This is a genomic window from Wolbachia endosymbiont (group A) of Lasioglossum morio (genome assembly GCF_947250585.1).
GTDB classification, from domain to species: Bacteria; Pseudomonadota; Alphaproteobacteria; order Rickettsiales; family Anaplasmataceae; genus Wolbachia; species Wolbachia pipientis.
On sequence record NZ_OX366327.1, the window covers coordinates 692,058 to 749,728 of the forward strand.

Genomic DNA, 57,671 nt, shown 5'->3' on the forward strand with positions numbered 1-57,671 from the left:
TATATAATCAAGCTTATCAGGAAATAAATTACAATTAGAGATAGCAATAAAGAAAACCTTCTTTAAATCAATGTACTTACCAGATTTATCAGCTTGCCTTGAGTAAGCCTTAGCAGCATATAGTTGAGCTCGTTTTTCGAAGCCTTTATCGCGAGTGAGCTGCATTTCAATCACATACCTAGCCCCACTAGAGTCCCTGCAAAGAACATCAACTATACTTTGCTTATCAGAGGCAATTTCAGGATCCATTATAGTACTGAGGAATTCCACTTCTTGTATAGTATTTATCTCGGTAAACCCTAAAATATCATTCAAAAAATGTATGAGAATATTCTTATTTTTTTCAGTGCCAAAGATTCTTTTAAAGGTTAAATCCAGCTTAGGGTCGAGAAACTTAGATAAAGCCATAGCCAAAGTGCTTAAAAATATTAATAATTATACACTATTATTAACAATTATTCAACCATATTTTTGAAGATAGCTATGCCGCCGCGAACCGTCATACCGCCGCGGTATCTCTAGATCCCGCTAACAAGCAGCGGGATGACGAATTACTTAACCGTCATACCACCGCGAACCGTCATACCGCCGCGGTATCTCGGCATAGATTCCGCTAATTAGTAGCGGAATGACGATTGTGTATCGTGTTTTGCTAAAAATCACAGAATGCAGTCTGGTTACCTTATTAGAAGTTTAGCTTTAACTTTAAATGGACTACTCAACCGTGACAGACTTAGCTAAATTTCTTGGACAATCTGCATCTAACCCTTTTTTTGCTGCAGTAAAGTAAGCAAGGAATTGCATAGCAACACTGTAGATGATTGGAGAGATAAAATTATCAGTGTCTGGAAGTTGCACCACATCTGCGCAAACTCCCCTTAGGAATGGCGCTCCTTGTTTATCACTGAAGGCAATTACTTTGCCTTTTCTTGCAATAATCTCTTGTATATTAGATAGCGTTTTCAAGAATAAACTATCATAAGGGATAATTGCTATAACAAGCACAGTAGAGTCTATTAAAGCAATAGAACCATGCTTCATTTCTCCCGCTGCAATACCAGTTGTATTGATATATGAAAGCTCTTTTATTTTCAATGCGCCTTCCATTGCAACTCCGTATGAACTTCCTCTGCCGATTAAAATAACGTTATTGTGTTCTAATATACTGCCCGATATATGTTGTATTTTCATCACATTTAAAACATGCTCAACATACTCGGGAATAGAATTGATAGCACTGCTTAGCTGTTTTATTCTCTCTCCACCCAGTATACCTTTTATTTTTCCAAGCTCCACGGCAAAGCATGCTAAAGTTGCAAGTTGCGCAGAAAAGGTTTTTGTTGAAGCAACACCAATTTCTTGCCCAGCAAGAGTATGTAACACAATATCTGAGATCTTTCCAATGCTGCTGCTAAATGTATTAGTTATACTTATGATTATTTGCTTCTGTGATTTCGCATAACGTAGCGCTTCTATGGTATCTGCAGTTTCGCCAGATTGAGAGATGAATAACCCAATGCTGCCTTCTTCCAGCTTGACGTTGCTATACCTAAATTCTGATGAGATTTCTAGATATACTCGAACTTGAGCGACACTTTCCAGCCAATACTTTGCTATTAGCCCAGCAAAATAAGATGACCCGCATCCAACTATAGTAATGTAACTCAGCTCAGAAAACAATTTTTTGTTAGCAAATATTACCTCTTTATATTGCTTGTAAAATTGATTTATTGTTTTGTTTAATGCACGCGGTTGCTCAAAAATCTCTTTTAACATGAAGCTAGGGTAACCATTTTTGCTAATTAGAAAATCACTTGGACTACTATTTTCTATACTGCGTTTAACTTGTGTACCATTGTTGTATATACTAACTCCACTAGATTTTATCACTGCAATGTCATCATCTTCCAAATGCGATATTCTTTCCACAAATGCACTTAAAGCATTAGAGTCAGATGCAGCAAACACTGTGTTACAGTTATAGCCTATTGCTAAAGGCAAATTTCTCTTCGCAACAAATAAGGCGTCTGGATATTCTGCAAATAATAAGACCAAGGCAAATGAGCCGTGTAGGTTGTTTAAACACTTAAATAGAGAATCAACTGGCGACAATCCTTCATCAAGATATAAGGTTAGCATGTTTGGTATGATCTCTGTGTCAGTGTCAGTATGGAATGACATGCCCCTTTCTTCTAGGCCCTTTTTTAGCAGATTGTAATTCTCAATTATGCCGTTATGAGCAACAACAACATTATTTGTACGAATGGGATGAGCATTTTTAAGGCCTGGAACTCCATGTGTAGCCCAGCGAGTATGTGCTATACCAACTGTACTGTGAGACATCTTGCTGTCATCAACAACTTCACATAACCTTTCGACTTTACCTTCTGATTTTTTGACTTCTATCTCGCCTTCATTATTTATGATTGCTATACCTGAAGAGTCATATCCCCTATATTCCAATTTTTGCAACCCAGTTAGTAAAGTTGGTATTACTGAATCACCGCTACTTACTACACCAAATATTCCACACACAACCAAATGAACCTTTTTTTAGAGTTATGAGGCATTTTTACCTTTATCGTCTTTTCCCTTTATACTTTCCTCTGGTTGATTTTTATTTTTTCTATCATTCTTTTCGATTTTGCCTTTTTCAATTGGTTTAGCTGCTACTTTCTGAGCTTCTTTGTTTAAAACTTCAGATATAGCGGACTTTAGGACTTTCACCTCAACTTTTGGTGCTATTTCTATTATAAATTGTGCATTTACTTCATCAACTTTATTAACTTCACCTATTATTCCACCAGAAGTAATGACTGTATCACCACGTTTTATTTGATCTATCATCCTTCTATGTTCTTTTAGTTTTTTTTGTTGTGGGCGAATAATGAGAAAATAAAATACCACAAATATTAAAATCAATGGAGTAAAACTAGCAAAAGATGCGCCGATACTTGATGTATTGCTAGTTGCATCTGCTGCAAAAACTTCAGAAATGAACATATTTAATCCTAATTGTTAACGATAAAAATAAACCTATTTAAGTATTAATTGCAATACCATACCATGTCAAGTTTGGTGAAAGCATTTCTCAATACCGGTTGCGAATTCTAAGTTATGCTAAAACTAATATGGCGGGAGTGATGAGACTTGAACTCACGACCTCATGCGTGACAGGCATGCGCTCTAACCAACTGAGCTACACCCCCCTAATTTCTTTTTAGCGTTTTCGGGCTTCGACTTTAAAGCTAATAAACATGTTGCCCTTTGTCAATATTTTTTGTTTGCGCTTTGCTGTCTTTTCTATTACTATGTAAATAATTTAATTTCACACATGGCTTGTACAAGTAGTCCCTTTAGGGCAATGCCATGGAAGATAAACTATTTGGAGGAATAAATATGGCAAGTTTGCCTGAAGTCACTGTGCGTGATTTAGCCGGGTCTGGTGTACATTTTGGTCACAAAATTAGTCGCTGGAACGCAAAAATGGCTCCATATATATATGGGGTACATCAAGAAAATCGTATACATATAATTGACTTGCGAAAAACATTACCATTGCTACAGGTGGCCATGAAGGCTTTATATGACGTTGCATCTCAAGGTGGTCGTATTCTATTTGTTGGTACAAAATTTCAAGCTTTTGATATTATTGCAAGTGAAGCGATTCGTTGTGGTCAATATTATGTGAATCATCGATGGCTTGGCGGTATGCTTACTAATTGGGACACTGTTTCTTCTTCGATAAAAACCTTGATGCAATATGAGAAAATATTAAATGACGAGGATAGCGTTTTAACAAAGAAAGAATTGGGGAACATTGAAAAGAAAAAGCAAAAGCTTGATAAGGCGCTTGGCGGTATTAGAGAAATGGGAGCAATTCCTGATATCTTATTCATCATTGATACTAATAAAGAGCATATAGCGGTTAAGGAGGCTAAAAAGTTAGGAATTCCAATAGTTGCAATACTTGATACTAATTCTGATCCAGATGGTATTACTTATCTAATACCTGGAAATGATGACTCAAGAAAATCAATAGAGCTCTATTGTAAATTAGCTACCGACTCTATATTAGCTGGAATAGAGTCTAGTCTAGCAAGATCTGGAGTTAAGATTGATGATATAAGGGGTGATGAGTTTATTCAAGAAAAAGAAGGTGGTATTGTGCAAACTAAAAGGAGACGTAGTAAAGTTTACAAAGAAGAAGAAAGGGAGGTAGTAACAAATGAAGATGAATCCAGATGATATAAGAGAATTACGTGATAGAACAGGGCTTGGCTTAAGTGACTGTAAAAAAGCATTAGAAGAATGTGATGGTGACATTAAGAAAGCCGTTGATAAGTTACGTACAATAGGTCTTGCTAAAGCTGACAAAAAATCTGATAGAGTAGCTTCAGATGGGCTCGTTGCTATGTGTTTGACTGAAAATTGTGGTGTATTGATTGAACTCAATTGCGAAACCGATTTTGTTGCAAGGAATGAGAAATTTATAGAGTTAGTTTTAAATTTAGCATCAATTGCTCATCAAGAACGCTGTACTAGCGTTGATGAGTTAAAAAATGCCAAGTATGAAAGCATTGGCACAGTGCAGGAAGCTATTATGAATGGTACGTCAGTTCTTGGTGAGAAGCTAGAGTTAAGCAAGCTTTGTTACTTAGAAGCTAAGGATGGAGTTGTTGCTGGCTACGTACATGGTGATGCGCATGGCTTAGGTAAGATTGGTGCTTTAATTGCATTGCAATCATCTGGTGATAAGGCGAAGCTACAAGAGATTGGGAAACAAATAGCTATGCATGTAGTTGCTATGAAGCCTGAAGCCTTGTCTATAGATGATTTAGATCAAATGAAGTTGAACAACGAACGTTCTATAATTGAAGAGCAAGTGAGGAGCTTAAATAAACCTGAAGAAGTAGCAAAAAAAATAGTAGATGGACGAATGGCTAAGTACTATGAAGAAGTTGTTTTACTGGAGCAAAAATTTATAAAGGATGATAAGATGAAGATTTCTGATTTTATAAAATCAAGCGAGTTGAGTGCTGTTAAACTCTCTAATTACAAGTTACTTGTTTTGGGTGATGCAGATTAAATAGCAAAAAATGTTTATTTCAACAAATGAAAGAAGCGAAATAAAATATTCCAGAGTGTTATTTAAAATCTCTGGTGAGGCTTTGATGGGATCAAAGCAATTTGGTCACGATATGGAGACTATAGGTGAGTTATCTAAAGGCATAGTTGAAGTTTGTAATCTTGGAGTTCAGGTATGTATTGTTGTTGGTGGTGGTAATATCTTTCGTGGCACATCTGCGTCTTTAAGTGGTTGTGAAAGAGCAAGCAGTGATTATATTGGAATGCTTGCAACTATAATCAATGCTTTAATTTTACAAAACTTTTTAGAAAAAAATTTAGTAGCTTCTAGGGTATTATCTGCAATACCCATGGCCACTGTATGCGAACCTTACATCAGAAGGAAAGCTATTCGTCATTTAGAAAAAGGTAGAGTGGTAATTTTTGCAGCAGGCACAGGCAATCCATTTTTTACTACAGATACAACTGCAGCTTTACGTGCTGTTGAAATGAATTGTGATGTTATTCTAAAGGGTACGCAAGTAAATGGTGTATACTCCGCTGATCCGAAAAAAAATGAGGATGCTGTAATGTATGATAGGCTTTCTTACACGGATTTGTTGACTCGTGATTTAAAAGTTATGGATGCATCAGCAATTTCACTTGCTCGTGAGAATTCTATTCCAATTATAGTTTTTTCTTTGAAGGGAGAAAGAATAGTCAATATTATTAAGGGTCAAGGTACTTATACTATAATTTCAGATTGTAAACATTAGGTAATTTATGTTAAATGAAATAAAAACTAAAACAAAGGACAGGATGCTAAAAACTATTCAGTCCTTTCATGATGATATTAAAGGTGTACGCACTGGTAGAGCTAGCGCATCGTTGCTTGATGGTATAGTTGTAAATATCTATGGTGGACATCAAAAGTTAAATCAAGTTGCAGGCGTTTCGGTTATAGATAACAAAACCCTATCAATTAAAGTTTGGGATATTAATGTTGTTGGTGAAGTGAAAAATGCTATATTAAATGCCAACTTGAATTTAAATCCTGTTGTTGAGGGCAATACCATACGTATAGCTCTTCCGGACTTAACACAAGAAACCCGTGAAAAATTAGTGAAATTATTGCATCAGTTTGCTGAAAATGCACGGGTTGCCATTAGAAATATACGTAGAGATATTATTGAAGAAATAGAAAAAATGAAGGAAAATAAAGAAATCTCAGAAGATGATTTTCATGGCACTAAAAAGGAAATACAAAATATTACTGATGATAATATAAAAAAGGTTGATGGTGAATTGTCCATCAAAGAAAAGGATATATTGCATCACTAAGTTAATATGAAAGAAACTTTCAGTAGTGAAAAAGAAAAAATTACATGCAAGGGTGCCATGGAGGTAGCAGGCACACAACCGTACAAACGTTGCAATATTGCACAATATTATACAGTAAATGATGTCATTCCAGTGCCCTCTTTTTTGTCATCCCAGTGCGTGACACTGGGATCCAGCTTTTCATACAATCTCGTCAAAAACGTTTGTTTTAGCATAAGACAGCTATTTTTATGCTTATCAGCTCAGTGTGCTCACTTGCAATCAAATTTCTGGATTCCAGTGTCGGGGCACTGGAATGACACCCTCCTGGTAGCACAATGTTCGTATAGCTGTGTGTCAGTTACTTTTATGACATCGGATGAACTTTAAATGTTGAATCAAGAATCTTTACCGAAACATTTAGCAATTATTATGGATGGTAATGGTAGATGGGCAAACAATCAAGGAAGAGTAAAAATTGATGGTTATAAAAAGGGCAGTGAAGTTGCATACGATATTGCCAAGTATTGTACGGACCTAACCATACCCTACTTAACTTTGTATGCATTCTCTATGGAGAATTGGCTTAGACCCAAAAACGAAACTGACTGTCTATTTGATTTATTTTACTCCGTTTTAACTAATGAAGATAAAGTCAATTTCATTTGCAACTGTAACATTAAGTTGAATTTTATTGGCAATTTAAGTCTGTTATCCAGTAAAATATTGGATCAAATTAAAAAAGCAGAAGAAATGACACATAAGAACGATGGTTTATTACTCACTGTGGCAGTCAGTTACGGAGCAAAGCAAGAAATTACACAAGCTATAAGCAATATTATAAAAGAAAATATTGCTTATGTATCAGAAGAGGAATTTGAAAAATTTCTGTATACTAAAGATTTGCCAAAATTGGATTTATTAATTCGCACTGGCGGCGAAAAAAGGTTAAGCAACTTTTTATTATGGCAAGCAGCTTATGCTGAATTGTATTTTTGTGATACTTTATGGCCTGATTTTTCTTGTCAAGATTTGAGTAAAGCATTAGAAGATTATACAAAAAGAGAGAAAAAATATGGTAGATAATAATTTTATAATTAGAATGTTGTCCTCAATAGTAATATTATTCATATTTTCCTTTGCTACATATTTTAGTGATTTATCGTTTTACCTATTGATTTTTTCAATAGCAGTTTTATCTTCTTTTGAATGGTATAATCTAACCCAGGGAAACAAAATTTTATACGTTTTTGCATTATTATTGATTGCACTACCAAGCGCCTCATTAATATATTTATATAATCTACCACAGGGAAAATACGCATTAGTATGGTTCGTCTTAACCATTTGGGGAATTGACGTTACTGCCTACCTGTTTGGCAAGAATTTTGGTGGAGCTAAAATTTGCCCAATTATTAGCCCTGGAAAAACTTGGGCAGGACTTCTTGGTGCGATTTTAGCTGGAGTAGTGTGCACAATTTTTGGATCAATATTTTTTGGTCTATTTTCAATTTTTTATTCTCCAATCATTGGCCTTGCAATTGCTATTCTAGCGCAACTTGGCGATTTCACTGAGTCGCTTGTTAAAAGAGCTTACGGTGTTAAAGATAGTGGAAATATGATACCTGGCCATGGGGGAGTGCTCGACCGTATGGACAGTTTCATTTTTACTGCCCCTCTTATTGCTATTTACATAAGCTAAGTCTGCAGAAGAAATAAAGTGCCATTAGAGATCATCCCTAGTCAGCTCCCCAACCGCTTCCACAGTACAGTCATGGACAAACGTCTTTTCACAATAAGGGCAGGCTATTTCCTCTTCTTCTCCCATATCTAAATATATTAATGGATGGCCGGAACCCTCATCATTCTCATCACCATGACAACAAACTTTTCTATTATTAACCCTCACTTTTGACATGCTGCTCCTTTAGCTTATAACATTTTATATATTGAATATACCCATTCAGAAATAAAAAACAACAAGCACTATTCTCCATTTTTTATCCTATTCAGGTTAATCAATTCGTTTTGAACACCTTTTGATACAAATTTGCTAACATCTTCTCCTAATCTTGCTATTTCCTTTACAAAGCTTGATGAGATAAATTGAGTATCTTCAGAAGCAGGAAGAAATATGGTTTCGATTTCAGGAAGAAGTTTATAATTTACCCAGCTCATTTGAAACTCGTAATCAAAATCCGATACTGCTCTTAATCCCCTAATAATAACAGAAGCATTCTGCTCTTTGGCAAACTTCACTAGCAACCCATTAAAAGATATAACATCTGCATCAATTCCTAGTCCTTTGATTTCATTTTCAGCCATGCTTGTGCGTAGCTTTGTGTCAAAGGCAGTATGCTTATTAACGTTTTCTGCAACTCCTATTATTAATTTATCGACTAGTTTACACGCTCTTTTGATTATGTCAAGATGCCCAAAAGTTATAGGGTCAAATGTGCCAGGGTAGATTCCTATTTTGTCATTAATGTTCATCCTTTATTTTTATAAACTACTTTAAAAACTTTTGATAGACATAATAACATTTTTTATCTAAAAATAAAAGTATACAGTTGGCCTGATAGCTCAGTTGGTAGAGCAAAGGACTGAAAATCCTTGTGTCGCTGGTTCGATTCCTGCTCAGGCCACCTTCTCTTTCTTGGCAAACTTGCCTTTTTGTTATAAAATACTCTATATCGTAATATAAATATTAGGGAGGCAAGTCATAGTATATAAATATTATAATAAACTATTTAATATCTTATTAATTATAGTTCTATTATTAAGCAATATTACTTATGCTGGCGTTAGTGAAAAACCGGCATCTCAACATGTAACCAGAAAAGAAGAACCAGCGTCAGCTGTCTTGACGGCAGAAAATACAGTAAATAATGACATAGTTGTTGGTTTGTTGAAAACGGAAGAAGCACATGAGCTTGGGCTATCTCAAAATATCTACGAGATGTTTAATAACTTTGGAGTTAAAACCGTACTCATTGACTACAATAAAATAATTAACTTAAAAGAAATCCAAGAAAAGTCGCTTATCTTTGCAAAACAAGATGAAACATTGGCAAAGAAGCTAACATTAGACCGAATAAAAGTTGAAGTTGCAAAGTTTGTTAAAGAGCACAAAATAAATAGAATATTTATTCCGGATAATTTACACTCAGCACCCACTCCTTATCGCCAGCTTGTTACTGAAGCAATTGTAAAAATAGTTGATGATAACCCTGCAATTCATTTACTTGGCATATGTGAAGGCATAATGAATGCAAAGGGAATTGAAGTAGTGAGTGTTGTGAGTGATGAAGAGAAGCAAAGATCTCATTTAAAATCAGCACCTAATCCACAGAAAGAGGATGTACCTCTCCAGCAGATAAAGATCGTTCCAAATAGTCGTTTAGCAGAAGTAGTAGCCAAATTCCTAATGCCTAATGAAAATGGCTGGTTTTCAACATATTTTCCAGATGCTCATTCAGGAGCAGTAGGTAATACACCAGAAAATAGAAGAAAATTGGAGTCACTTGGATATAAAGTTGCAGCATTTTCCAGTGAGGGGGTAATAGAGGCTATTGAAGATAAGCATGGTAATGTTCACTTTCAAAGTCATCCAGAAGCCCTTGTTGTGAAGTCAGATAAAAACCTCTATTTATCAAATCACAAGGAACGTCAAGTGTCTACACTAGTTGCTATAGCGATTATGAATGATTTTCTTTATCGTGCTTAATGGCTATAGCTTTAGGCTTACCGACGATTTGATAAACGATAGATTTGTCATGTATCCGTTCAGGCAATGGCGTCAACTTAAGGAAAAATATCAGCGATAGTGTATAAAATTTCTCTCCAAATTTTTTATCATTAAATTATCCAAAGAGTGCAAGGGACAGCACTTTTGTTTCTATTTTATTGCAACAAAAAAGTTTAAAATGTGTCTTTTTAGGTGAGGCATGCAAAAAGGAAAAGATCTTATCTTACAAATTAAAAATGCAATATACTCGAAAACTTTTCAGAAAATCCATTGTGTTGAGTTTTACACGAACAAGAAAACTTCCTTTTTCGACAGTATTTTCTATGATTTTAAAGTTAGTTAAAAAAAGTTTGGGAATAGAATGTGAACTTATGGAGCCATTGACATGTACCCTCAAAGCAAGCTTTTTCTAAAGCAAGGTATAAGATTTGCCATACAGGCTTTCAAGAATTTAAGCATCCAAACAGCCTATCAGGATGAACCTGAGTTGGAGAGGCTATAGACTTATTGCAGCAGATGGTTCTGGTATGAGATTACCCAGCTCTGGGGAAATTGTATCCGAGTTTGAACCAAATGGAAACTGACCTTACCCAGAAAAAGTGGAGAGAAAGTTTGGAATGTTTTTCACAAAGAGAATGATGAATCAAAATGCTCAGGAATGCAATAGTTAATAGTGACGTTGTTTGTTATAAAAAATTTCTATGTATTCAAATATTGCAGTTCTAGTTTGTTGAGCAGAGTGTTGTGAAGTATCAATAAGTATTTCTCTTTTCAATGAGCTAAAGAAGCTTTCCACAACAGAATTGTCGTAACAACAACCTTTATGACTCATCTATGTTTTTTATGGATAAGAGATATTGATAACCTTGCGAAGTATATTGTGAACCTTGATCACTATGTAATAGTAGATTTTTGGCAGGTTTACGCTTGTTAACGGCCATTAATAAAGAGTCCATAACCAATTGTTTATTTATTGAACTGCTCATTAACTACCATGCGTGAATATAGATCGATTATTGTTGCCAAATATAGCCATCCTTCTTTGGTTTTTATATAAGTAATCCCATACTTTATTTGGTTGATCGACAATAAAGTTTTGGTCTAATATATTGGGAGCTACTGTCCGTTTGTTGTTTCTTAATTTTAAATTTTCTTCTCAATATAGCCTGAATACCATTTTTCTGCATAATACTTTGCACTGTTTTTAAGTTGCAACTTTTACCCAAAGCCTTTAATTCAGCATGAATTTTAGGAGCTCCATATCTACATTTAGAAGCTTTTTTTGAATATCTGCTTTTATTTGCTGATTCTCTACTGCTTATTTTCCTTGTAGTCCACTTATAGTAGCCACTAGCAGAAAATCCTACATAATTCCTGCACTTTATGGTGTTTACTATGCTCTTTTATAAAAAAATATTTTACTCTTTTTGACTGGCCAGGGCTTTTTTTAAAATGTCTCTTTCTCTTGTTACTTTTGCTAACTCTTTCTGTAAATCAAATCTCTCTTTGTCATAAGGTGCTACATCTGGAAATGCATTTGCCGCTGACTTTTTTTCGTTATATTTCTTCATCCATTTTCCTAATACACTATCCCTTATTCCTAGATCTCTTGCTACTTTTGCAACTGGTTGACCTACCTTTCTTTGTTCATTTGCCAGCTTAACAGCTTCCAATTTGAATTCTGCCGTATATTCTCTTGCCATTTCTAATCCTCCAAAATTTTATTTTACCCGAAAAAACTCCTTTCTTTCTCTCCACTTTTTCTGGGTAAGGTCAGTATGGGAAAAGGTGAAAGATGTACTAAAAAACCCAGAGAGGATTAAAAAGGAGTACCAACGTAGAGTTTCAGAAAATAAAAATGATGAATCATCAGATAAAAAATTTGCAAGAAGGGAAAGTCAAATAAAACAAGGTATCGAAAAACTTATGGAAGATTATTATAGTCAAGAAAATGTAGGCGGGGAAAAATATATAAGTGAGGAAGAATTTAAGCAGACAATGAAAAAAATGAGGGAACGTTTAAAAGGGATGGAAGAGGAGAAGAAAAAGGTTGTTGATCAAAAGACACTACAGAAGAGAATGAGCCTTATTATCAATAGTATAAAGGGTTTTTATTCTAGTGTTAAATCGAACCTAGACTACCTAGATTGGCAAACTAAACGTGGTATTGTTAGGACATTAATAAAGCAAATTAACATTGGTCTTGACAAGGTAGAAGTGACATTTCGGATCAAAGAACTAGCGCAGGAGGAGAATTTGCAACATTGTATTAAACGCGTTGGCGTTTTTTAAGTCTTAAACACTGCAATTTAGCTGCTTTTAAATGCAACTCACCTTAGTTTAAATGTTTAAGAAATTTACTAAGCAGAAAAAAAGGCAAAGAGAACCTAGGGTAGCTAGTATTCAAATTCTCCCTTGTTCTATTTGACGTCTTTTGATGTCTTAAACGCTTTATAAGCGCGTTTCGGCTTGTATAAGTAGAAACCCAGAAGTTTTATAAAGACATGAGGTGCACATAGTGCAAAAAATTAAGCATGATTTACGCCAAATACAAAGTTCCCTTTGTCGTTTTAATCTGCAGATTGCGAAGATAAATAAATAGCTTCAGTTTTATGATAAGGGGGCTGGCGAGGTTTGTCAAGCAAGTTTTACATTTAATTCTAGTTCCGTTTTATGCCAGTTTCACACGCTGGAATGACACCCTTTTGGATGGAAATCAGTGCTAATTGTTCTGCCGCAATTTTGCTCTATCACACTTGCCACATTTAATATTCCAGCTTCGTCGTAATAATTTCCAATTACTTGCAAGGCAAGTGGTAAACCCTCATTGGAGAGCCCAACGGGAACAGAAATAGCAGGCAATCCTGCCAGACTTGCTGGCACAGTAAACACATCATTGATGCACATAATTAGCGGATCTGGCTTTTCATTTAAGCCAAAAGCTTCTGTTGGAGCAGATGGCACAAGTATGTAATCTATTTTTTCAAACGCTTTTATAAAATCATTTCTGATTAATGCCCTAATGCACTGCGCTTTTTCGTAATATTCATTATAATGACCTGAAGAAAGCGCATAAGCGCCAATTAAAATTCTTCTTTTCACCTCTTTACCAAAACCTTCTGCTCTTGTTAGTGAATACATTTCTTCAAGGGTATCAGCATCAACCCTTAATCCATAACGCACACCATCGTAACGAGCAAGATTGGATGAAGTTTCAGCAGAACAGATTAAATAATAGACTGGTATTGCATATTTAGTATGTGGCAGAGTAATGTCAACAACTTCAGCGCCATTTTCTTTTAAATAGGAAGCAACTCTTTCCCAATTATGAACTATTTCCTCTGAAATTCCATCCATCCTATATTCTTTTGGTATACCAATACACTTACCCTTGACATCACCATTTATAAAGCTAGAAAATTTAGGCACTGGCTTTTCGCTCGATATTGAATCTTTTGTATCATAGCCACAAATTGCTTCCAGCATTAATGCTGAATCAGAGACAGAACGAGTAATGACTCCTGCTTGATCCAGAGAACTCGCAAATGCAATCATACCAAAACGCGAGCATCTTCCATAAGTTGGCTTTATTCCAACTACTCCACAATAAGCTGCTGGTTGGCGTACAGATCCACCGGTGTCGCTCCCTAACGCTCCAGCGCATAAAAATCCAGCAACCGATGCTGCAGATCCACCAGATGATCCACCAGGAACAACTTTTTCCCCATCGCTTTTTCTAATCCACACATTTTCAACAGGGCCAAAATAGCTATTTGTGTTCGCAGAACCCATAGCAAATTCATCCATATTAAGCTTACCGAGCATGGCTGCTCCACTTTTTAAAAGCAAGTCAGACACCGTAGATTCGTAAGTCGGAACGAAATTTTCCAGCATTTTTGAGCATGCTGTTGTTTTTATTCCTTTTGTACAGAATAGATCTTTGATGCCAACTGGTACACCCATGAGCGGCGAGATTAAATCATCCTTTTGCCTAGAGAAATGTTCATCTGCAGCTTTAGCAGCTTTCATTGCTATCTCTGGGGTTTTTGTTATAAATGCATTTAATTTCTCATTTTCAACCGCACTGATGTGCGCCTCTACGAGTTCAACGGCAGAAAAACTCTTTTTTTTGAGCCCGTCATGCATTTGTGTAATACTTAACTTTCTTAGTTCATTCATCAATATTTAATTTTTAGCAAGACGTTAATTATAACATGGCACGATAAAAAATCCATACATTTATAGTTACAGCTAGAAATGTAGCTAAGGTAACTTAGATTCACCGACAATCGTCATCCCGCTACTTGTTAGCGGCTAAGGGATACCGCAGCGGTATGACGTAGAAGCTATACTTTTATACTCACCAACTCAGTATCCAATCCGGATTGTATCTTAAAAAGGTCAAAAGACTATAATAAGCAAAGGAGTGATACTGTGTCTGAGTGAAAATCGTTGAGATCCCAGTGTCTGCTGCTTGCATAGCATTTATTTACAAAAAAATAGTCATGCAAGAGACTTTGCTTGGATATTTGATATAATTTAGGTCTATTAAAGCAAAAAATACTAACATGAATGAAGTGATAACATTTGGTTGTCGTCTAAATTTTTACGAGAGCGAGTTAATCAAAGAAGCATTAAAAAAAGCAAAGAGAGAAAATGTTGTTGTGGTGCATAGCTGTGCAGTGACAAACGAAGCAGAACGTCAGGTAAAGCAAAAGATACGTAAGATTTACAAAAATGATCCAAATAAAGAAATTATCGTAGTTGGTTGTGCTGTTCAGTTGGATCCAGAAGTTTACAGTAGCATTCCTGGTGTAAGTAAAGTGCTCGGTAATCAAGATAAGCTAAAAGCTGAAAATTACTTACTAAATGACGATAAAATCTTGGTCAGTGATAACCAAGTAGAACCTGTTCTAATTAATGGATTTGAAGATAAGTCAAGGGCATTTATTGAAATTCAAAATGGTTGTAATCATAGCTGCACATTTTGTTCAATTACTGAGGCAAGAGGGAATAATCGATCTGTGCCAATAAACAGTATTATAGAGCAAATCAGGATCTTTGTAGAAAATGGATATCAAGAAGTAGTGTTTACAGGGGTTGATATTACTGACTTTGGTACAGATTTGTTGGGTAAGCCATCACTTGGTTCAATGATTAGGAGAGTTTTAAAGGATATACCAGAGTTGAAGAGGCTAAGACTTTCCTCTATCGATGTTGCTGAAGTTGACGACGAATTAATGGATTTAATAGCTAATGAGTCAAGACTTATGCCTCATTTACATTTGAGTCTACAATCTGGTAATAATTTAATACTAAAGAGAATGAAGCGTCGTCACAACAGAGAACAAGTGATAGAATTTTGTCATAAAATGAAGAGCTTGAGGCCTAATATAGCATTTGGCGCTGATATTATTGCTGGATTTCCAACAGAAACTGATGAAATGTTTCAGGATACAGTTGATTTACTGAAAAAAACAAATATAGTTTACCTACATGCTTTTCCATATTCAGAGCGGAAAAATACACCTGCTGCACGAATGCCACAAGTACCAGAGAATGTGCGTAAAGAACGAGTAAAAAATTTAAGAGAAGTAAATAAAGAAATTATGAGCAGTTTTTGTCAATCCTTGATCAACACTAAGCAAAGTGTTCTGGTTGAGCAAAATAATGTCGGTAGAGCAGAAAATTTTGCATTAATAAAGCTTGAATCAAAAGCTCAAGCCAAGAGTATTGTGAAAGTTAATGTTAAAGGAGTGGAAAATAATTATCTAATTGGAAATATTTTTTCTTAATTTTTGTACATTGAAGAAATATACGATATAGTAATTATACTGTAAATGATAATTGTGAATTCATTTATGATAACTAGAATATCTATTACTTTATTTTTGATTTTCATTTCATGTGTCTATTTTTTTATTACTTATATTAGTAATGATACACACATTGAGCAAGTACAACCCTTAAAATTAGAAACAGATAATAATGAAAGTGTAATACGTTCTGAAGAGGTTACTGAAAAAGAAATACTAATAAATGATTTAAAATATCAAGAACTTGAAAGTAGTCCTATTAAGCAACCTTCTATTCTCCAAGTAGCTAATCAGAAAAATATGTGGTCACGTATTGCAGATCAAGCTGAGCCTACAAAAGAAAAATCAAAAAAACTTGATTTTTATGTTAGCGCTAACGGTGGTAAGGTATACCATGATAATTCAGAAACATTTGTAAAGGGTATACAAGAAATAGGAAAAAGAGTCCTAACTTTAGTTGAAAGTCATTATGGTTTTATAATAAAAAATATAGTGGCAAATGAAATTAAAAGTATACAGCAATTTGATGGTAAAATTGATTTCCAGTGGCTTAACAGCATATCTTTAGGTTACTATGCTGGAGAAAATGGCCGAGTTGATTTTGAAACCATGTATTCTAGAGCCAATATTGAAAATAGTAATTCTCCTCTGGTATTTGATAAATCAGCAAGTATATTTGCGTTTTTGTTAAACTTCTATTATAATCCCAGCGTTCAGGATATACAATTTGCTCCGTACATCGGTCTTGGTATAGGGCCAACAGTTTTTAGATTAAAAAGGATTAGTGGGTCACCCCAAAATTCAATGCCACTTAATGTTCCTTGGTTTGCTTATCAAATAAAACTTGGTGTTGATTATTCAATAATCCCAGAAGTCAAAACCTTTCTCGGCTATCGTTACTTTAGCGTTCCGATACCTGTTGCAGATGACATATCTACTCACAATATTGAAATTGGTTTGATATTTAATTTTTAGTGATAATTTAATATATATATAAATTCTTATCTTTTCTATCTAACAAACCAAATGTTGGTACGATTGTTGCTTTTAAAAAAATGACAGTTTCTACTGTTCTAATATTATTCGCTAGCCTTTTTGACTTTTGGTGCAATAAGCTTTGCTTATCTTCTCTATGTTCTATAAGCCCGCCGATTACCATAATTTCACCGCTCTTAATTTTTAACATAGAGTTCATTTCTCTAATTTCAACAATTGGAATGTCGCTATTTAATTTCATTTTACTCTGCTGTGCGACGTACTCTATATCTGGATCTTTAACGTAGCCGTTAATTCTTGATAAAGTTGGATGTATATCCATGAATATTTCACTAGTATCAATGTTAATGCTTGGGTGGATTATTAGCACAATACCTATTGGAACGCTATTCATCTTGGTAATTAAGGTCTGATTAGAGTTTCTAGTATCTTTTTGTATATCGGAAGTAAAATAAATATGGTTTTTAGTAAATGAAATCATCGCTTGCTGATTATTTATAGCATGTACTCTGGGGCTTGAAATTACAGTTGAAGTGCCAAATTTGTCTAAATTTTTTACTAAATCTCCTAGATCATTCGCACCAAAGTTCATTGCTAGGTTAATAATGGAGTTATCTTGATTTATTATAGACTTAGTTCCATCGCGTAAGTCATTTAAGTTCATACCAGAAAGGTATTTGTCATCTAGCACAACTTCAACTATTTTTGCCTCTATCATTACTTGAGAAGACGCTAACTTCTTAACCTTATTAATATATTCTTCAACAGCTTTGTGGATATCTTTTCTAGCATTCAAAATAATAACACCAGCTTCTCTGTTGGATGAGAGGAATTCGCCATCATCCACCCCGTTAACATCCATTATTGCATTCAAGCCTTTTTCTAATGAATTCCATAAGTCACTACTGTATTGAGACTTCATAACATTGTTATAGTCCCTATCAACGTTACTTCCATCACTGTTAGTAATATTGTTATTAATGACGAAACTGCTTTGAGCAGAATGTTGAATATTGATGAAGTCTACGTAATAATTTTGTGCGTATGGCAAGTCCTGCTCAATTCTAATTACACCATTACTTATTGAGTAACGCAGTTTGGCGCTATTTGCTATACTCTGAATTACTTCGTTTATATCCTTATCTTTTAGCTTTAAAATAATATTACCTGATATTTTTGGGTCCATATCCAAGTTAACGTCAGAAAGTTTTCCTATCTCAATCAGCAAATCCTTTACTGATACTTCTTCACTAACATTAATAGAAATAAGCTGATTACTGATTGTGAGATCGGGAAACTCTATTGGTAAAGGCATAATTTCTGGTATTGCCGGTTCATTAATCTCCAAAGAGGTGTTATATTGTTGCAACGGATAATCGTGCTTATAATTGTCTATGTTAATAGGATATTGCTTGGTAGGTAGATGTGTGCAAGAAATAATGAAGAGGAGTATTAAGCATTTAAAAATAGCCATTAGAACAGCATACAAAATCTATACTAATAGATTTCTATAAAAATATTAAAAATGTATTTAATCTCATTTTCATCGAGCAGATAATTGTCGTGTATTAGCTTTGGCTATGTATTTTTTGTATACTCTTCTTGTACTTAAATGTAGACCAGCATAGCCCTAATTTTTTTATATATTTTACTTCTTTCTCTGTATTTAATAATAGGCTTGAAAATAAATGGTAAGCCTATAATTGTTAAGCTTAGAGCTAGGGTTGAAAGTATACAACAGGCTTTGTGTTTACTATGTAGCTCTTTCAGGTAAAGCATCAAAAATCTACAAAATTTTTTGTAATTTTCTTCGATGTTTTTTTTGCTATGAGCCTTGCTAATGAACATATCTATTGCGGTATGACCGTTATTGCACTTAATGTTAAGGTCTGCACCTTTTTCTGTTAACAACTGAGCTATATCAAAATAATCCTTTTGAACAGCAAGATGTAGAGGTGCAAAACCTTGTTGCTCACAAATGTTCATATTGGCTCTAACTTCCAATAACATTTTCACAATTTGTGTATGGCCTTTTTTAACTGCGAGTAGCAAGGGAGTTCTGTTACATTTAGTAACAGCATTAACGTTTACCTTAAGCTTCAATAAGAGCTTAACTGTTTTAGTGTTACCATTATGGCTAGCTTTATGCAGCCTAGCGTTACCATTAAAATCTTGATCGTTTGCTTCTATTCCCTTTGAAACAAGAAATGTTACCATTTTTCTATTGTTATGCTCAATAGCGCAATCTAACGCATCAAAACCATGGTTGTTTTTTGTGCAAAAAAACTCTTTAAGTTTAATTTTATCGTTACTTGCTTGCTGTTTTTTTGCAATAAGTTTTACTATTTGCATTTTGTTGTTATACGCTGCTAGGAAAAGCGTAGTGTTATTTTCTGCATCTTTGGCTTCTATATTTGCACCTTTCTTTATCAGATATTCTATAATTTCTGCTCTGCTGTCATAATGTGCGGTGCATTGATAAATGGTTAAAAACAAAGGAGTACGAAAATTGTTATCTTCACATTCGAGATTTGCTCCGCTATCAATTAAAATTTGAACACTTTTTTTAGAACCGTATAGTGAAGCTATATGAAGAGGAGTATAGCCCTCTTTGACATCTTTTTCATTAATTTTTGCGCCTTTTGTTATCAAAAAATCTATTAATTCCGTGTCATCTTGTAGTGCAGCAAGGTGCAGTGGAGTGAATCCATTTTTATCCTTGGAATTAATTGTCAGTTGATTAACAAAAAGTTTAGCAACTTTCTTGTGTCCATGCATAATGGCATAATGCAGTGGATTTCTATTTTCGTTGTCTACGACATTGAAATCAGCTTCGTGCTCTAGTAATGACTTTACTCCAACTAAATCACCTTCTTTTGTGAATTTGTGCAAGAGAGTGATTCCACTTGCATCTTTTGAGTTAATATCAAATCCATTTTCTACTAATTGATTTATATCTTCCTCACGCGCCATATCACTTCAATCTCTAATTGAACCCTTTTCGCGTTAATAATACTCCTACTTGATTAAGTTTAAATGAATCTGTGAGAAATGGCTAGTGCATTCTTGCATAACAAACTTTTGGCAGCGCATTGGATGAAACGAAAAAACTTACTTGACACCCTTCGCCAGCGCCCTTATCATGATAGTGAAGCTATTTATTTATCTTCGCAATCTGCAGATTAAAACGACAAAGGGAACTTTGTATTTGGCGTAAATCATGCTTAATTTTTTGCACTATGTGCACCTCATGTCTTTATAAAACTTTTAGGTTTCTACCTATACAAGCAGAAACGCGCTTATAAAGCGTTCAAGACATCAAAAGACGTCAAATAGAACAAGGGAGAATTTGAATGCTAGCTACCCTAGGGTTTCTTTGCCTTTTTTTCCACTCAGTAAATTTCTTAACGTTTATAATTTAGGTTAGTCGCATTTAAAAGCAGCTAAATTGCAGCGTTTAGAATAAAAAACGCCAATATTTTGAAGTACATATAAATAACTAGTTAACCACGGGGCTTCTTTTGCCTTTTTTTTTATTTGGTAAATTTCTTAATGTTTGTAGCTAAACGACAATCGTCATCCCGCTGCTTGTTAGCGGGATCTCTTGTTAGCGGCTGAGATACCGCGAATGAATCGCGGTATGACGGTGTAGATAGTAATTCGTCATCCCGCTACGTGTTAGCGCCGCGGTGGTATAGCTATAAATTGTTGATATCTTTTTTATATCACATTTTTAACTTACAATAGTTAGCCAGCGTTCCTTACATTAACCAAATCTTTCAAATTCTGCACTCACCACTACCTATAACTCACTTTCACGCAATATTGATCGTTCTTAAAAAGCAATCTAACATTTTTTATTCCTTGATTGCGAAGCTTTGATGCAGCTGATTTAGCAGCCTGAGCACTTTTAAAAAATGCAACATATCCCTTACTTTCTGCACTGTCTTGTTTTGGGTGACGTTTCTGCATTTCTTTTTCATATTGCTTTCTGTAATGAGGAGTATTTTGTATCAATTGTTCTGACATCTTTCTTAGGTATTGAACTTTTACTTTTGCAAGCCCAGATTTATGAAATCCTAAGACTTGAGCTGCTTTTTCTGATAAGTCTATTATTCTGCCTTCAATAAAAGGCCCTCTATCGTTAACCCTTGTAACAAGCTTTCTTCCATTTTCTAAATTAGTGACAAGAACAAAGCAGGGTAAGGGCAAAGTCTTATGCGCTGCAGAGATCAAGTGACGGTTAAACGCTTCACCATTTGCTGTAAGTGTGCCATGATCTTCTATTCCATACCACGATGCTATCCCTATCTCTTCATAGTGTTTACAGTTTTTTGGATAATAAGTTATACCATTTATTGTGTAGCTGCTGCCAATTTTATAATGACCTGCAGTGCAGTTAAACCTGTTGCTAACACTGCAGCTACTTATCAAAACAAATATTAGACATAGAAAGGTTAGGTTTTTTATCATTGTATTCGGTAAGAGGGTTCGATACTATGAGGATTTTAAATTATACTATAATAAATTTAGTAATGAGTAAACATCTACTGCTAAATATTAACAAAACTCAAAAAGGAATAATACATATTATTGGTATAGGTGGAATCGGAATGAGTGCCATTGCTGAAATTCTTCACAATTCCAATTGCAAAGTTCAAGGCAGTGATGCACAATCAAACGACAATATAAATAAGTTACAAAAGCTAGGTATAGAGGTTTTTATTGGTCACAATGCTAATAATATAAGCCAAGCTCAAATAGTCGTACATTCTTCTGCAATAAAATCTGATAATGTGGAGTTAATTGCGGCAAAAAATAACAATAAAACCGTTTTGCATAGATCAGACATACTTACTGAAATTATGAAAGATAGGTGTGTAATAGCGGTTTCAGGTTCAAGCGGAAAGACAACAACAACCGCTATGATTGCTTCCATTTTTGATCATTCTGGCATTGATGCGACTGTAACTGTAGGAGGGATATTAAATTCCTATAAGAGCAACTTCAAACTTGGAGGGAGTGACACTTTTCTGATCGAGGCTGATGAGTCTGATGGAACTATGCTAAAAATCCCTGCAAAGATTGCTGTCATAACAAGTATCAACAATGACCACATAGATTATTACGGCACATTTGATAATATCAAAAATGCATTTTCCCAATTCGTGAATAATGCAGGTTCTGCAGTTTTACCTGATTCTGTAGACATCGATTATGATGCGAGTAATTCTATAACGTTTGGGTTTGAGAATGGTAGCATAAGAGCCAGCAACATCGAACAACATAATAACAGCATGGAATTTGATGTGTTGATTGACAATAACCACAGAATAAAAAACGTAGTACTATCAAACACAATAGGAATGCATAAAGTCAGTAACGCACTAGCTGCAATATCAGTTGCGATAAAGCTCGGAATTAGCGATGCAGACATTAAAAAAGGCCTTTTGGAATTTCAAGGAGTAGCAAGAAGATTTTCTTTAATTGCCGATATTAAGGGTGTTAAGCTAATTGAGGATTATGCTCATCATCCAAACGAAATACAAGCAACTTTAACAGCAGCACGTTCGATTACCAAAGGAAAGATAATAGGAATTATCGAACCACTTCGTTTTGCCCGCATTCGTAATTTTTTTGATGAATTCATACGAATTTTCATGATGTTTGATTATGTCATCCTCACTCCTGTTCATCCCCCAGAAGACAAGCCTATTCCTGGTTGTGGGATTGATGATATACAAAAAGCTTTAATCAGTAATGGATTTAATAACACAAAAATTATGAATGATGCTTTGCTCATTTCACATTTTATTAGTGATTCGACAAGTCCAAGTGATATAGTATTATTTATTGGTGCTGGTAGTAATATAGCTAAATTGGCAAAGGAAACTGCAGCACTTATTGCGGAAGTTAAGGTTTAATGTAATGAATAAGATAATCAATAACGTATTTGCAAGAGAAATTTTAGATAGCAGGGGTTACCCCACTATTGAGGTAGAAATTGAGCTCTGTGATGGTGCAATAGGCAGGGCATCTGTACCTTCTGGAGCTTCAACCGGTAAATTAGAAGCCTTGGAACTCAGGGACCAAGATGAGAAAAGGTATTGTGGTAAGGGAGTGCTGAAAGCTGTTCAAGCTGTAAATGGGATAATAGCAGATGAAATCATTGGAATGAATGCAGCGGACCAAAATGCAATTGATAAAGCATTAATTGAACTGGATGGAACAAAAAACAAATCAAAACTTGGAGCAAATGCAACTTTGGGTGTGTCTCTTGCAGTTGCAAAAGCAGCAGCAAACAGTTTCAAAATGCCGCTATATAGATATTTGGGAGGAAAGCAGACGAGTGTTATGCCGGTTCCACTCATTAACATAATTAATGGTGGAGTACATGCAGACAATAAGCTCGATTTTCAAGAATTCATGATTCTTCCGGTCGGTGCCGAGACTTTCAGTGAAGCAATCAGAATGTCTGCGGAGGTGTTCCACAACTTACGTAGCATTCTTAAGAAAAAAGGTTATAGCACAAACGTAGGAGATGAAGGTGGTTTTGCACCAAATATTGAAAGTACTGAAGAAGCACTTGATTTGATCATATACGCTATAGAATCAGCAGGTTATTCAGCGCAAAGTGATTTTGCACTAGGCCTTGATGTTGCTTCATCTACTTTTTATGAAGATGGAATTTACAAATTTGAAAACAAAGAACTTACTTCGGAAGAATTGGCTGAATACTATTGTAACCTTGTGGAAAGATATCCAATAATTTCTATAGAAGATGCAATGAGTGAGGAGGATTACGAAGGTTGGAAATTACTTACTGCAAAATTGGGGAGTAAAATTCAATTGGTTGGGGATGATTTGTTTGTTACAAATTGTGAACTGATATGCAAAGGAATAGAGGAAAAAATGGCAAATGCTGTACTGATCAAGCCAAATCAAATAGGGACGTTAACAGAAACTTTTGCTGCTATTGAAATGGCAAAATCAAATGGCTATAAAGCTGTTGTTTCTCATCGCTCAGGTGAAACAGAAGACACAACAATATCTCATATAGCAGTTGCGTCAAATTGCGGGCAAATAAAAACCGGGTCGCTATCGCGTTCTGATAGACTCGCGAAGTATAATGAGCTAATGAGAATAGAAAGCACGTTAGGAAAGGATGCTAAATATTATCGTGGGTTAGCATGGGTTTTATAGACGAAGTAAAATTGTGTTTAAAAGCCGGTGACGGTGGTGATGGCTGTGCAAGTTTTCGTCGAGAAAAGTTCGTTGAATTTGGTGGTCCAAATGGTGGTAATGGAGGAAAGGGTGGAAACATAGTTTTCATCAGCGACGCTAATCTCAACACTTTGCTTCATTTTCGTTATAGAAGACACATTAAAGCAGATAGTGGAAAAAATGGTGCAGGCAGGGATAGATCTGGCACAGCAGGGAAAGACGTTATACTTAAAGTTCCAGTCGGTGCACAAATAATTGATGAAGAAAGTGAAGAGATAATAGTAGACCTTGACAAGCCTGGTATGGAATTTCAAGTAGCACAGGGTGGAAAAGGTGGACTTGGAAATACTAATTTTAAATCTTCTACTAATAAGGCACCAAGACATTTTACTTACGGTCAGCCTGGCGAAGAAAAACATGTATTATTAAAACTAAAAGTTTTATCAGATGTTGGAATTATTGGCATGCCAAACGCAGGTAAATCAAAATTTTTGACTCGCTGCTCAAATTCCGATACAAAAGTAGGCGATTATCCATTTACCACCGTAAGACCCCACTTAGGTGTGACAAAAGTGGATGATAGCGAAGTTGTAATAGCAGATATTCCTGGAATAATTACTGATGCTCACCTTGGAGTTGGGCTCGGGCATAAATTTTTAAAGCACATAGAAAGGTGTAAAATTTTACTTCATTTAATCGATGTAACTCATGGTGACGTTGTTTCGGCTTATAGTTGTATCCATAATGAATTGGAACTTTACAATAGTGATCTTGTTGAAAAAGAAGAGATTGTAGTACTGAACAAATGCGACTTATTGAGGGAAGCAGAAATTCTGGAAAAGAAGAATCACCTAGCTAATTATCTCAATAAAGAAGTGCTGTGCTTATCAATTAATGATGATTTACAGCACATTTTGAGATTATTAAGTGAAAAATTGAAAAAGAGTAATTCTAAGGAAATCGATGTATATGATCCTTTTAAAGCGTAAATTTTCTATTTATGGATGTACAAGAATGGTAGCGTGCAACCAGAACTAAGCGTACAGCTGTGCAAACATCGTGATTTGAGTCCACCAGAAGGGTGTCATCCCAGTGCCCAGACACTGGGATCCAGGAATTTTATTAAGTTGGTAAGCATAAAAGTAGCCGTTTTATGTTAAAATACAACGTTTTGATGATTATGAAAAGGCTGGATTCCAGACTGGAATGACACCATCATAAAGTGAATCAGTGTCAGCTACTTGCATCTACCATGCAAGTTACCTGAAAATTGCAATGTTCGTACACTTGACTACTTGGATCTAGTATGATTTAATTAACCAAGAAGTAGGCATGAAAAAATTATGTGGTGAACCAGTTTGCATAACACCAGGAGGAAAATATGGATAGAAAGACGAGAATAGAATCAGACAGCTTAGGGGAAGTAAAAGTACCAAGTGAACATTACTGGGGAGCACAGACTCAGCGTTCTTTAGAAAATTTTAAGATTGGCACAGAAAAAATGCCAGAGCCTCTGATTAAAGCATTAGCAATAGTAAAACTTGCAGCAGCGCGTGTTAATATGAAACATGGTGTTATAGATGATAGGGTAGGGGACGCAATTTGCACAGCCGCGAGGGAAGTAATAGATGGCAAATTTAATAATGAATTTCCGCTTGTTGTTTGGCAAACTGGATCCGGAACGCAGACTAATATGAATATGAATGAAGTGATCAGCAATCGTGCAATAGAGATTTTAGGTGGTAATTTGGGTAGTAAATCTCCGATACATCCAAATGATCATGTGAATTATGGTCAGTCGTCAAATGACACCTTTCCAACAGCAATGCATATAGCAGCAGCAGAGCAAATAAACTGCTTGCTTATTCCAAATCTTGAAAAATTGCATAAGGTGCTGGATAATAAGGTTCAGGAATTTAAAGATATAATAAAAGTAGGACGTACTCACTTACAAGATGCAACGCCCCTAACACTAGGACAGGAGTTCTCTGGCTATGCAGTCCAGATTAAAAAGGGGATAGAGAGAGTAAAATCAACTTTAAGTGATATATGTGAGCTTGCACAAGGTGGCACTGCAGTTGGCACGGGACTCAATACTAAAAAGGGTTTTGCTGAAGATTTTGCTAGAGAAGTTGCAAAAATCACTAATCTTCCATTTACTTCAGCAGGTAATAAATTTGAAGCGCTAGCAGCAAATGATGCTTTAGTTGAGCTCAGTGGAACACTCAATACAGTAGCAGTCAGTTTAATGAAAATTGCAAATGATATAAGGTTGCTTGGTTCTGGTCCAAGATGCGGAATTGGGGAAATAATGTTACCAGAAAATGAGCCTGGTTCTTCAATTATGCCAGGTAAAGTGAATCCAACTCAGTGTGAAGCGGTGACTATGGTATGCACTCAAGTTATGGGAAATCATGTTGCTGTAACCATTAGTGGTTCAAACGGTCATTTTGAATTGAATGTGTTTAAGCCAGTGATAATTTACAATGTTTTGCAGTCTATAAGACTTTTAGCTGACGCAAGTTTAAATTTTACAGAAAAATGTGTAGTTGGTATTAAGGCAAATGAAGAGAGGATAAAAGATTTACTGAATCAGTCGTTGATGTTGGTCACTATATTAAATACGCATATAGGGTACGACAATGCAGCAAAAATAGCGAAGCTTGCTTATAAAGAAAATATCACTCTAAAAGAAGCAGCAGCAAAACTTCAACTGCTCACTGAGGAAGAGTTTGAAAGGATAGTGAAACCAGAAGAAATGGTAAATTATTTGTAACCGCTCACACTTAATTCTTCAATCTCACTAATAGAAAGGCCAGTAAACTTGACAATAGTGTTAACATCAACATTATTATCTTGCTTTGTCTACCTTATTTTGCCGCTCCCCTGAACGGATACGGTTTAAGACATAAGATCCTTTTTCATAGCTATACTACGTTATCCAGCGTCTGGGCACTGGTTTCTTGGTACTTATTCCGCAATAATTTTTTTTTCCTTCAATAAACTTTGCAGTTCGCCTTTTTCGTACATCTCGCGAGTGATGTCGCAACCACCAATAAACTCTTCCTTTATATATAATTGTGGAATTGTTGGCCAATCAGAAAACTTTTTTATAGATTCACGTATTTCATCATTCTCCAACACGTTAATACACTTAAACTTCACGTTCAATTTTTTAAGGATTGACACGACGAGTCCAGAGAATCCGCATTGAGGAAAATCAGAAGTGCCTTTCATATACAATACCACATCATTTTCTGTTATATCTTTTTTTATTTGTTCAAAATTGCTCATAAATTCACCTTATTTTTAAGTATTAGTTTCCAGTTGCAAGGCGTGTATAGACTGACCTTCCAGAGCTTTATATACCATTTTATGCTGTTCTATTTTTGTCTTTCCAAGAAAACACTTGGAGTTTATTTTTAAATGATAATGGTCATCATCTCCAGCAAGATCATGAATCTTTATATCAGCGTCGGGGAACGATTGTTTGATGATCCTCTCTAATTCGTGAATTGCAATAGCCATTGATTTACTTTAAATTACAATACTTTTATTATAAATCTAAAACAACTGAGCACAATAAAAAATTGCTACCATAAAAATAGAAGCGTATTATAATAATGGAATGACAAATTATGCAGGGGTCTCTGTGGTGGGCAAAAGATTTAAATTCACATATCTATTGGTTTTGCTAACTTTTTCATTTAGGTGCTTATCTTACGATGATAAAATAAATAACTTAGAGAATGTTTACATCAAAGCTAACTATTTTGGAGCATTCTTCAATGCAATAGGCTCTCTAGAAGGAAAAGAAGATGCAGGTGACAATATAACAGAGGGGGTTTTTAGTTTTAATAAGAAAGAGCGGATTGGAGCTGGATATAGTCCTAAATATGTTCCAGGGTTTGCCGGCAGTGCTGCAATAGGATATCTACTTAAAAATATGAGAGTTGAGCTTGAAGGCCTATATTCTCAGACTAACTTATATGATGAAGATTACTCAGATAAAAACAAAGCAAGATATATTGAACTTCGTCGTAATGATGATGTGTCTGCTGGAGCGGCATGCAATTCACCTTGGAGAAGTGGAAAGGTTGATATTCACATTCAAGAAAATTGTAGTGTTGAAGCAAAGTTCAAAGCTGCATTTAAGATGAGAAATGAAGGTTTTAATAATTTGGCTGGAATGGTTAATATATATCATGATTTTAATACAGAAGAAATGCCATTCACTCCATATGTTGGTGTTGGTGCAGGTGTAACTAAGGTTAAATTTCTAGGAAAAACCAGATATGCCTTGGCTTACCAAGCAAAACTTGGTATCAATCACCAACTTACAGCACAAACTCAAGCATTTGCTGGTTTACGCTATTTTGGTATTTTTGGTAACCAATTTAAAGATATTGTACCAGGAATAAAGATACTAGCTGGTGAAGAATATATTCCTGCTGGTGGAGGAAGTAAAGTTGATGAAACTGCACGTGTTGAATCAACAACTGCAACCATTACCAATAGGTTTGGCATATATGGCTTAGAGTTTGGATTGGTTTATCACTTTTAACTTTATCCAATAAATTACATATGTGAAGATAGTAAATTCAGCGTGCTGAGAACATTAGAAAGGCGAGATTTTAATTGATTTTCATATTTACTCCAATCTTGTATTGCCTTTCTTGCAACACCTGAATCAACTGCGGCTTTTGCAACAGCAGGAGATACTGTAGAAATTAATCTTGGGTCAAATGGAGTAGGTATTATATATTCACGCCCATAGCTCATTTTACAACCGCCATAGGCTGCAGATATCTCACCTGGTACTGGCTCACGGGCAAGCTTTGCTATTGCATCTGCAGCTGCAATTTTCATTTCATCATTTATTGTTGTTGCATGTACATCAAGTGCCCCTCTAAATATATAAGGAAAACCCATTACGTTGTTGACTTGGTTGTTGTAATCTGACCTACCAGTTGCAATTATTGCATCTGGCCTCACAGATTTTGCAAACTCAGGCCTTACTTCTGGATCGGGATTGGCAAGAGCAAAAATAATCGGGTCTTTGCCCATACTCTTTAACATCTCTTCATTTAACACATCTTTTGCAGATAGTCCGATGAATACATCAGCGCCTTTTATTGTATCAAGTAGAGAACGTTCGGAAGTATCAATTGCATACTTTTCCTTCCACTCATTCATATCCTCGTTTCTACCTTTGTATATTACTCCTTGCTTATCACACAGCACTATATTTTTAGCACCCATGGACTTTAGTATTTCTAAACATGCAATACCGGCTGCTCCAGCACCATTCATAATGATCTTAACGTCCTCTAATTTCTTTTCAACAATATCAAGAGCATTTTCTATGCCAGCTGCAACAACCACCGCAGTTCCATGCTGGTCATCATGGAACACTGGAATATCCATCAGTTCATTCAGGCGTTTCTCTATTATAAAACAATCAGGAGATCTTATATCTTCTAAATTTATTCCTCCCCAACTTGGCCCAAGATACCTTACTGCATTGATAAAATCTTCTATATTTTCTGTATCAACTTCTATATCAACTGCATCAATATCAGCAAAACGCTTAAATAAAACAGCTTTGCCTTCCATGACAGGTTTTGCAGCAAGAGGACCGATATTACCAAGTCCAAGCACTGCAGTGCCATTTGAAATGACAGCAACACAGTTGCTTTTTGCCGTATAATCATAAACAACCTCAGGATTTTTAGCTATTTCAAGGCACGGAGCTGCAACGCCAGGGGAATAAGCAAGTGACAAATCATACTGGGTAGATAAAGGTTTTGTTGGCATGATTGAAATTTTACCAGGTTTACCACCTCTACTGTGATAATTAAGTGCCTCTTGTTTTGTGGTACTATCTAAATCATCGTTCATCATTACATCCTTATATTTTAAGCTTGTATTTTTTAAGTATATGGAGTTTTTATAAATGTTCAATTGTAAACTATTAGCTTGTGAACTCTGGTGTACTTCTGTATAAGTTTACCTACTACGTAGAATGGTATTACATGCTTAAGAAAAACGTGCCTAATTTGCTTACAATTTCTCGTGCGCTTGCAGTACCAGCAATAATATTAAGTTTTTATATAGAAAATAAATATGCAGGCCTGATAACAATATCAATCTTTGTGTTTGCGTGCATTACGGATTTTTTTGATGGTTACTTGGCGCGTGCGTGGAAAGTCCAATCAAAATTTGGCAAGCTATTTGATCCAATTGCTGATAAATTAATAGTGGTTTCAACGATAATTATGCTAGTTTATAAGCAGAAGATAAATGATTTTACAATAGTACCATCGATTATCATCATCTGTAGGGAGATATTAGTCTCGGGTTTGCGGGAGTTTTTGATAGCTACAAATGTTAGTCTACCTGTAAGCAAAGCTGGAAAAATTAAAACATTTTTGCAGATGGTTGCTGTAGTAGCGCTAATAATGAACGATTATTATATGATTCAATATACAGGTGCGATTTGTTTATGGGTTGCAGCTATTATAACTATGTGGTCAGGCTATAATTATATCCTAGCCGGCATCAAACAGATTGATTAAATCTCCTAGGAAATAGTTAATAGACAAGAGTAGTTAATATCTTAGTGATATTGACTCAGAAAGCAAAAAGGTGTATAATTATATTAACTTACAACTAATTAGGTTAATATTATGAAAATACCTAGTGGCAAATTTTCTTCTACTAAAAAGGTTCCAGGAAAGAATAAGAAAAAAAGAGATTTTGAACCATTAGAAGAGTTTTTTTGGGATTTTTGGCCAACAGTTGATAAAGAAGTCAAAAGAGAAAGGCTAGAACAAGAACTATTAGCACTAAAAAAAAGAGAGCTATATAGAAAATGTGCATCATTGGCAACAATGGTCCCATTTACATTGCTGATGGCGATTGAACTGGAAAAAACATATAGCGATCAGGTATTACTTGGCGTGATAAGTGGCGCGCTAAGCCACACTATATTACCTTTTACAGTCTTATCTCTTATTTGTACGCTATATTTAATTTACAATAATAGGAAGATAGCACAAAAAGAACGAGAGTTGGAGATTATTGAAAATGGAGAGGAAGTAAAGGAAAAAGAGCACAATATTTCTGATATAGGTCAGTGTTTGATCTATATTGAGGCTATAACAACTGCACTGGTTATTGTAGGTATGATAATGGGTGAAACATCTTCACTTGAAGCAGCAGAGGATGCAATTTTATTTCTTGCCAATGCAATTGCTTTTCTTGCAACTCTTGTTTCTTATATTGATAAGCATGAAAAAAATAAGAAAAAGGAAACAGAAAAGTCTGATCTTGATGAGAAATCTAGCAAGAAAACTAGCAATATATCTGTAGCCGGATTGGCGCTTGCTGGTTCTTCTGTATTTTTAATAAGAAGGATAATGTTAATAGCATTAGCATCGTCCTTAAATCCTGCTGTTGGACCTACTTTAGGCTTGGTAGGTATTGCAATTTTTATGGCTGTACAGGTCTTAACTATACATTCCTACAGTAAGACGCTGAAAGATCCAAAAGTGGAAGGACGAGGTGAATCAAGAAATGCAGGTAGTTCTGACCGTAGTTATAAAGAAGAAGGACCGGCTATTGCCTAAGAAATTTATTTATTTAAGTAATATTTAGGTCTATACTTTATTTTGATCGAAAAAAATCTTATGTATAAGACTTTAATCACGTGCTTTATTTTCCTAATTTGCTCCTTTACACAATCGTATGCGGATGATCTTGAAAAAACTGAAACTGAACTATATGAAGAAGCAGTTGAACTTTTTGACCAGAAAAAATATAAACAAGCTATTAGGGCATTTCATAAGATAGAGGATTTGTATCCTTTTTCTTATTGGGCAATGAAAGCAAAATTATTATCTGGGGTCTCTCACTATAATATGGGTAACTATAGCAGTGCTGCAAGTGATATGGATGATTATATATATGTTTATTCAAATGGTGAAGATTTACCATATGTATACTACTTAAGAGTATTATCTTATTACATGCAAATTAATAAAGTGCAACTTGGACAGCAAACTGCATATAAAACTTTAGAGCTAGCCACTGAGTACATTAATCTCTTTCCAGGCAGCGAATATGTAGACGAGATAAAGGAAAGAGCAAAATTAATCACAGAACATATATCAACAAAAGAGTATTCTATCGGTAAATTTTACCTGAGGCGTGGTGAATATTTAGCAGCAATTAAGCGTTTCCAGAATATTGCAAGCTATAAAGATTCTAAATATTTTTCTAAGTCTATTAACTATTTAGTAGCAGCTCATTCAGCCCTTGGTCTTGACTTAGAAGCTGAGCAGTATGAAAGTATGTTATTAGCAGAAAACCTGCAAGATGCCAAGCCAGAGGCTTGAAAATTTGCTTTAGCTTTTTCTATGCTTTGATATATAATTAGGTTTTTAACTATTTGAATATGGCTGGTCATTCACAATTTTCAAATATAAAACATCGGAAAGGCGCTCAGGATGCAAAGCGCTCTCAAAAATTTACGAAGATGATTAGAGAAATAACAGTTGCTGCAAAGCAAGGGCTGCCCGATCCCGAACTCAACCCGCGCCTTCGCTCTGCTATATTTGCTGCACGCAAGGAAAATCTACCAAAAGATAAAATAGAAACAGCAATAAAAAATGCAACTGGTAATGTTGCTGGAGAAAATTACGAGGAAATACAATATGAAGGTCATGGGCCTTCTGGTACTGCACTCATTGTCCATGCCTTGACTAATAACCGCAACCGTACTGCTTCTGAGGTACGTTATATATTTTCTCGCAAGGGTGGAAATTTAGGAGAAACAGGAAGCGTTAGTTACCTTTTTGATCATGTAGGTTTAATTGTCTATAAAGCAGAGGGTGCGAATTTTGACGATTTATTCAGTCATGGAATCGAATTAGAAGTATTGAATGTTGAGGAAAATGACAAAGAAGGATTACACGTTATAACTTGTGAAATAAAAGATTTTGGTAAAGTACGCGATGCCTTTTATGCAAAATTCGGAGAACCAGAACTTGCTCGTCTTTCGTGGCAACCAAAGGATCTAGTTGAAATTAGTGATAAAGAGTTGATTGATAAATTATCTGCATTGGTTGAAGAACTAGAAGATAATGACGATGTACAGTACGTGGAAGGTAATTTTACTTTTGTTGATAAGCTATGAGGCTGGTAATATTTGTATTGCTTTGTATTTTACCAGCATATGCTACTGAAACATCAACAGATCTTGCACAGCCATTCCAGCATGGAATCAGAAAAAAAAAAGCTACTTTGACGACAGAAAGTGATAGAAAGTTGTTATTCATATCCAGTACCATAAAATCTTCCTTTTTTGCCACGGAAGGGTTGGCGCCAAATACAGTGGTGAAATTAATCAACATATATAAAGATTTCGGTGTTGATTTTAAAAAAGACATTGTGCCGAAGAGTAAATTAGAGGTTCTTTTTGAGAGATTGCCTAATAATCAGAAGACTGAAGAAAAAATTTTATATGCTTCACTGACAATAAACAAGAAAGCTATTAGTTTATATCATTATAAATCGCAAGACGGCAAAGAAAGATATTTTAATAAAGAAGGAATAAGCTTAAAAAATGGCGAAATTTTTGCAAATCCTTTAAATGGAGATTATCGCATATCCTCGAAATTTGGTAATAGAAAGCACCCTATTCGCGGTAAAATTGTTTTTCACAAAGGAGTGGATTATGCAGCTAAACTTGGCACTCCCATATACGCTGCTGCAGAGGGTGTGATAGAATATATAGGAAAGAATGGTGGCTATGGAAATTACATCAAAATAAAACACAAAAATGAATATTCAACCTGTTACGCGCATGTAAGTAGATTTAGTGGCGATATAAAGTTAGGCTCTAAAGTAAAGCAGGGGCAGGTCATCGCCTATGTTGGTAGCACTGGTGTTGCAACAGGACCCCATTTACATTACGAAGTTATATATAACGGCAAACACATCGATCCGCTTACGATAGCGCATAAAACTGAAGTAAAATTGCCTGATCATGAATTAAGAGAGTTTAAACTATTTGTAAATAAGATAAATAAAACGATCAACAGAGAGGGTTCAAGTGAAAAAGAAGTTTAAAGACAATATGGATAAGAATACGATAAACGATAGAAATTTAAGTCAACTCCGGTTTTTTCCTGTACTAATAGCGCTAGGATTAATTTTATCGCTGCTTTTTTTGGCATATGACAGCACAATTGCGCTTGGAGTTGCTGCTGTTTCAATTTTGACTTTTCTTCAAGGATTTTTTATTAATGACCCTAATGAAGCAAGAGTGATAGAGTTTTTTGGTCATTATATTGGAACTTATTTTAAGTCTGGAATATGTATAACGCTTCCCTTTTCAAGCAAATATATAGTTTCCCTAAAATTTCAGAATATTAACACAGAAAAAATAAAAGTGAATGATGCAAATGGAAGTCCAATAGAGATTTCTGCAGTAATTGTTTGGAGAGTAAACAGCCCTGCAAAGGCGTATTATAATGTTAACAACTATCACGAATTTGTTTTTGTGCAAAGTGATTCAGTAATAAGAGAATTAGCAAGCAATTATCCGTATGATAGCGAAAGCGATGAGGAATCTTTACGTAAAAATTCTGATAAAATTTCAGATGAATTGCGGTCAATGTTACAACAAAGATTAGATATTGCAGGAATTGAGATTACAGAAGCAAGAATATCGCATTTGGCGTATTCGTCCGAGATTGCACAAGCAATGTTAAGGCGTCAACAAGCACATGCTATCACTTCGGCAAGAAGGCATATAGTGCAAAATGCAATAGGAATTGTCGAGGAAGTAATAGCTCATTTTGAAAAAAACAAAAGCTTACAATTAGATGGCAAGCAAAAGGTTCAATTGATAAATAATTTGTTGGTTGCCCTAATCTCTGAGCAAGATGCACAACCGACGATTAGTTTAGATAATAATTAGCATAGAAGCCGATTGGGTTTCATAAATGCAAGTCACTATTAATTTCTTGATTAATAGACTAAATGATGTTATAAATTACACGCATTAGGGGTGCTCTAGAAAAGCTGAGAGTACATAAAGTACAACCCTTTGAACCTGATATTGTTAAAGCAAGCGTAGGAAAATGTATGTATATAAATATTGAAGAATGCTTCGGCTTCATTGCGTTAATTGCATCTCTAATTGGATTATCACCTCAAGTATATAAAGCATATATCACTAAAGTTACTCGTGATGTATCGATGTTAATGTTAGTAAACTATCTTATTTGTTCATTGTCTTGGATTGGCTATGGTCTTTACCAGAGCTCAATTTTTGTGGTGCTTAGCAATATTGCTGGATTAGTGATTAGCATAATATCAATTATTCAAAAATGTTACTACGATGCAAAACCTGCACCATGATCATGTGCTGCACTGCAGTACACAACAACAATATCGTTCTATTGTAGTGCTAAATGGAAAAATACCGAGCTCATCGTTTTTTAAACGAGATATACCTATTATTGCTGTAGATGGAGGAGCAAACAAGCTTCTATCAATTGGCGTAAAACCTGATCTTGTAGTAGGAGATTTGGATAGCGTAAATCTGGATTTACGTGCTAATTTGAATACGATATATCTACCTGATCAAGATTATTGCGACTTTTCTAAAGCAATGGCTCACTTAAAAACAGTAAAGTTATTGCCATCAATAGTAACGGGTATTACTGGAGGAGCAATTGATCACATACTACAGAATATTAACATTTTTCTAAGTACGGGCAGTATCTTTTACACACCTTCACCTCCCATGGTAGGTTACACTTTACAAAAAGGTATTACCCATTTTTTTTCTTTGCCAAAAAATACTAAAATATCTTTACTTGGTATACCGAGAGCTCAAATATCAACTAAAGGATTAAAATGGGAACTGCACCTTAGTAATCTTGCTTTTCCGGGAAAAAATTCTTGCTTTAATCGAAGTTTAGGCAATAAGGTATCCGTAGAAGTACACAGTGGTATATGTCTAGCAATGATTTATTTAGAGACAGTAGATGATGCTGCAAGACATCATGTGCGTCAAGTTAAGAAGTAAATAGACTTCTTGCATAACCCAAACTAAGTAGAAAAAAGGTATCATCCAAGTAGCTGACACTGGTTCCTTTATGACGTGTCATTCCAGTTTCAGCTACTTGAATGACAGCAGTCCTACGTCATACCGCCGCGGTATCTCTTAGCCGCTAACAAGCAGCGGGATGACGAATTGCTTAACCGTCATACCGCCACGAACCGTCATACCGCCGCAGACCGTCATACCGCGATTCATTCGCGGTATCTCTTAGCTGCTAACACGTAGTGGGATGACAAATTGCTTAACCGTCATACCGCCACGAACCGTCATACCGCCGCGGCGCTAACAAGAGATCCCGCTAACACGTAGTGGGATGACAAATTGCTTAACCGTCATACCGCTACGAACCGTCATTCTGCCGCGGCGCTAACAAGAGATCCCGCTAACAAGCAGCGGGATGACGAATTACTTAGAGGTTGTCCACAAACCAGTAAATCAAGCATATTCCCTACTTAACATAACTTTACTCATAGCCAGATATATGAAACTTTCAGTAGATGTTGTAAGTAAATCGTACTCCTTTGATAGCCTTCTATTTCTATTGATCCAAGCAAAAGTCCTCTCTACCACCCACCTTCTCGGCTGTACTGAAAATCCAGGATCCCGTTGTGGCAATAGTTCTAGTGGTGTATCTTTATGCACCCAAAACCTACATGGAGGCCTTTTGACAATTTCAATATCTATCCCATATTCTCTCTTTACGTAATCCTTTAAATCTTTTCCTTGGTATCCCATATCAGCCCACATTTTCTTAATATTGCTGTATTTTTCCTTCATATTGTCCAATGCCATCTTCACCCCATCTCTGTCATTTTCGCTTGCAGCTCCTACATAGCAACCAAGCACAAATCCTTGAGTATCTGTGATTATATGTCTTTTTCTCCCCTTTACCTTTTTCGCACCATCATAACCTTTGACCCCCCTTTTTCCGTGGTTTTTACCGATTGACTGTCCACTATGCATGCGCTCGGCTCCTCATTTCTTCCCATTTTTGACCTACTATATTTAGTGATATCATAGTTCATTTTCTCAAAAATTCCCTGCTTTTTCCATCTTCTAAACTGTTCATGCACAGCCTTCCACGGCGGAAAATCGTGTGGTAAATAGCGCCATTGACATCCTGTGCGCAGTATATAAAGAATTGCATTTACTATCTCACACTTACTGTATTTTGGTGGCCTTCCTCCTTTCTTGTACGATACTCTGAAGTGTTTTTCTATTCTTGCCCACTCCCTTTTACTTAAATCTGTTGGATATTTTTTCCTCATCTCTTACCTCAATATTCTTTCTTTATATACTACGTATTCCTTGGTTTGTGGACAACCTCTTAACCATCATTACACCGTCATACCGCGATTCATTCGCGGTATCTCTTAACATAGATCCCCTACTATACCTTAACATAGATCCCGCTAACACGTAGCGGGATGACGGTTGTTGTTTAGCTATAAATATTAAGAAATTTACCAAATGAAAAAAAAGGCAAAAGAAGCCCTGAGGTTATTATCCGCTTTAAAATATTGGCGTTTTTTATGTTTTAAACGCTTGACAAGCGAGATTCAGCCGCTTTTAATTGCAACTAACCTACGCTGCAAATGTTTAAGAAATTTACTAAGCAGAAAAAAAGACAAAGAATCCCCGAGTTAGCTAGTCTTTTACTATCTCTGTCGAGTATTGGCATTTTTTGATGTCTTGTAACGCTTTATAAGCGCGTTCAGCTTATTTAGATAAAAATCTAGATGTAGATGAAGTTTTGTAAAGACATACAGTATCTATATACTGCAAAAAATTGAACATAAGACGCCGATACATTAAGTAATCCTTACCTTTTAATCTGCAGATTGGCGAAAGCAAATACAATAGCTTCAGTACCATGATAAGGGGGCTGGCGGAGTTTGTCAAGCAAGTTTTTTCGTTTCTACTGAATGACAGTTGTGGCTTGGGAGGTAGTGCAAGAAGTCTATTGTATTACTGAATTATTAATAATTCAGTAATAGTGCCTGCTATGTAGCTAAAATTTTCCTTTAACTTAAGCTATATGTAGCTAAAATAACTTGGGTTTACCGACAACCGTCATCCCGCTGCTTGTTAGCGGGATCTAGAGATATCGCGGCGGTATGACCCTGACTTGCATTAGCTATGTATAATAAAGGGAATCTATGACAAAAGAATCATTGGTAAAAACTGATATAGTGAAAGTTGAAGACAAAAAGGCGGTAAGAAGCTTTTTTAAAATACTAGGTGGAGTGGCAGATGCTGTAAGATCGTGGATTGGTAACATCAGTCCTGATTTAAGCAACAGTCGCGATATCGATAGTTTAGTCTTGAAGATGAACGAGTGCTTAAATCCAAAGGGAGGGGAGGTTTCAGCACGTAAGAACGCTGTATCTCTTGGTAATCTGTACTTGAGCTTATCAGAGAAAGGTAAAATAAAATTTCTACAAACCCTGGCAGAAAAATTTAATCCGAATAAAGTGGAAATAGATGAGAAAATTAGAGAGTATAAGAAAAACCAAGATCCCGAGTTAAACTATAAATTTGAGCAGGATTTAATAAAAATTCTTGAATCACCACGTTCTAAAATATTGAAGCAATTTATTTCTTTACCAGAAGGCCTTAAGTTTATTGTTGATATGCGTTCTGATGTGCTTAAGCTAAAGAACCAATATAGAAGCTTGAATCCACTAGAAAGCGAATTAAAAAATATACTCTATACTTGGGTTGATGTTGATCTACTTGATCTTCGTCAAATCACCTGGGATTCACCTGCATCATTGTTAGAAAAACTTATAAAATATGAGGCTGTGCATAAAATTTCCTCTTGGGATGACTTAAAAAACAGGCTGGGTCTCTGTTTTGCTTTTTTTCATTACAAGATACCAAACGAACCTCTAATTTTTGTAGAGGTTGCATTGGTGGATAAGATTGCAGATAGCATTCAACACCTTTTAGATGAGTCAGTACCTTCAAATGATCCGAGTAATGCAAGCACTGCTATATTCTATTCAATATCAAACACTCAAGCAGGGTTATCTGGAATCAGCCTTGGTAATTTTTTGATCAAAAGGGTTGTAGAAAAGCTATCACAGGAGTTTAAAAGTATAAAAACATATGCAACTCTTTCTCCAATACCTGGCTTTACGAAATGGCTAAAAAACAATCTAAACCAAGATGTCACTTTATTGGGCAAACTAAACATAAAACAATCTAGTGCAGAAATTTTAGAAAGTGCAGAGCAATTAAAAACTAATGTTGAATGTACAAATGAAACTAAACAATACATGCTTAAACTATGTGCATATTATTTACTAAAAGTGAATAATAGCAATGGAAATGCTTATGACCAGGTGGCGCATTTTCATTTAAGCAATGGTGCATCGATAAAACAACTAAACTGGATGGCGGATACTTCTGAAAAGGGCATTAGTCAGTCGGCTGGAATGATGGTAAATTATCTGTATGAGTTGCCTAAAATAGATAATAATCATGAAAACTATATGGTTAATAAAGTGATTTCCTGCTCGAAAAAAGTGTCGTCTATGTTGAAGGAGTAAATAGTCTCTTAATAAAGGATTGCCCTCACAACACTTAAAATGTAAAATGGTTCTACTTAAGTAAAATAGCCATAAATGAACAACATAAGAAATTTTGCAATAATAGCGCATATAGACCACGGTAAGTCAACGCTTGCTGATCGTTTAATAGAGGAATGTAACGGCCTTGAAGCAAGAGAAATGATCAATCAAATACTCGATTCAATGGATATAGAGCGTGAACGTGGCATTACAATTAAGGCACAGACGGTAAAACTCAATTATACGGCAAACGACGGGAATCAATATTGCCTAAATCTCATGGACACTCCAGGTCATGTTGATTTTTCATATGAAGTGAGTCGAAGCTTAGCAGCGTGCGAAGGTTCACTTTTAATAGTAGATAGCAGTCAAGGTGTTGAAGCACAAACCCTTGCAAATGTGTATAAAGCTATTGACAACAACCATGAAATAATAGTTGTGCTCAATAAAGTTGATCTTCCTGCTGCAGATCCAGAAGGGGTAAAACTCCAGGTTGAGGAAATAATTGGTATTGACGCAAGTGAGTCAGTTTTAATATCAGCAAAAACTGGACTTGGAATAAAAGATGTACTGGAAGCAATAGTAGCAAAACTTCCAGCTCCTCAAGGTGATGTAAATGCTCCATTGCAAGCAATTTTAGTTGATAGTTGGTATGACACTTACTTAGGAGTAGTAATTTTAGTGCGAGTTAAAAATGGAGTGCTAAAAAAAGGCATGAGAATTGTTATGATGTCTAATAATGCTACATATCAGATAGATAATATCGGTATTTTCACCCCTAAAAAAGTGATGACGGGTGAACTTTCAGCGGGTGAAGTTGGTTTTATAACTGCTTCAATGAAGGAAGTAGCAGACTGCAAGGTAGGAGACACTATCACTGAGGAAAAGAGACCTTGTAGTGAAGCACTTCCTGGATTTAAAGAAGTGCATCCTGTGGTATTTTGTAGCATTTTTCCTCATAAAACGGATGATTTTAAATATCTAAGAGAAGCTCTAGAAAAGTTACATTTAAATGATGCAAGTTTTACCTTCGAAGCTGAAACTTCAAATGCACTAGGCTATGGATTTCGTTGTGGTTTTTTGGGAATGTTGCATCTTGAAGTTATTCAAGAAAGGCTCGAGAGAGAATTTGATTTAGACCTAACAGCAACTGCACCGAGTGTTATATATAGGGTTACAACACGAAGTGGTGAAGTTTTGAATATTCATAACCCAAGTGATATGCCAGATCCAACGAAAATTGAAATGGTGGAAGAGCCGTGGATTACTGCAACAATAATGGTCCCTGACCAATACTTGGGAGAGATTCTATCTCTATGTGAAGAAAGGAGGGGAGAACAGGAGGATTTATCTTACATTGGTAACACAACAACAGCATTGTTAAGATATAAATTACCACTGTCTGAAGTTGTTTTTGACTTTTATGATCGATTAAAATCAATTTCCAAAGGATATGCAAGTTTGGATTGGGAAATTTCCAGCTATCTGGTAAGCCAAATAGATAAATTAAGCTTTTTAATTAATGGAGAGCCCGTAGATGCACTGGCTTGTATCGCTCACAAAAGCAGAGCAGAAAAAAGGGGGCGTGAAATATGTGCACGCTTGAAGGATTTAATACCACGTCAGCAATATAAAATCGCGATTCAAGCGGCAGTGGGCGGAAAAATTATTGCCAGAGAAACGATTAACCCATACAGAAAAGATGTAACAGCTAAACTCTATGGTGGAGATGTAACGCGAAGAATGAAACTACTTGAAAAGCAAAAGAAAGGTAAAAAAAGGTTACATTCTATAGGGAACGTAAATATTCCACAGAATGCTTTTATTCAAGCCTTGAAGATAAGTGATTGATCTTAAAAGACTTCTTGTATAGTTTTTGGCAACAACCGTTAGAAACGAAAAAACTTACTTGACAAACTCCGCCAGCCCCCTTATCATGAAACTGAAGCTATTTATTTATCTTCTCTGTACAGATTAAATGACAAAAAAACTCACGTATCTGGCGTCTCATGTTTAATTTTTTGCACTATGTGCACCTTATGTCTTTATCAAACTTCTACCTACATAAGCTGAAACGCGCTTATAAAGCGTTTAAAACATAAAAAAACGCCAACTTAAAAAATGGATAGTGAATAACTAGCTACCCTAGGGTTTCTTTTGCCTTTTTTTCTGTTTAGTAAATTTCTTAATGTTTCTAATTTAGATTAGTTGCGGTTTAAAAGCAACTGAATCGCGGTTATTAAGCATTTAGAATAAAAAAACGCCATACTTGAAAGTATAATGTAAGTAATTAGCCAACCACGGGGCTTCTTTTGCCTTTTTTTTCCATTTGGTAAATTTCTTAATGTTTATGGCTAAACGACAACCGTCATCCCGCTACTTGTTAGCGGCTGAGATACCGCGGCGGTATGACGTAGGACTGCTGTCATCCCAGTGCTTGACACTGGGATCCAGTTGAGCTATTTCAACAAAAATACTGCATTTGAGATGAACGTTCCAGACTTATTTATAAATATAACAATTAAAGTCTGGATTCCAGCGTCAAGCACTGGAATAATATCGTTTACTATGTCTATATTACAATATTTGTGCAGTTGTGTGTCAACTACTTTTGTGGCACTGTTTGTTATTCAATCTTTATGCTAGTTTTACTAAAAATTATAGTATTTTAGGTATAATTGCAATATCTAAATTTAAGGTATAGAGATGAACCCTAGGAAAGTTTTTAATATTCTTTTTATAGTATTATTTATTTCTTTTTCTCATGTTGGGAGTGCTGCCGCTGACACTAATACTGATACAACTGCTCAAGTAATATGTAACATTATTGGCTACGTTTGGGGAATAGGCGGACCGCTTATGACCGTAGTGATAATAGGTGCAGCTTTGCTTGCGATATTTGGTAGAATGCCATGGCCAGCTCTTTTTGCACTCGGTATATTTTGTGCTGTATTTTTCGGTGCTAAAACTATCGTCATAAAAGTAATGGGTGGTATAGGCGGCACTGGAAATACTTCTTTGATGGACCAATGCGGAACAGGAGACACAAAAAAGAACTATTTTTTTCTAAAACAGACCTGATGCACGGCTTCAACTATATCTTCCACTTGCGGTAATGCTTTTTTTTCTAGATTTGCAGCGTAAGGTAAGGGGATGTCCTTGCCAGTTACGCGTACAACTGGAGCATCAAGGTAGTCAAATCCTTGTTCCATAACAACGGCTGACAGCTCTGCTCCTATTCCTGCAAATGGCCATCCTTCTTCTACACTAACTAACCTATTAGTCTTCTGAATAGAGTTAATAACAGTTTGAGTGTCAAGTGGTCTTAAGGTTCTGAGGTCAATAACTTCAGCTTCTATACCTTCACTCGAAAGTAAATCTGCTGCATTTAAGGCATCCATTAATTTTAATGAAAAAGCAGTGATAGTTACATCCTTTCCTTCCCGTATAACAGCAGCTTTGCCTATCTCAAGTAGATAATCTTTGTTTGATAGCTCAGAGTCAGAAACTTCATGCTCATGTCCATAAGCTATTTCGTTTTCTAGAAATATTACCGGATTAGGGTCACGAATTGCAGCTTTAAGCAGACCTCTGCAATCTGAGGCAAAATAGGGTGCTATTACTTTTAACCCCGGTATATGCGAATACCAAGCTGCAAAGCATTGAGAATGTTGTGCAGCAACTCTTGCTGCAGCGCCATTTGGTCCACGAAATACTATAGGGCATCCAAGTTGTCCGCCTGACATATAATTTGTTTTTGCTGCGGAATTCACAATTTGGTCAATAGCTTGCATAGAAAAATTAAAAGTCATAAACTCGACTATTGGCTTTAATCCAGCAAATGCCGCTCCAACAGCAAGGCCAGCAAATCCATGTTCGGTAATAGGCGTATCAACTACTCTGTTTTCTCCAAACTCTTTCAGTAATCCTTTCGTTACTTTATAAGCACCATCATACTCTGCAACTTCTTCACCCATGATAAGCACATCAGAGTCGTTTTGCATTTCTTCTCTAATTGCTGTGCATAAAGCTTCTCTTACACTTAAGGTTGCCATTTATAAACTTTTATAGACTTTAACTAAAGTAACTATATCAGAATTACTGGGGGTAAGTAAAGTGTACAAATTAAGTTTTACAAACATCATGACCAACTCATTCCAAAAAAAAATCTTCTCACGCTTGCTGGTTTTGGTTGCTAAAAATGATTGTATTGCTTGTGTTTTTAATAATATATACTGCTAAGTTAATAATAATTCACTTGGGAATAACAGAAAAATTTATGATAGTTTTATACTCTAAATAGAATAAGATACTTCTATCTGTGTCTTCGCGTTTGAAACTAACTTTATTCTATCTCTTTCTTGTTCTGGACTTAACCTGTGAAGCGCGTAACTGAAATCTTCCTCACTCACTATAAGCCGTCTTTGCGCACCAGCGCTAATTTTTGCTTCATTCACTAATTGCTCCAACTCAGCCCCAGAATAGCCTTCAGTCTTGTCTGCAATGTCTTGGAGGCTTAGCTTTTCATCAGTTTTTGTACCTCGCATATAAAGTGCCAATATCTTTTGTCTCACCTCTATGTTTGGATTAGGGACATAAACCTTCTGACCTAAACGTCCAGGTCTAATAAGTGCTGGATCTATACCACCGATAAGGTTAGTTGCACCAATTACTATTATATCTTTTCTGCTCTTAAATCCATCTATTTCAGTTAACAACTGTGTTAAACTCTCTCGACAATGGTAAGCTGAGTTATTAGCGGTACTTCTTTTTTGAGCAACTGCATCTATTTCATCTATAAAGACTATACAAGGAGAATATTTTTTTGCTATTTTAAAAAGCTCGCGTACAGCATGTGCACCATGACCAATATATACTCCAATAAGTTCAGGACCTGAGATGCTTATGAAATTCATATTTGATTCACCTGCAATTGCACGAGCGATAAGTGTTTTACCATTTCCAGGAGGGCCATATAATATGTAACCTCTTAGTGAATTAATACTTTTATTTCCAAACAGCTTGCGCATTTCTTCTGTCATTTGGTCACAGCAAATCATCTGCAACCGTTGTCTTAAGGAGTCATCAATTATAGCATCAGCAAATGTTATTCTTTTATCATCTGAATTAGCTAATTCTATCGATATAGGCAGCTCTACTTCCTTTAGTTTGCTGAATACTTGATCATATACAAACCAAACAATAAAAAGGAGAACGACAAGTAACACACAAGGCATAGCTTCACTAACATAATGTGCAGCTAACTCATACCCTTTACTAAGCAACATTGTATGCATATAGGCAAACAAAAAAGCGATAGAGACAATAGTTACCACGCATAGTAAACAGATTGAAATTCTTTTTAGTAATTCTGAAATTTCAATTTTTTTCATCTTAATACCTTATACCAATTTTAAACTAAGAATAATTTTATCTAGCTTACCTATTTTAGCTTGATTAGAGCGTTCAGAAAAATTATCAAGTACGTACTTTAATTTATTAAATACTAAAAACAATATATCACCATATTGTCACATACATCTTTAAAGTTTACCAAATTCATTTTCAAAAAACAAGATTTTATTATTAACCCGAATTCTGGATTAGATTTTAGGTAAATTATTGAAAGTCTTGAATTTTACTAAATTAGTAACTAGTCTTAAAATGCTTACTGCTTTATCGTAAATGCTAAAACAATAAGCTATTGATATTCTTGTTTTTCTGTATTTGTCTTTTAAGGAAAATTTTAACCAGGTTGAGGTGAGTTTTTTGAACATTCCCGTACTGCCTGCTTATTTCTAGCAGTTTTTTCTTCTTTTGCTTCTTCCATTTTAGAGCCTGGTTCTTCATGTGTATCAGTCACAGGTTCTTTTTCTGCTTGCATTATTTTACCTGATATGTACTCCTTAGCTTGCTTAGCGAGCTCGATTACAATAGCTACTCCAATTGCAGTTGCAATCAGAAGTACTGGTATTGTAGCTCCCATAGCTAACAAAGAACTAACTGTAGTTGATAAAGACGATAAAGAATCTACTTTAATTATTGGAGTCAAGCCACATGCAACAAGGCCAACTCCGGCTGCAACACTTCCAATAAACAAGCCAGCTAGACACGCAGTTTCTTTTAATGTTAACCCGCTATGACGCTCATATGGAATTGGATACAAAAGAATTGTTATGAAAGCTGCAATTAATGGCACTACATAGATGGCTCCAACAGTTCCGCCTATTATCAGAGGTGAAAGACTAGTGAAACTTAGTAAGAGACCTATTAAAGTGCCTATTATAGCTCCTATTATTGCTGCCACGCCCAGCATCGCTAAATAAATTACACCCACCATAACTTTGTCCCTATGTTAATAACATTTTAGTTTCACACACCATAATAAAAAAGTCAACCCACACCTTAGGTTGCAAAATCCCAAAAAGCAGCCACAATGAAATAAGCAAACATTTACAAATTAAATTTAGTGCAAACAAGGGTGTTGATATCAGCTATTCTCTGCAGAATCGCAATATGGTATGACCATATGCTCTTTATCGATCTGGTTAACATAATTAGTAGAGAGTTTTGTTGTGCAAAAGATGTTTACAACAGAATACTGCAATTGTTTGGAATTGCAGGACTGGGTGCTATGGTAAGGCCACTTGGCGCATTCATATTTGGTCACATTGGTGACAGGTATGGAAGGAGAATGGCATTAACGATTGCTATCTTGCTAATATCGATTCCGTCTAGTCTCGTTGCGTTTATTCCAAGTTATAGCAAAATAGGTATAACTTCTACTATATTGCTTCTTGCAATCCATGTGACACAAGGGATTGCGCTTGGCGCTGAACAAGGAGGCAGTTCTGTTTATCTCATAGAGCATTTACCTAATAAGAAAAAACTAGGAATGTTTTTTGGAATAATAAGTTTTGGTCGCTCCATTGGCATCTTGCTCTCTGTGATTGTAGTGATCATCTGCAAAAAAAACACTGATTTTAACGCTTGGGGTTGGAGGTTGCCGTTTACTTTTTCATTTGTTTTGGGGTTAATCAGCGCATATAGTGTATACACATTAGGAGAAACTCCAGCATATGAAGAAAATCGAAAACAAAGGAATTTATCTGATTTGCCAATAATAGAGCTTATAAAACGCTACAAGAGAGCTCTGATACTTGCTATTTTAATATCTGTACCTGTTAATGTTGTTGTTGGATTTACCATATTTCTTCGAACAATTGCAAAAGAAATAGTGTCGGTTGAGACGTATGTAACAACATATGTCAATGAAATTGTGCTCATTATAACCAGTATATTAATGCCGGTATCTTCAATAGCGCTCGGAATGTTAGCTGATAAAGTAGGAAAAGAGCGCACTACAATCTTATTTACAGTGATCACAATGGTACTGTGTTGTCCTGTGTTATCTACTGCATACTACTATAAAAGTTATCTTATAATTATGCTTGGTGTAATGGCTCTTTCTATAATAGAAAGGGGTATAAATCCTATAGGAATAGTTGCTGCTGAACTTTTTCCTACCAATGTTAGATTTAGTGGAGTGAGTTTATCACGTAACATCTCTTATGCGTTACATGGAGGATTTACTCCTATGATATGCACTTGGTTTACTATAACATTTCCTCAAGTAAACTTTGCCGCTGGGCTTTATGTAGTCTTCTGCTTATTGATCAGTGTGGTAGCAATATTGCAAATAAAACCGCAAGATAAGAAATTTGATTGGTCTTAGTTTTCTCTTAAGTGTGTATTCTCCTAAGTTGAAAAAAGGTGTGAAAAATGCGCTAATCTCGCTAAATGAGAAAATTTTATTGCGGAAAAATTAGAACGATCAAAAACACATGCCATGATAAACTTTTTTATGCGTAACACTAATTTCTTATTCTATTCGTCTAAAAAAACAGTATTTCCAACTGTAAATTTAAGTCTTTACAAGCGTCACAAATATAGTATGATATAAGTTAGGCTTTATAGAGGGTATATGGCAACAGATACAGAAAATAATAATAGAATTAATATAGTACGTGAACAAGCAGGAAATGCTGTTCATTCAGATATTGCTTACTCAGAAAGAATACAAAAATCAGTAGAAAATGAAGCATTGTGTGATGCGTGGTCTAATTTTGAGTACTTTGAAGATGTGTTGAGAATAAAAAACAGCACCGATAGGGAAAACAGAATTAAGCAGCTTATCAAGGAAGATTTAGATATAAATGCTACAAAAAATGGCAAAACTATTCTAGACGTTGCTATAGAAAAAAAATGCTCATCAAAAGTTATAAGTTCATTAATAAGCAATGGCAGTAGGATTGATACTATAGATGCTAGCGATCGTACTGTACTGCATAGATCTGTTAGGAATGAAAATAGAAAAGTTGTTGAGTTGTTTTTAGAAGCTAATGAAAAAGAAGTGTCTCAGTACCTGGTAGCAAGGTTTTTGCCATTGTCTATGTTATGTCAAAAAATAGAAGTAAATGCTAAGGATAATGATGGTTGTACTGCTTTGGATTATGCTCAATATGGCAGTGAAATGTATAGCTTGCTGCAAAAATATGGAGCACAACATAGTGAAAAGTTTTTATACTCACGCAACCTTAATATAGGGGAATTAGATTTAAATAAACTTGTTTCTGACCATAACTACTGCTTTGATGTGCTTACAAAAGCATTAGAGATTGAGGACAGATGCGAGAAGGAAGAGGTTATAGATTGGTTGCTAAAAAATGGTGCTAACATTAATGTTAATAAAGGTGATGTTGAAAATGCTGTGCTATTGCTTGAAAGGGGAGCACATGAAGGAGTAAATTCTCAAGATGCTGAAGGAAGAACGTTATTACTAAATGCAATTATTCAAGATAAGTTGGGCCATGCAAAATATCTCATAAAACAAAGAGTTAACGTTAATATACCAGATAATAATGGAAATAGCTCATTACATTACGCTGTTGTCAATTTTATTAAGCAGCGCTTAATTGAATGTGATGAAACCTATACAGCTGACGCTACTTTTTATGATTTTCTTAAGAATGGTGCAGGTCTCTATATCAAAAATCATGATAACCTTACAGCATTTGAATATGCTTTTCACGCAAGAATAGCTCCTAGGGAAGCTGTGTATTTATTCAAGCTATATATAGAAAGAGGTGATCAGAGTGAAAACATGCAGTTAGTAAAAAATTTCAAATTGCCTTCTGGTGAAACACTATTGGAGTATTTTTTCAACAATAAATTATTTGATAGTGCTCAATCTTGTATAGATCTAGGAGCGAATGTTTCGCATAATGGATCATCTTTACTGATACAAGCTCTTCAGGATCGAGATATAGAAGGTATCGGGTTTCTTTTACGAAACAGAGCAGACATTCCAAATAACGCAAACATTTCAAATAATAAGAAAAACTGTAAGTTGTATTTCCAAGTAGCGGTTGGATGTGTAGCGATGTTTTCGCTTGGTGTGGGAGCTGCAGCCACGTTTACTCTAATTAAAATGTCTCCGCTAGTGTTAGTAATAGTAGCTGTAACCCTCTTTTTGACTGCAATAGCATCTATGTCTCTGTTTGTATTATATAAAAAAGTAAAAGGGGAACGCAAACACGAGGTAATTGTTAATAATGCTGCATTTAACATAAGTCTAGAAGAAGCGGCTGATGATTTGTTTAGCGTGTTATCAACTATAGCAGAAAAAGGAGCAGAAGTAGGCGCACTATACCTGGAAGTAAAGGAAAAGACTGAAAGTGTAGCTAAAAAAATAACATCCAAAAAGGAATTAATTGAAGTAAGATTTCAAAATATACAAGAAAATCTCATTAATAAGTTAAGTAATTTTGAAGAACTTCAAGGTGCTAGAGATTCTAGTACTTTAAAGAAATTCTATGCTGCTGTTAAAGATGTTCTAAAGATACGCTCCAGCATTCCTATTTCCAATTTACATCTATTATCGCTTGTTTACCATTTATCATTGGAAGTATCGTATGCTATTTCTCAGGCAATAACTGATCCAACTCTTGGAAGTACAATTTTAACTGCCATAAGTGAAAGAAGATTGCCTGAAGATAAGCAGTGGGCTAAGGTATTAAAAAATACAGTACCAAACTTAATAAGAAATCAAGAAGTTGTGCGGAATGTTATAGTACCAACTCTTACTGATATTTTAAAGAACCTATCAGAATCAAGAGAAGAAAGAAAATTTATAATCTATACTCTGGTCTGCATAAAAGAAGTGATTGATGAAGTTTATACGACATCGGTACAAGAGTCATTGTATAGGATATTAGGAGTAGAACTTGCAAATAGTCTAAATGGTATGGTACAGGCAATAAGTAACCTATTAGGCTGCTATGGACACGAAGAAGTAGAACGTGCAAGAACCGCAAATGAGTTAGATTACAGAGTAGGTAAACTTACACCTGAAGAAACGCAGCAATTCGTTATAAACTTAGGAGAGAGAGTAGGATCTCTCAGGGAGTTTGAGGGTCGAGTTACAAATAAACAGTCAATTAGTAAATTGATAGATTATTGTTTGGACCCAAAACTGAATGATAGGGAAGCAGCCGCAACACTATTAAATTATATACTCACATGTACTGAAGATGGTCGTTATTTGGCCGCTGAAGCTGGTACTAATAATAATTTATCTAGCAACTCTAATGTTGTACTTATTACGCACGTGGCAGCAAATCGATCTGCACAGTTAGACTAGAGGCGGCTATATGGAAAAAAGTGAAGATAGTTTCAGAGATAAGCAAGCAAATGACAATTGATAGACTTAAACTATGTTCTCAATTTCTCAAAAAAATCCTTTAACAAAAAAGAGCATTCTGTTTCTAATATCCCACCATAAACTTCAGGTATATGGCTGCAAAATTGAAATATCTTAGCACCATTTTCAATTCCTCCACCTTTTGGATTATAAGCTCCAAAGTACAATCGTTTAATTCTGGCAAAGGAAATAGCTTGAGCACACATCGGACATGGTTCTAATGTTACGTACATATCAGCATCACAAAGCGTGGAAGTTGAAAATGCTTGTCTGATCGCTAACATCTCTGCATGTGCAGTTGGATCGCTGGATATATTGTGTGCAGAAGAAATGATATTGTCTCCACTCACTATTACAGCACCTATGGGCACCTCATCATTTTTTTGAGCGAGTTTGGCTTGCTCTATGGCAAGCTCCATATATTGATATTTAAACACTAGGCACTTATTTCTTATCAATTGCTGCTTCAATAAATGATACAAAAAGAGGATGAGGAGAAAACGGCTTTGATTGAAACTCTGGATGAAACTGCACACCAATAAACCACGGATGACTCTCTAACTCCACTGCCTCTATGCACGTTCCATCTTCTGATATGCCACTGCATAACAGCCCATTTTTTTCTAAGTCATCTTTATAATCTGAATTGATTATGTACCTATGCCTGTGTCTTTCTGAAATAGTAGTGTTACTATATGCATCCATCATTTTAGAGTTTGCATTTATATTACATTTGTATGCCCCAAGTCTCATGGTTCCACCAAGATCGTCATCTTGATCGCCAGCTAACTTAACGATTGGATGTTTACAGTTACGAAATTCTTCAGAGTGTGCATCTTCAAGCTTAACAACATTACGAGCAAATTCAATAATTGCAAGCTGCATACCAAGGCAAATTCCGAAAAATGGGATATTATTTGTACGGGCATAATTTATTGCTAATATTTTACCCTCTACTCCGTCATCACCAAACCCCCCTGGAACAAGGATTGCATGAGAATTCTGTAATTTCTCTCCTATAAGTTTTTCATTTATAGGTTTTTCTTCCTTCTCTCTTGAGTTAACCCAATTTATCTTTACTTTGACTTTATTACTAATCGCACCATGATTTAATGCTTCAACCAGTGATTTGTATGCATCAGGGAATTCGGTGTATTTTCCCACTATAGATACAGTAACTTCCTGTGTTGGGTGCCTTATGGAATGCACTATTTGATCCCATTCAGTCAAGCTTGGTTTTGGCTTACTTAAATGAAAGTGCTCCAAAATTTGCGTATCAAGCCCACATTGGCTATACAACACCGGTAACTCATATATATGACTCACATCAGGAGCAGGTATCACATTGGATAAAGAAACATTGCAAAGCTTAGCTATTTTCTCTCTTTGATTATCGAAAATTTCTTTCTCACTGCGGCATAATATAATATCTGGTTGTAACCCCGCGGAATTTAACTCTCGAACTGAATGCTGCGTTGGCTTTGTCTTTAATTCTTGCGCTGCGGTAAGATATGGTATTAAAGTTAAGTGAATAAGGATAACTCTTTGTTTTCCTAATGTGTAGTTAACTTGGCGTATAGCCTCCAAAAATGGTTGGCTTTCAATGTCACCTACAGTTCCGCCTATTTCACATATTACAAAATCTAAACCTTCCGTACCATCAAAAATGAACGATTTGATCAAATCTGTTACATGAGGAATGACTTGCACAGTTTTGCCCAGATAATCACCACGCCTCTCTTTCTTCAATAACTCATGATATATCTTACCAGTTGTTATATTGTCATCTTTTGTTGCTTTAATTCCAGTAAAACGCTCATAATGCCCAAGATCCAAATCAGTTTCAGCACCATCTTCGGTAACAAATACCTCTCCGTGCTGAGTTGGGTTCATTGTCCCAGGATCAATGTTGAGATACGGGTCAAGTTTTCTGATACGGATCTTAAAACCGTGAGCTTGAAGAAGCGCACCAACACTCGAAGCAACTAAGCCTTTACCAAGCGATGACACAACTCCACCTGTGACAAAGATAAATTTAGCTTCCTTCATTAATTTTCAAATGGAACAGAAGTAGGTTCACTTTCTTGCTTTTTTTCTAATATAATTTTTTCTGCGATCGATTTTTTATGTACGTCTTTTGAACATAATCCTGACAATAGCAATGTATTTATAATAAACAATCCAGCAACAATAGCCGTTACTCTGCTGAGCGGGTTTTCAGAAGATTTCACTGGAATCATCGAGTTGACCCCCTGTTGTGTATTACTAAAACCACTTAACGAACTACTTCCAGGCGGCTGCAAGAGCACTAAAATTACTAACACAACAACCAATATTATTTGAAATATACTTAATACCGCTACTGACATTATAGATAGGGCTGAAAATAAAAATCTTAGCAGTACAAAGCACGTAAGTCAAGAACATCTGTCACCCAAGTAGTTTGAAATCTAAGTATGTATTTACTGCTTACCTTATTTTGATTAACATATGCATAAGACTTTGGGCTTAATATGTATCACATTTTAAAATACAAAGATTATGAACCAAAAATAGACGAAAGTGCTTTCATCGCAGGTGGTTCGCATATCATAGGCAAGGTTGAAATAGGAAGAGATGCAAGCATCTGGTTTAATTGTGTAATCAGAGGGGACGTTGGATCAATAAAAATAGGTGATGGAACAAATATTCAAGATGGAACGGTAATTCATGTGGATAGAAACCCAGGTGGTGACACAATTATTGGCAGCATGGTAACAGTGGGACATTTTTGTGTGTTGCACGCATGCACGGTGCATGATAAGGCGTTTATTGGTATGGGCTCTACCGTGATGGACCATGCAGTTGTGGAGCCTGAAGCTATGGTAGCTGCTGGCTCACTGGTAACACACGGAAAAGTGATAAAAAGTGGGGAAATATGGGCTGGCAGGCCAGCAAAATTCTTCAAAAAAATGTCGAATGAAGAAATTAAACTTATTACACAATCAGCACAAAATTATATTATGCTAATGAAGGAATATAAAAACTGAAGTTCGCGTCAAGTGTTTTACTTGACACGTACATTTCGGCTTAACCCTTGTTACTTCTTTTTCCCATTCTCATTTACTTCTTGTGCTTTTGCCCCATCTACTTGAGTACTAGGTAATACTGCATATGTAATACCACCGGCTACGAGTGCAGATGCTACTGCTATACCAATCATTACTAACATCTCTAACTTAACTGTACGTTCAAGTGCAGTAAATGCTATCAGTCCAGCAGCAAGACCCATACCAACAGTAGCAGTGTACCGTGCTCCATTGCCTTGTTTTGGTTGCTCAGTTGTTTTGCTTTTATCTTCTAGTTTTCTATTTTTCTCCTCAGCTTCAGTCAATCGATTTTGTAAGTCTTTTGTTTCATCCTTTTTGGCTTTTAACTGAGCAGCAGTATCATTTGGTGCTGCTTGCAACTGCTGAACTTGATCTTTTAATGCTATTATTTCATTCTCTTTGGCTTTTAACTGAGCAGCAGTATCATTTGGTGCTGCCTTTAACTGCGCAACTTCATCATTTAGTTTATTTATTTCATCCTCTTTGGCTTTTAACTGAGCAGCATTTGGTTGGTTGTTTAACTGTGCTTCTAAATCTTTTATTTTATTTGTTAGTGTTGTTTTTTCACCCTCTAACTTCGTAACAGCAGCATCTGGTTGAGCTTTTAATGCTGTCATTTCATTCTCTTTCTCTGTTAACTTTTGCTGTAACGCCACAGCATCTAATGCTTCCAATTCTGTTATTTTAGCATTTTTCTCTTCTAACTGCTGCTGTAACGCTGTAGAATCTATTGCCTTTAGTTTTTCCACTTCAGCTTCTAAGTCTTGTTTTTCCTGCTGAGCTGTGTCCAATTGATCTTGTAATTCTTGTGTTTTAGTTCTCAATTCCTCCTCAGCTTTCTTCTTTGCAGCTTCTAATTCTTGCACTTTAGATTTCAATTCTTCTACTTGTTTTTTGGGATGTTGAAGCATCTGTACCTCAACTTCTTTTTTTGTATTATCAAGGCCCAACAGGGTTTTTATTTCTGCTGCAGTAGTACAAGCTTTTCCGTTACCTTGTTTGTTAGCTGAAGATATAGGCATGATTACAATATTATCTGCTTGATTTTTTTTTTCTGGTTCAAACAAACCGGTAATATATAATTGCTTATTACCTAGTGAAAAACCCGCATAAAACTTTTTAGAACTTGAAATGTTTTCATACTCTTTAAATTTTTCATAATTGCTTCCTGGAATGATAAGCTGTATTTTCTGATCATTTTCTTCACCAACTAACTTTATTGTACCATTAATCTCTGTAAGCATATTAAACCTCAATATATATGATTAACATTACATAATACCCTTAGAACCTAAGGTCAAGTAATATTTTTATCATAGCATAGAAAATTTATGTTCGTAAACAAAAAATTTTGGCGTAAAATTGCCGTAATTGTGCTATAGCTAAAGTAATTTAGGTTTACCGACCATCGTCATTCCGCTGCTTGTTAGCGGGATCTAGAGATACCGCGGCGGTATGACGTTGCTAGCTTAAAGTTTAAAATTGAGAAATATTTATGTTAAAAGAAAAATACGGCTTTAAAGAAGTTGAAGACAAATGCAACATATTATGGGAAGGTAGTAAAGTTTATAAATGGAATGGTGAAAAGGATAACACTTTCACTATAGACACACCTCCACCGACAATATCAGGAAAACTCCATATTGGCCATATATTTAGCTATTGCCACACGGACTTTATTGCAAGGTTTCAACGCATGCTGGGAAAAGATGTTTTCTATCCGATTGGGTTTGATGATAATGGGCTTCCCACCGAAAGATTGGTTGAACAAACCTATAAAACCCGTGCAAAAGAAGTTGGCAGGGAAAAATTTATAGAGATGTGCCATGAGGTTATTGAAAAATCAAAGCAAGAATTCAAGGAACTATTTAAATCGGTCGGCATTAGTTATGACTGGGATTTGGAATACCACACGATCAGCAAGGAAACTGTGACGCTTTCACAGATGTCGTTTATTGATCTATATAATAAGGGATATGCATATAGAAAAATGCAGCCCATCCTTTGGGACCCAGTTGATAAAACCGCAATTGCGCAAGCAGAAATAGAAGATAAAGTTTTTGAGTCATCCTTAAACACGATAGTTGTCTCTACTCAAGAAAATGAGCAGATCAATATTGCAACTACGCGACCTGAACTACTTCCAGCATGCGTTGCAGTTTTTTGTCATCCAGAGGATACGCGCTACACTCATCTGATCGGAAAAACAGCGGTAGTGCCAATAACAGAGGAGAAAGTTCCAATAATAGCAGATGATAAGGTTAAAATAGATAAAGGCACCGGGCTTGTTATGTGTTGTACATTCGGTGATGAGCTCGATATATATTGGCAGCAAAAGCATAATCTGCCGATGAAAATTATCATCGATCAGGATGGGAGGATGAACCTTCATGATGTCATTCCACCACACCCCGGCGTCATTCCAGCGCGTGACGCTGGAATCTATGAAATAAATGGACTAAAAATTGTAGCAGCAAGAAAGAGGATGATCGAAATCCTAACTGAAAAAGGACTTTTGGTAGAAAGCACTAACATTTCTCATTCTGTTAAGTGCGCAGAAAGATCTGGTGCACCACTTGAGATATTGCCTACTTATCAATGGTTTATCAAGACTTTAGAGCAAAAAGCTCAAGTATTAGATAAAGTAAAAGAATGCAATTGGCATCCAGCTACTATGCGTAAACGTATGGAAGTGTGGATAGAAGGGCTAAATTGGGACTGGTGCATTTCAAGGCAGCGCTATTTTGGTGTGCCATTTCCAGCGTGGTATTCTAAACGTAAGGGAGAAGAAGGTAAAATTATTCTAGCTGAAGTAAAGGACCTGCCTATAGATCCATTGAAAGATTTGCCAAAAGGGTATAGCAAAGAAGAGGTTATCCCAGATCAAGATGTAATGGATACCTGGGCCACAAGTTCAATTACTCCTCAACTAAGTGCACTGGCAGTAAACAGTGAGTTTAGCTTACCAAATCATCGCTATGATACGATATTTCCTGCAGATCTGCGCAGCCAGAGCCATGAGATAATAAGAACTTGGGCTTTTTATACTATTTTAAAGGCACATTATCATGCAAATTCTTTACCTTGGAAAAACATTATGATTAGCGGTTGGTGTTTAGCCGATGATGAGAAAAAGATGAGTAAATCAAAGGGTAACATCATCACTCCTCATGTAATACTTGAAACTTATGGAGCTGATGTAGTGCGCTATTGGGCAGCGAACTCAAGGCTTGGAGTTGATACAGTCTACTCTGAAAATATATTCAAAATTGGCAAGCGCCTCGTTACAAAACTTTGGAACGCTAGCAAGTTCGTTTCCATGTTCATGGAAAAGCATCAAGCATTGAGCATAAATTCTGCTCACGAGACAATGGATAAGTGGATATTGTCTAAGTTATACAAAGTTATAGAAAGAGCAACGAATAACCTATTACAATTTGAATACTGCGAAGCTTTGGGCGTAATAGAGGAATTTTTTTGGAAGGATTTTTGTGATAGTTACTTGGAGTTAGTAAAAAAACGTGCGTACGGAAGCAGTTTAAGTGCAAAACAAAGCTTGGCATATGTACTGAATATTATTTTGCGGTTATTTGCACCTTTTCTGCCATATATTACAGAAGAGATATATCACCAGTTGTATAGTTATAATTCTGTACACAATCAAAGTAATTGGCCGAGCAAAGAAGAGCTTATCTACGATAAATATTCAGAGGAAATGGGAGATAATGTTATTCAGATATTAAATATTATCAGAAAGATAAAAGCAGATAATAATGTGTCAGTTAAGCATTTGATAAAGAAATTAGTGATAAAAGCAGATCTACGAGAGGACAAATTGAATCAATCCGCGCAGAATGATTTGCAGGCAGTGTGCAATGCGGAAATGATAGAGTGGATGCAGTCTGAGCTTGAAACTGAGAACGGAAAATACATAG

The 57,671-nt window shown here is 35.7% G+C and carries 51 protein-coding genes, 2 tRNA genes, 2 pseudogenes and 1 riboswitch (2 of these 56 cut by a window edge); of the genes and pseudogenes, 33 read left to right on the top strand and 22 right to left on the bottom strand.

Annotation, left to right across the window (positions count from 1 at the left end):
* The 4 genes from OOK89_RS03420 to OOK89_RS03435 form a co-directional block, all read right to left on the bottom strand.
* A protein-coding gene (locus OOK89_RS03420) for an Rpn family recombination-promoting nuclease/putative transposase (protein WP_141457147.1) crosses the window boundary here: on the bottom strand, positions 1 to 408 show its 5' portion. It extends 525 nt beyond the left edge of the window; 408 of the gene's 933 nt are visible here — the first part of the coding sequence; it begins with the start codon at positions 406 to 408; its stop codon lies beyond the left edge, outside the window.
* Positions 409 to 714: 306 nt separating this feature from the next.
* The gene (glmS, locus tag OOK89_RS03425; RefSeq protein WP_264719314.1) at positions 715 to 2,535 is read right to left on the bottom strand and encodes a glutamine--fructose-6-phosphate transaminase (isomerizing); all 1,821 of its coding nucleotides are present in this window, start codon (positions 2,533 to 2,535) and stop codon (positions 715 to 717) included.
* A gap of 24 nt (positions 2,536 to 2,559) precedes the next feature.
* Positions 2,560 to 3,003: a preprotein translocase subunit YajC gene (gene yajC, locus OOK89_RS03430; RefSeq protein WP_264718697.1), complete on the bottom strand. Its 444-nt coding sequence runs from the start codon at positions 3,001 to 3,003 to the stop codon at positions 2,560 to 2,562.
* Between the two features lie 129 nt (positions 3,004 to 3,132).
* A tRNA-Asp gene (locus tag OOK89_RS03435) sits at positions 3,133 to 3,209 on the bottom strand.
* 190 nt (positions 3,210 to 3,399) lie between these two features.
* Here OOK89_RS03435 and rpsB point away from each other — a divergent pair.
* From rpsB to OOK89_RS03470, 7 genes are read left to right on the top strand one after another with little or no spacing between them, the layout of a single operon-like run.
* Positions 3,400 to 4,248: a 30S ribosomal protein S2 gene (gene rpsB, locus OOK89_RS03440; RefSeq protein WP_264718698.1), complete on the top strand. Its 849-nt coding sequence runs from the start codon at positions 3,400 to 3,402 to the stop codon at positions 4,246 to 4,248.
* Entirely contained in the window at positions 4,229 to 5,089 is an 861-nt protein-coding gene (gene tsf, locus OOK89_RS03445) for a translation elongation factor Ts (RefSeq protein WP_264718699.1), read from the top strand. Before rpsB ends, tsf begins: the two co-directional genes overlap by 20 nt.
* 16 nt (positions 5,090 to 5,105) lie before the next feature.
* Positions 5,106 to 5,843, top strand: a complete 738-nt coding sequence (gene pyrH / locus OOK89_RS03450) for a UMP kinase (protein ID WP_406719771.1) — start codon at positions 5,106 to 5,108, stop codon at positions 5,841 to 5,843.
* 7 nt (positions 5,844 to 5,850) lie between these two features.
* Positions 5,851 to 6,408: a ribosome recycling factor gene (gene frr, locus OOK89_RS03455; RefSeq protein ID WP_264718701.1), complete on the top strand. Its 558-nt coding sequence runs from the start codon at positions 5,851 to 5,853 to the stop codon at positions 6,406 to 6,408.
* A 6-nt stretch (positions 6,409 to 6,414) separates the two neighbouring features.
* Positions 6,415 to 6,777 (top strand): hypothetical protein, encoded by a 363-nt coding sequence (locus OOK89_RS03460; protein WP_264718702.1) that lies wholly within the window; start codon positions 6,415 to 6,417, stop codon positions 6,775 to 6,777.
* On the top strand, positions 6,778 to 7,473 hold the full coding sequence (uppS, locus tag OOK89_RS03465) for a polyprenyl diphosphate synthase (RefSeq protein ID WP_174515980.1): 696 nt from the start codon (positions 6,778 to 6,780) through the stop codon (positions 7,471 to 7,473).
* A complete protein-coding gene (locus OOK89_RS03470; RefSeq protein ID WP_010082212.1) occupies positions 7,463 to 8,089 on the top strand; it encodes a phosphatidate cytidylyltransferase in 627 nt (208 codons plus the stop codon). Before uppS ends, OOK89_RS03470 begins: the two co-directional genes overlap by 11 nt.
* A gap of 24 nt (positions 8,090 to 8,113) precedes the next feature.
* On the opposite strand, the gene OOK89_RS03475 is transcribed toward OOK89_RS03470, so the two are convergent.
* Both OOK89_RS03475 and coaD read right to left on the bottom strand, forming a co-directional pair.
* A complete protein-coding gene (locus OOK89_RS03475; RefSeq protein WP_151808017.1) occupies positions 8,114 to 8,305 on the bottom strand; it encodes a zinc-finger domain-containing protein in 192 nt (63 codons plus the stop codon).
* 68 nt (positions 8,306 to 8,373) lie between these two features.
* A complete protein-coding gene (coaD, locus tag OOK89_RS03480; protein WP_006279325.1) occupies positions 8,374 to 8,880 on the bottom strand; it encodes a pantetheine-phosphate adenylyltransferase in 507 nt (168 codons plus the stop codon).
* Between the two features lie 79 nt (positions 8,881 to 8,959).
* Between coaD and OOK89_RS03485 the strand changes: the two genes are divergently transcribed.
* From OOK89_RS03485 to OOK89_RS03495, 3 genes and pseudogenes are all read left to right on the top strand, one after another.
* A tRNA-Phe gene (locus OOK89_RS03485) sits at positions 8,960 to 9,032 on the top strand.
* A 218-nt stretch (positions 9,033 to 9,250) separates the two neighbouring features.
* Positions 9,251 to 10,114 carry a gamma-glutamyl-gamma-aminobutyrate hydrolase family protein gene (locus OOK89_RS03490; protein ID WP_264718703.1) on the top strand — a complete coding sequence of 288 codons (864 nt, stop codon included), beginning with the start codon at positions 9,251 to 9,253 and terminating at the stop codon, positions 10,112 to 10,114.
* A gap of 220 nt (positions 10,115 to 10,334) precedes the next feature.
* Positions 10,335 to 10,713 (top strand): annotated as a pseudogene (locus OOK89_RS03495) (IS4-like element ISWosp8 family transposase); the annotation flags it as partial.
* A 46-nt stretch (positions 10,714 to 10,759) separates the two neighbouring features.
* Here the strand turns inward: OOK89_RS03495 and OOK89_RS06635 are convergent.
* A pseudogene (locus OOK89_RS06635) lies at positions 10,760 to 11,838 on the bottom strand (IS3 family transposase).
* Positions 11,839 to 11,923: 85 nt separating this feature from the next.
* On the opposite strand from OOK89_RS06635, the gene OOK89_RS03515 reads away from it, so the two are divergent.
* The gene (locus OOK89_RS03515) at positions 11,924 to 12,427 is read left to right on the top strand and encodes a hypothetical protein (RefSeq protein WP_264718704.1); all 504 of its coding nucleotides are present in this window, start codon (positions 11,924 to 11,926) and stop codon (positions 12,425 to 12,427) included.
* A gap of 390 nt (positions 12,428 to 12,817) precedes the next feature.
* On the opposite strand, the gene gatA is transcribed toward OOK89_RS03515, so the two are convergent.
* Positions 12,818 to 14,314, bottom strand: a complete 1,497-nt coding sequence (gatA, locus tag OOK89_RS03520) for an Asp-tRNA(Asn)/Glu-tRNA(Gln) amidotransferase subunit GatA (RefSeq protein WP_264718705.1) — start codon at positions 14,312 to 14,314, stop codon at positions 12,818 to 12,820.
* A 389-nt stretch (positions 14,315 to 14,703) separates the two neighbouring features.
* Here gatA and mtaB point away from each other — a divergent pair, with 389 nt between their 5' ends.
* Complete coding sequence (gene mtaB, locus OOK89_RS03525) at positions 14,704 to 15,930, top strand: tRNA (N(6)-L-threonylcarbamoyladenosine(37)-C(2))-methylthiotransferase MtaB (protein WP_010082135.1); 1,227 nt, start codon at positions 14,704 to 14,706, stop codon at positions 15,928 to 15,930.
* Between the two features lie 66 nt (positions 15,931 to 15,996).
* Complete coding sequence (locus OOK89_RS03530) at positions 15,997 to 16,926, top strand: P44/Msp2 family outer membrane protein (RefSeq protein ID WP_006280172.1); 930 nt, start codon at positions 15,997 to 15,999, stop codon at positions 16,924 to 16,926.
* 7 nt (positions 16,927 to 16,933) lie between these two features.
* Here OOK89_RS03530 and OOK89_RS03535 read toward each other — a convergent pair whose 3' ends face one another.
* From OOK89_RS03535 to OOK89_RS03545, 3 genes are all read right to left on the bottom strand, one after another.
* Positions 16,934 to 18,421 carry a type II secretion system protein GspD gene (locus OOK89_RS03535; RefSeq protein WP_264718706.1) on the bottom strand — a complete coding sequence of 496 codons (1,488 nt, stop codon included), beginning with the start codon at positions 18,419 to 18,421 and terminating at the stop codon, positions 16,934 to 16,936.
* A gap of 134 nt (positions 18,422 to 18,555) precedes the next feature.
* On the bottom strand, positions 18,556 to 19,920 hold the full coding sequence (locus tag OOK89_RS03540; RefSeq protein WP_155968480.1) for an ankyrin repeat domain-containing protein: 1,365 nt from the start codon (positions 19,918 to 19,920) through the stop codon (positions 18,556 to 18,558).
* An 825-nt stretch (positions 19,921 to 20,745) separates the two neighbouring features.
* Positions 20,746 to 21,420, bottom strand: coding sequence for a septal ring lytic transglycosylase RlpA family protein (locus tag OOK89_RS03545; RefSeq protein ID WP_319803565.1), 675 nt, complete (start codon positions 21,418 to 21,420; stop codon positions 20,746 to 20,748).
* Between the two features lie 26 nt (positions 21,421 to 21,446).
* Between OOK89_RS03545 and murC the strand changes: the two genes are divergently transcribed.
* The 4 genes from murC to fumC all read left to right on the top strand — a co-directional run bounded on the left by murC (position 21,447) and on the right by fumC (position 26,947).
* A complete protein-coding gene (murC, locus tag OOK89_RS03550; protein WP_264718707.1) occupies positions 21,447 to 22,871 on the top strand; it encodes a UDP-N-acetylmuramate--L-alanine ligase in 1,425 nt (474 codons plus the stop codon).
* 4 nt (positions 22,872 to 22,875) lie between these two features.
* Positions 22,876 to 24,150 (top strand): phosphopyruvate hydratase, encoded by a 1,275-nt coding sequence (gene eno / locus OOK89_RS03555; RefSeq protein WP_264718708.1) that lies wholly within the window; start codon positions 22,876 to 22,878, stop codon positions 24,148 to 24,150.
* Complete coding sequence (cgtA, locus tag OOK89_RS03560) at positions 24,138 to 25,160, top strand: Obg family GTPase CgtA (RefSeq protein ID WP_264718709.1); 1,023 nt, start codon at positions 24,138 to 24,140, stop codon at positions 25,158 to 25,160. The genes eno and cgtA overlap by 13 nt, the downstream gene beginning before the upstream one ends.
* A gap of 392 nt (positions 25,161 to 25,552) precedes the next feature.
* Positions 25,553 to 26,947, top strand: a complete 1,395-nt coding sequence (fumC, locus tag OOK89_RS03565) for a class II fumarate hydratase (protein ID WP_264718711.1) — start codon at positions 25,553 to 25,555, stop codon at positions 26,945 to 26,947.
* A gap of 194 nt (positions 26,948 to 27,141) precedes the next feature.
* Here fumC and grxD read toward each other — a convergent pair whose 3' ends face one another.
* Together grxD and OOK89_RS03575 are read right to left on the bottom strand one after the other, a co-directional pair.
* Positions 27,142 to 27,465 (bottom strand): Grx4 family monothiol glutaredoxin, encoded by a 324-nt coding sequence (gene grxD, locus OOK89_RS03570; protein WP_264718712.1) that lies wholly within the window; start codon positions 27,463 to 27,465, stop codon positions 27,142 to 27,144.
* A gap of 15 nt (positions 27,466 to 27,480) precedes the next feature.
* Positions 27,481 to 27,699, bottom strand: a complete 219-nt coding sequence (locus OOK89_RS03575; RefSeq protein ID WP_264718713.1) for a BolA/IbaG family iron-sulfur metabolism protein — start codon at positions 27,697 to 27,699, stop codon at positions 27,481 to 27,483.
* A 100-nt stretch (positions 27,700 to 27,799) separates the two neighbouring features.
* Between OOK89_RS03575 and OOK89_RS03580 the strand changes: the two genes are divergently transcribed.
* Positions 27,800 to 28,735 (top strand): P44/Msp2 family outer membrane protein, encoded by a 936-nt coding sequence (locus OOK89_RS03580; protein WP_264718714.1) that lies wholly within the window; start codon positions 27,800 to 27,802, stop codon positions 28,733 to 28,735.
* Between the two features lie 14 nt (positions 28,736 to 28,749).
* On the opposite strand, the gene OOK89_RS03585 is transcribed toward OOK89_RS03580, so the two are convergent.
* Complete coding sequence (locus tag OOK89_RS03585) at positions 28,750 to 30,072, bottom strand: malic enzyme-like NAD(P)-binding protein (RefSeq protein WP_264719316.1); 1,323 nt, start codon at positions 30,070 to 30,072, stop codon at positions 28,750 to 28,752.
* Positions 30,073 to 30,206: 134 nt separating this feature from the next.
* Here OOK89_RS03585 and pgsA point away from each other — a divergent pair, with 134 nt between their 5' ends.
* The 8 genes from pgsA (at position 30,207) to OOK89_RS03625 (ending at position 36,274) form a co-directional block, all read left to right on the top strand.
* Positions 30,207 to 30,749, top strand: a complete 543-nt coding sequence (gene pgsA / locus OOK89_RS03590) for a CDP-diacylglycerol--glycerol-3-phosphate 3-phosphatidyltransferase (protein ID WP_012673109.1) — start codon at positions 30,207 to 30,209, stop codon at positions 30,747 to 30,749.
* Between the two features lie 111 nt (positions 30,750 to 30,860).
* Positions 30,861 to 31,802, top strand: coding sequence for a hypothetical protein (locus OOK89_RS03595; RefSeq protein WP_010962628.1), 942 nt, complete (start codon positions 30,861 to 30,863; stop codon positions 31,800 to 31,802).
* Between the two features lie 60 nt (positions 31,803 to 31,862).
* On the top strand, positions 31,863 to 32,570 hold the full coding sequence (locus OOK89_RS03600; protein ID WP_264718715.1) for an outer membrane protein assembly factor BamD: 708 nt from the start codon (positions 31,863 to 31,865) through the stop codon (positions 32,568 to 32,570).
* A gap of 59 nt (positions 32,571 to 32,629) precedes the next feature.
* Positions 32,630 to 33,370: a YebC/PmpR family DNA-binding transcriptional regulator gene (locus OOK89_RS03605; RefSeq protein ID WP_264718716.1), complete on the top strand. Its 741-nt coding sequence runs from the start codon at positions 32,630 to 32,632 to the stop codon at positions 33,368 to 33,370.
* Positions 33,367 to 34,305 (top strand): M23 family metallopeptidase, encoded by a 939-nt coding sequence (locus OOK89_RS03610; RefSeq protein ID WP_264718717.1) that lies wholly within the window; start codon positions 33,367 to 33,369, stop codon positions 34,303 to 34,305. Before OOK89_RS03605 ends, OOK89_RS03610 begins: the two co-directional genes overlap by 4 nt.
* A 7-nt stretch (positions 34,306 to 34,312) precedes the next feature.
* Complete coding sequence (locus OOK89_RS03615) at positions 34,313 to 35,158, top strand: SPFH domain-containing protein (RefSeq protein ID WP_264719317.1); 846 nt, start codon at positions 34,313 to 34,315, stop codon at positions 35,156 to 35,158.
* A gap of 76 nt (positions 35,159 to 35,234) precedes the next feature.
* Positions 35,235 to 35,337: riboswitch (TPP riboswitch) on the top strand.
* Positions 35,326 to 35,601, top strand: coding sequence for a SemiSWEET family sugar transporter (locus OOK89_RS03620; RefSeq protein WP_006280002.1), 276 nt, complete (start codon positions 35,326 to 35,328; stop codon positions 35,599 to 35,601). It overlaps the preceding riboswitch by 12 nt.
* Positions 35,582 to 36,274 carry a thiamine diphosphokinase gene (locus OOK89_RS03625; protein WP_010962623.1) on the top strand — a complete coding sequence of 231 codons (693 nt, stop codon included), beginning with the start codon at positions 35,582 to 35,584 and terminating at the stop codon, positions 36,272 to 36,274. Before OOK89_RS03620 ends, OOK89_RS03625 begins: the two co-directional genes overlap by 20 nt.
* A gap of 471 nt (positions 36,275 to 36,745) precedes the next feature.
* On the opposite strand, the gene OOK89_RS03630 is transcribed toward OOK89_RS03625, so the two are convergent.
* A protein-coding gene (locus OOK89_RS03630) for an IS5 family transposase (RefSeq protein ID WP_264718686.1) occupies positions 36,746 to 37,578 on the bottom strand; the annotation gives its coding sequence in 2 pieces (ribosomal slippage) (positions 36,746 to 37,212 and positions 37,212 to 37,578; 834 coding nt in all).
* Positions 37,579 to 38,469: 891 nt separating this feature from the next.
* On the opposite strand from OOK89_RS03630, the gene OOK89_RS03635 reads away from it, so the two are divergent.
* From OOK89_RS03635 to OOK89_RS03645, 3 genes are all read left to right on the top strand, one after another.
* Positions 38,470 to 39,864 (top strand): malonyl-CoA decarboxylase, encoded by a 1,395-nt coding sequence (locus OOK89_RS03635; protein WP_264718718.1) that lies wholly within the window; start codon positions 38,470 to 38,472, stop codon positions 39,862 to 39,864.
* A gap of 75 nt (positions 39,865 to 39,939) precedes the next feature.
* Positions 39,940 to 41,736, top strand: a complete 1,797-nt coding sequence (gene lepA / locus OOK89_RS03640; protein ID WP_264718719.1) for a translation elongation factor 4 — start codon at positions 39,940 to 39,942, stop codon at positions 41,734 to 41,736.
* A gap of 855 nt (positions 41,737 to 42,591) precedes the next feature.
* A complete protein-coding gene (locus OOK89_RS03645; protein ID WP_006279664.1) occupies positions 42,592 to 42,966 on the top strand; it encodes a TrbC/VirB2 family protein in 375 nt (124 codons plus the stop codon).
* On the opposite strand, the gene OOK89_RS03650 is transcribed toward OOK89_RS03645, so the two are convergent.
* The 3 genes from OOK89_RS03650 to OOK89_RS03660 all read right to left on the bottom strand — a co-directional run bounded on the left by OOK89_RS03650 (position 42,942) and on the right by OOK89_RS03660 (position 46,225).
* On the bottom strand, positions 42,942 to 43,940 hold the full coding sequence (locus tag OOK89_RS03650; RefSeq protein WP_012673123.1) for a pyruvate dehydrogenase complex E1 component subunit beta: 999 nt from the start codon (positions 43,938 to 43,940) through the stop codon (positions 42,942 to 42,944). The genes OOK89_RS03645 and OOK89_RS03650 overlap by 25 nt on opposite strands.
* A gap of 240 nt (positions 43,941 to 44,180) precedes the next feature.
* Positions 44,181 to 45,278 carry an ATP-binding protein gene (locus OOK89_RS03655; RefSeq protein WP_264718720.1) on the bottom strand — a complete coding sequence of 366 codons (1,098 nt, stop codon included), beginning with the start codon at positions 45,276 to 45,278 and terminating at the stop codon, positions 44,181 to 44,183.
* Positions 45,279 to 45,631: 353 nt separating this feature from the next.
* Positions 45,632 to 46,225: a hypothetical protein gene (locus tag OOK89_RS03660; protein ID WP_155968505.1), complete on the bottom strand. Its 594-nt coding sequence runs from the start codon at positions 46,223 to 46,225 to the stop codon at positions 45,632 to 45,634.
* 189 nt (positions 46,226 to 46,414) lie between these two features.
* On the opposite strand from OOK89_RS03660, the gene OOK89_RS03665 reads away from it, so the two are divergent.
* Positions 46,415 to 47,620 (top strand): MFS transporter, encoded by a 1,206-nt coding sequence (locus OOK89_RS03665; protein ID WP_264718721.1) that lies wholly within the window; start codon positions 46,415 to 46,417, stop codon positions 47,618 to 47,620.
* Positions 47,621 to 47,869: 249 nt separating this feature from the next.
* On the top strand, positions 47,870 to 50,587 hold the full coding sequence (locus OOK89_RS03670; RefSeq protein WP_264718722.1) for an ankyrin repeat domain-containing protein: 2,718 nt from the start codon (positions 47,870 to 47,872) through the stop codon (positions 50,585 to 50,587).
* A gap of 71 nt (positions 50,588 to 50,658) precedes the next feature.
* Here the strand turns inward: OOK89_RS03670 and OOK89_RS03675 are convergent, their stop codons facing one another.
* From OOK89_RS03675 to secG, 3 genes are read right to left on the bottom strand one after another with little or no spacing between them, the layout of a single operon-like run.
* Positions 50,659 to 51,066: a nucleoside deaminase gene (locus OOK89_RS03675; protein ID WP_264719318.1), complete on the bottom strand. Its 408-nt coding sequence runs from the start codon at positions 51,064 to 51,066 to the stop codon at positions 50,659 to 50,661.
* 25 nt (positions 51,067 to 51,091) lie between these two features.
* The gene (locus OOK89_RS03680) at positions 51,092 to 52,696 is read right to left on the bottom strand and encodes a CTP synthase (protein ID WP_264718723.1); all 1,605 of its coding nucleotides are present in this window, start codon (positions 52,694 to 52,696) and stop codon (positions 51,092 to 51,094) included.
* The gene (gene secG / locus OOK89_RS03685; protein WP_264373820.1) at positions 52,696 to 53,016 is read right to left on the bottom strand and encodes a preprotein translocase subunit SecG; all 321 of its coding nucleotides are present in this window, start codon (positions 53,014 to 53,016) and stop codon (positions 52,696 to 52,698) included. The genes OOK89_RS03680 and secG overlap by 1 nt, the downstream gene beginning before the upstream one ends.
* A 144-nt stretch (positions 53,017 to 53,160) precedes the next feature.
* Between secG and OOK89_RS03690 the strand changes: the two genes are divergently transcribed.
* Positions 53,161 to 53,676 carry a gamma carbonic anhydrase family protein gene (locus OOK89_RS03690; protein ID WP_264718724.1) on the top strand — a complete coding sequence of 172 codons (516 nt, stop codon included), beginning with the start codon at positions 53,161 to 53,163 and terminating at the stop codon, positions 53,674 to 53,676.
* A 50-nt stretch (positions 53,677 to 53,726) separates the two neighbouring features.
* Here the strand turns inward: OOK89_RS03690 and OOK89_RS03695 are convergent, their stop codons facing one another.
* Entirely contained in the window at positions 53,727 to 54,980 is a 1,254-nt protein-coding gene (locus OOK89_RS03695; RefSeq protein WP_264718725.1) for a hypothetical protein, read from the bottom strand.
* A 251-nt stretch (positions 54,981 to 55,231) separates the two neighbouring features.
* Between OOK89_RS03695 and OOK89_RS03700 the strand changes: the two genes are divergently transcribed.
* Positions 55,232 to 57,671, top strand: partial view of a valine--tRNA ligase gene (locus OOK89_RS03700; RefSeq protein ID WP_264718727.1) — the 5' portion only. It continues 20 nt past the right edge of the window; 2,440 of the gene's 2,460 nt are visible here — the first part of the coding sequence; the start codon lies at positions 55,232 to 55,234; its stop codon lies off the right edge, out of view.

What these genes read in the sequence shown, in the direction of transcription:
- yajC (WP_264718697.1), bottom strand. Translation starts at nt 3,003, where the DNA reads ATGTTCATTTCTGAAGTTTTTGCAGCAGATGCAACTAGCAATACATCA.
- OOK89_RS03460 (WP_264718702.1), top strand. Translation starts at nt 6,415, where the DNA reads ATGAAAGAAACTTTCAGTAGTGAAAAAGAAAAAATTACATGCAAGGGT.
- OOK89_RS03620 (WP_006280002.1), top strand. Translation starts at nt 35,326, where the DNA reads ATGTATATAAATATTGAAGAATGCTTCGGCTTCATTGCGTTAATTGCA.
- OOK89_RS03580 (WP_264718714.1), top strand. Translation starts at nt 27,800, where the DNA reads ATGACAAATTATGCAGGGGTCTCTGTGGTGGGCAAAAGATTTAAATTC.
- OOK89_RS03585 (WP_264719316.1), bottom strand. Translation starts at nt 30,072, where the DNA reads ATGAACGATGATTTAGATAGTACCACAAAACAAGAGGCACTTAATTAT.
- tsf (WP_264718699.1), top strand. Translation starts at nt 4,229, where the DNA reads ATGAAGATGAATCCAGATGATATAAGAGAATTACGTGATAGAACAGGG.
- OOK89_RS03535 (WP_264718706.1), bottom strand. Translation starts at nt 18,421, where the DNA reads ATGGCTATTTTTAAATGCTTAATACTCCTCTTCATTATTTCTTGCACA.
- frr (WP_264718701.1), top strand. Translation starts at nt 5,851, where the DNA reads ATGTTAAATGAAATAAAAACTAAAACAAAGGACAGGATGCTAAAAACT.
- OOK89_RS03690 (WP_264718724.1), top strand. Translation starts at nt 53,161, where the DNA reads ATGTATCACATTTTAAAATACAAAGATTATGAACCAAAAATAGACGAA.
- OOK89_RS03665 (WP_264718721.1), top strand. Translation starts at nt 46,415, where the DNA reads ATGCTCTTTATCGATCTGGTTAACATAATTAGTAGAGAGTTTTGTTGT.
- secG (WP_264373820.1), bottom strand. Translation starts at nt 53,016, where the DNA reads ATGTCAGTAGCGGTATTAAGTATATTTCAAATAATATTGGTTGTTGTG.
- murC (WP_264718707.1), top strand. Translation starts at nt 21,447, where the DNA reads ATGAGGATTTTAAATTATACTATAATAAATTTAGTAATGAGTAAACAT.
- OOK89_RS03530 (WP_006280172.1), top strand. Translation starts at nt 15,997, where the DNA reads ATGATAACTAGAATATCTATTACTTTATTTTTGATTTTCATTTCATGT.
- OOK89_RS03695 (WP_264718725.1), bottom strand. Translation starts at nt 54,980, where the DNA reads ATGCTTACAGAGATTAATGGTACAATAAAGTTAGTTGGTGAAGAAAAT.
- OOK89_RS03595 (WP_010962628.1), top strand. Translation starts at nt 30,861, where the DNA reads ATGAAAATACCTAGTGGCAAATTTTCTTCTACTAAAAAGGTTCCAGGA.
- rpsB (WP_264718698.1), top strand. Translation starts at nt 3,400, where the DNA reads ATGGCAAGTTTGCCTGAAGTCACTGTGCGTGATTTAGCCGGGTCTGGT.
- OOK89_RS03545 (WP_319803565.1), bottom strand. Translation starts at nt 21,420, where the DNA reads ATGATAAAAAACCTAACCTTTCTATGTCTAATATTTGTTTTGATAAGT.
- OOK89_RS03675 (WP_264719318.1), bottom strand. Translation starts at nt 51,066, where the DNA reads ATGGAGCTTGCCATAGAGCAAGCCAAACTCGCTCAAAAAAATGATGAG.
- OOK89_RS03680 (WP_264718723.1), bottom strand. Translation starts at nt 52,696, where the DNA reads ATGAAGGAAGCTAAATTTATCTTTGTCACAGGTGGAGTTGTGTCATCG.
- pgsA (WP_012673109.1), top strand. Translation starts at nt 30,207, where the DNA reads ATGCTTAAGAAAAACGTGCCTAATTTGCTTACAATTTCTCGTGCGCTT.
- OOK89_RS03655 (WP_264718720.1), bottom strand. Translation starts at nt 45,278, where the DNA reads ATGAAAAAAATTGAAATTTCAGAATTACTAAAAAGAATTTCAATCTGT.
- OOK89_RS03610 (WP_264718717.1), top strand. Translation starts at nt 33,367, where the DNA reads ATGAGGCTGGTAATATTTGTATTGCTTTGTATTTTACCAGCATATGCT.
- OOK89_RS03470 (WP_010082212.1), top strand. Translation starts at nt 7,463, where the DNA reads ATGGTAGATAATAATTTTATAATTAGAATGTTGTCCTCAATAGTAATA.
- OOK89_RS03600 (WP_264718715.1), top strand. Translation starts at nt 31,863, where the DNA reads ATGTATAAGACTTTAATCACGTGCTTTATTTTCCTAATTTGCTCCTTT.
- uppS (WP_174515980.1), top strand. Translation starts at nt 6,778, where the DNA reads ATGTTGAATCAAGAATCTTTACCGAAACATTTAGCAATTATTATGGAT.
- OOK89_RS03615 (WP_264719317.1), top strand. Translation starts at nt 34,313, where the DNA reads ATGGATAAGAATACGATAAACGATAGAAATTTAAGTCAACTCCGGTTT.
- OOK89_RS03475 (WP_151808017.1), bottom strand. Translation starts at nt 8,305, where the DNA reads ATGTCAAAAGTGAGGGTTAATAATAGAAAAGTTTGTTGTCATGGTGAT.
- OOK89_RS03660 (WP_155968505.1), bottom strand. Translation starts at nt 46,225, where the DNA reads ATGGTGGGTGTAATTTATTTAGCGATGCTGGGCGTGGCAGCAATAATA.
- lepA (WP_264718719.1), top strand. Translation starts at nt 39,940, where the DNA reads ATGAACAACATAAGAAATTTTGCAATAATAGCGCATATAGACCACGGT.
- gatA (WP_264718705.1), bottom strand. Translation starts at nt 14,314, where the DNA reads ATGAATGAACTAAGAAAGTTAAGTATTACACAAATGCATGACGGGCTC.
- OOK89_RS03670 (WP_264718722.1), top strand. Translation starts at nt 47,870, where the DNA reads ATGGCAACAGATACAGAAAATAATAATAGAATTAATATAGTACGTGAA.
- OOK89_RS03625 (WP_010962623.1), top strand. Translation starts at nt 35,582, where the DNA reads ATGCAAAACCTGCACCATGATCATGTGCTGCACTGCAGTACACAACAA.
- grxD (WP_264718712.1), bottom strand. Translation starts at nt 27,465, where the DNA reads ATGAGCAATTTTGAACAAATAAAAAAAGATATAACAGAAAATGATGTG.
- coaD (WP_006279325.1), bottom strand. Translation starts at nt 8,880, where the DNA reads ATGAACATTAATGACAAAATAGGAATCTACCCTGGCACATTTGACCCT.
- eno (WP_264718708.1), top strand. Translation starts at nt 22,876, where the DNA reads ATGAATAAGATAATCAATAACGTATTTGCAAGAGAAATTTTAGATAGC.
- OOK89_RS03605 (WP_264718716.1), top strand. Translation starts at nt 32,630, where the DNA reads ATGGCTGGTCATTCACAATTTTCAAATATAAAACATCGGAAAGGCGCT.
- OOK89_RS03575 (WP_264718713.1), bottom strand. Translation starts at nt 27,699, where the DNA reads ATGGCTATTGCAATTCACGAATTAGAGAGGATCATCAAACAATCGTTC.
- fumC (WP_264718711.1), top strand. Translation starts at nt 25,553, where the DNA reads ATGGATAGAAAGACGAGAATAGAATCAGACAGCTTAGGGGAAGTAAAA.
- OOK89_RS03540 (WP_155968480.1), bottom strand. Translation starts at nt 19,920, where the DNA reads ATGGCGCGTGAGGAAGATATAAATCAATTAGTAGAAAATGGATTTGAT.
- OOK89_RS03650 (WP_012673123.1), bottom strand. Translation starts at nt 43,940, where the DNA reads ATGGCAACCTTAAGTGTAAGAGAAGCTTTATGCACAGCAATTAGAGAA.
- OOK89_RS03635 (WP_264718718.1), top strand. Translation starts at nt 38,470, where the DNA reads ATGACAAAAGAATCATTGGTAAAAACTGATATAGTGAAAGTTGAAGAC.
- cgtA (WP_264718709.1), top strand. Translation starts at nt 24,138, where the DNA reads ATGGGTTTTATAGACGAAGTAAAATTGTGTTTAAAAGCCGGTGACGGT.
- mtaB (WP_010082135.1), top strand. Translation starts at nt 14,704, where the DNA reads ATGAATGAAGTGATAACATTTGGTTGTCGTCTAAATTTTTACGAGAGC.
- OOK89_RS03645 (WP_006279664.1), top strand. Translation starts at nt 42,592, where the DNA reads ATGAACCCTAGGAAAGTTTTTAATATTCTTTTTATAGTATTATTTATT.